Annotated in this window: 61 protein-coding genes (2 of these 61 only partly in view); 59 read left to right on the plus strand and 2 right to left on the minus strand. The window is 59.5% G+C overall.

All coding sequences use genetic code 11. The features are described 5' to 3' along the window. The 50 genes from pseB to ABVN21_RS03275 form a co-directional block, all read left to right on the plus strand. On the plus strand, nucleotides 1-481 hold the final stretch of the coding sequence (gene pseB / locus ABVN21_RS03030; protein ID WP_339553958.1) for a UDP-N-acetylglucosamine 4,6-dehydratase (inverting). It extends 521 nt beyond the left edge of the window; the window shows 481 of its 1002 coding nt (coding positions 522-1002); its start codon lies beyond the left edge, outside the window; it ends in the stop codon at nucleotides 479-481. Continuing rightward, a complete protein-coding gene (gene pseC, locus ABVN21_RS03035; RefSeq protein WP_339553957.1) occupies nucleotides 478-1635 on the plus strand; it encodes a UDP-4-amino-4,6-dideoxy-N-acetyl-beta-L-altrosamine transaminase in 1158 nt (385 codons plus the stop codon). The genes pseB and pseC overlap by 4 nt, the downstream gene beginning before the upstream one ends. A 32-nt stretch (nucleotides 1636-1667) precedes the next feature. Then, nucleotides 1668-2288 carry a pseudaminic acid biosynthesis-associated methylase gene (locus ABVN21_RS03040; RefSeq protein ID WP_339553956.1) on the plus strand — a complete coding sequence of 207 codons (621 nt, stop codon included), beginning with the start codon at nucleotides 1668-1670 and terminating at the stop codon, nucleotides 2286-2288. Continuing rightward, nucleotides 2285-2992: a pseudaminic acid cytidylyltransferase gene (gene pseF, locus ABVN21_RS03045; RefSeq protein WP_339553955.1), complete on the plus strand. Its 708-nt coding sequence runs from the start codon at nucleotides 2285-2287 to the stop codon at nucleotides 2990-2992. Before ABVN21_RS03040 ends, pseF begins: the two co-directional genes overlap by 4 nt. Then, nucleotides 2989-4491, plus strand: coding sequence for a UDP-2,4-diacetamido-2,4,6-trideoxy-beta-L-altropyranose hydrolase (gene pseG, locus ABVN21_RS03050; RefSeq protein ID WP_339553953.1), 1503 nt, complete (start codon nucleotides 2989-2991; stop codon nucleotides 4489-4491). The genes pseF and pseG overlap by 4 nt, the downstream gene beginning before the upstream one ends. Beyond that, nucleotides 4484-5536 carry a pseudaminic acid synthase gene (pseI, locus tag ABVN21_RS03055; RefSeq protein WP_339553952.1) on the plus strand — a complete coding sequence of 351 codons (1053 nt, stop codon included), beginning with the start codon at nucleotides 4484-4486 and terminating at the stop codon, nucleotides 5534-5536. The genes pseG and pseI overlap by 8 nt, the downstream gene beginning before the upstream one ends. A 227-nt stretch (nucleotides 5537-5763) precedes the next feature. Further along, nucleotides 5764-6690: a ketoacyl-ACP synthase III gene (locus ABVN21_RS03060; RefSeq protein WP_339553951.1), complete on the plus strand. Its 927-nt coding sequence runs from the start codon at nucleotides 5764-5766 to the stop codon at nucleotides 6688-6690. Nucleotides 6691-6780: 90 nt separating this feature from the next. Further along, the gene (locus tag ABVN21_RS03065; RefSeq protein WP_339553950.1) at nucleotides 6781-8070 is read left to right on the plus strand and encodes a 6-hydroxymethylpterin diphosphokinase MptE-like protein; all 1290 of its coding nucleotides are present in this window, start codon (nucleotides 6781-6783) and stop codon (nucleotides 8068-8070) included. Next, complete coding sequence (locus ABVN21_RS03070) at nucleotides 8067-8333, plus strand: hypothetical protein (RefSeq protein ID WP_339553948.1); 267 nt, start codon at nucleotides 8067-8069, stop codon at nucleotides 8331-8333. Before ABVN21_RS03065 ends, ABVN21_RS03070 begins: the two co-directional genes overlap by 4 nt. A gap of 243 nt (nucleotides 8334-8576) precedes the next feature. Beyond that, nucleotides 8577-9440, plus strand: a complete 864-nt coding sequence (locus ABVN21_RS03075; RefSeq protein ID WP_339553947.1) for a flagellin domain-containing protein — start codon at nucleotides 8577-8579, stop codon at nucleotides 9438-9440. 74 nt (nucleotides 9441-9514) lie between these two features. Continuing rightward, nucleotides 9515-9874, plus strand: a complete 360-nt coding sequence (locus ABVN21_RS03080) for a flagellar protein FlaG (protein WP_339553946.1) — start codon at nucleotides 9515-9517, stop codon at nucleotides 9872-9874. Between the two features lie 82 nt (nucleotides 9875-9956). Beyond that, complete coding sequence (fliD, locus tag ABVN21_RS03085; RefSeq protein WP_339553945.1) at nucleotides 9957-11366, plus strand: flagellar filament capping protein FliD; 1410 nt, start codon at nucleotides 9957-9959, stop codon at nucleotides 11364-11366. Nucleotides 11367-11497: 131 nt separating this feature from the next. Next, entirely contained in the window at nucleotides 11498-11893 is a 396-nt protein-coding gene (gene fliS / locus ABVN21_RS03090; protein WP_339553944.1) for a flagellar export chaperone FliS, read from the plus strand. A gap of 10 nt (nucleotides 11894-11903) precedes the next feature. Next, complete coding sequence (locus tag ABVN21_RS03095) at nucleotides 11904-12200, plus strand: flagellar protein FliT (protein ID WP_339553943.1); 297 nt, start codon at nucleotides 11904-11906, stop codon at nucleotides 12198-12200. 173 nt (nucleotides 12201-12373) lie between these two features. Next, nucleotides 12374-13849, plus strand: a complete 1476-nt coding sequence (locus ABVN21_RS03100; protein WP_034146271.1) for a sigma-54 dependent transcriptional regulator — start codon at nucleotides 12374-12376, stop codon at nucleotides 13847-13849. A gap of 128 nt (nucleotides 13850-13977) precedes the next feature. Next, nucleotides 13978-15171 (plus strand): ATP-binding protein, encoded by a 1194-nt coding sequence (locus ABVN21_RS03105; protein ID WP_339554057.1) that lies wholly within the window; start codon nucleotides 13978-13980, stop codon nucleotides 15169-15171. Nucleotides 15172-15176: 5 nt separating this feature from the next. Further along, entirely contained in the window at nucleotides 15177-16568 is a 1392-nt protein-coding gene (locus ABVN21_RS03110) for a sigma-54 dependent transcriptional regulator (RefSeq protein ID WP_339553942.1), read from the plus strand. 212 nt (nucleotides 16569-16780) lie between these two features. Continuing rightward, nucleotides 16781-17110: a flagellar hook-basal body complex protein FliE gene (gene fliE / locus ABVN21_RS03115; protein WP_034146274.1), complete on the plus strand. Its 330-nt coding sequence runs from the start codon at nucleotides 16781-16783 to the stop codon at nucleotides 17108-17110. A 15-nt stretch (nucleotides 17111-17125) separates the two neighbouring features. Beyond that, complete coding sequence (gene fliF / locus ABVN21_RS03120; protein WP_339553941.1) at nucleotides 17126-18913, plus strand: flagellar basal-body MS-ring/collar protein FliF; 1788 nt, start codon at nucleotides 17126-17128, stop codon at nucleotides 18911-18913. Then, a complete protein-coding gene (fliG, locus tag ABVN21_RS03125) occupies nucleotides 18906-19925 on the plus strand; it encodes a flagellar motor switch protein FliG (RefSeq protein WP_007983391.1) in 1020 nt (339 codons plus the stop codon). The genes fliF and fliG overlap by 8 nt, the downstream gene beginning before the upstream one ends. A 4-nt stretch (nucleotides 19926-19929) precedes the next feature. Then, entirely contained in the window at nucleotides 19930-20727 is a 798-nt protein-coding gene (gene fliH, locus ABVN21_RS03130) for a flagellar assembly protein FliH (protein WP_339553940.1), read from the plus strand. Continuing rightward, a complete protein-coding gene (gene fliI / locus ABVN21_RS03135) occupies nucleotides 20717-22075 on the plus strand; it encodes a flagellar protein export ATPase FliI (RefSeq protein ID WP_339553938.1) in 1359 nt (452 codons plus the stop codon). Before fliH ends, fliI begins: the two co-directional genes overlap by 11 nt. 6 nt (nucleotides 22076-22081) lie before the next feature. After that, the gene (gene fliJ / locus ABVN21_RS03140; protein WP_339553936.1) at nucleotides 22082-22531 is read left to right on the plus strand and encodes a flagellar export protein FliJ; all 450 of its coding nucleotides are present in this window, start codon (nucleotides 22082-22084) and stop codon (nucleotides 22529-22531) included. A 205-nt stretch (nucleotides 22532-22736) separates the two neighbouring features. After that, nucleotides 22737-23036 (plus strand): STAS domain-containing protein, encoded by a 300-nt coding sequence (locus ABVN21_RS03145; RefSeq protein WP_339553935.1) that lies wholly within the window; start codon nucleotides 22737-22739, stop codon nucleotides 23034-23036. A gap of 65 nt (nucleotides 23037-23101) precedes the next feature. Next, nucleotides 23102-24748: a fused response regulator/phosphatase gene (locus ABVN21_RS03150; RefSeq protein ID WP_353637243.1), complete on the plus strand. Its 1647-nt coding sequence runs from the start codon at nucleotides 23102-23104 to the stop codon at nucleotides 24746-24748. Nucleotides 24749-24778: 30 nt separating this feature from the next. Beyond that, a complete protein-coding gene (locus ABVN21_RS03155; protein ID WP_339553933.1) occupies nucleotides 24779-25138 on the plus strand; it encodes an Hpt domain-containing protein in 360 nt (119 codons plus the stop codon). 83 nt (nucleotides 25139-25221) lie between these two features. Beyond that, nucleotides 25222-26580, plus strand: coding sequence for a flagellar hook-length control protein FliK (locus ABVN21_RS03160; RefSeq protein WP_339553932.1), 1359 nt, complete (start codon nucleotides 25222-25224; stop codon nucleotides 26578-26580). Between the two features lie 203 nt (nucleotides 26581-26783). Beyond that, nucleotides 26784-27284: a flagellar basal body-associated protein FliL gene (gene fliL, locus ABVN21_RS03165; RefSeq protein ID WP_339553931.1), complete on the plus strand. Its 501-nt coding sequence runs from the start codon at nucleotides 26784-26786 to the stop codon at nucleotides 27282-27284. Between the two features lie 9 nt (nucleotides 27285-27293). Then, nucleotides 27294-28262, plus strand: coding sequence for a flagellar motor switch protein FliM (fliM, locus tag ABVN21_RS03170; protein WP_034146283.1), 969 nt, complete (start codon nucleotides 27294-27296; stop codon nucleotides 28260-28262). 66 nt (nucleotides 28263-28328) lie between these two features. After that, complete coding sequence (fliN, locus tag ABVN21_RS03175; RefSeq protein ID WP_339553930.1) at nucleotides 28329-28787, plus strand: flagellar motor switch protein FliN; 459 nt, start codon at nucleotides 28329-28331, stop codon at nucleotides 28785-28787. Continuing rightward, on the plus strand, nucleotides 28788-29240 hold the full coding sequence (gene fliO, locus ABVN21_RS03180) for a flagellar biosynthetic protein FliO (protein WP_339553929.1): 453 nt from the start codon (nucleotides 28788-28790) through the stop codon (nucleotides 29238-29240). Then, complete coding sequence (gene fliP, locus ABVN21_RS03185) at nucleotides 29240-29998, plus strand: flagellar type III secretion system pore protein FliP (protein WP_339553927.1); 759 nt, start codon at nucleotides 29240-29242, stop codon at nucleotides 29996-29998. Before fliO ends, fliP begins: the two co-directional genes overlap by 1 nt. After that, complete coding sequence (gene fliQ, locus ABVN21_RS03190; RefSeq protein ID WP_034146287.1) at nucleotides 29995-30264, plus strand: flagellar biosynthesis protein FliQ; 270 nt, start codon at nucleotides 29995-29997, stop codon at nucleotides 30262-30264. The genes fliP and fliQ overlap by 4 nt, the downstream gene beginning before the upstream one ends. A gap of 3 nt (nucleotides 30265-30267) precedes the next feature. Beyond that, nucleotides 30268-31053 (plus strand): flagellar biosynthetic protein FliR, encoded by a 786-nt coding sequence (gene fliR, locus ABVN21_RS03195; protein WP_339553925.1) that lies wholly within the window; start codon nucleotides 30268-30270, stop codon nucleotides 31051-31053. 3 nt (nucleotides 31054-31056) lie between these two features. Continuing rightward, entirely contained in the window at nucleotides 31057-32196 is a 1140-nt protein-coding gene (flhB, locus tag ABVN21_RS03200) for a flagellar biosynthesis protein FlhB (RefSeq protein WP_339553924.1), read from the plus strand. Nucleotides 32197-32366: 170 nt separating this feature from the next. After that, nucleotides 32367-34496, plus strand: a complete 2130-nt coding sequence (gene flhA, locus ABVN21_RS03205; protein WP_339553923.1) for a flagellar biosynthesis protein FlhA — start codon at nucleotides 32367-32369, stop codon at nucleotides 34494-34496. 12 nt (nucleotides 34497-34508) lie between these two features. Next, entirely contained in the window at nucleotides 34509-35837 is a 1329-nt protein-coding gene (gene flhF / locus ABVN21_RS03210) for a flagellar biosynthesis protein FlhF (protein ID WP_339553922.1), read from the plus strand. A gap of 116 nt (nucleotides 35838-35953) precedes the next feature. After that, nucleotides 35954-36784, plus strand: a complete 831-nt coding sequence (fleN, locus tag ABVN21_RS03215) for a flagellar synthesis regulator FleN (RefSeq protein WP_008001746.1) — start codon at nucleotides 35954-35956, stop codon at nucleotides 36782-36784. Next, complete coding sequence (gene fliA / locus ABVN21_RS03220) at nucleotides 36781-37521, plus strand: RNA polymerase sigma factor FliA (protein WP_007894214.1); 741 nt, start codon at nucleotides 36781-36783, stop codon at nucleotides 37519-37521. The genes fleN and fliA overlap by 4 nt, the downstream gene beginning before the upstream one ends. 166 nt (nucleotides 37522-37687) lie before the next feature. Then, nucleotides 37688-38059, plus strand: a complete 372-nt coding sequence (locus tag ABVN21_RS03225; RefSeq protein ID WP_003183998.1) for a chemotaxis response regulator CheY — start codon at nucleotides 37688-37690, stop codon at nucleotides 38057-38059. 19 nt (nucleotides 38060-38078) lie between these two features. Continuing rightward, on the plus strand, nucleotides 38079-38867 hold the full coding sequence (locus tag ABVN21_RS03230; protein WP_034146292.1) for a protein phosphatase CheZ: 789 nt from the start codon (nucleotides 38079-38081) through the stop codon (nucleotides 38865-38867). Nucleotides 38868-38914: 47 nt separating this feature from the next. After that, nucleotides 38915-41173 (plus strand): chemotaxis protein CheA, encoded by a 2259-nt coding sequence (locus ABVN21_RS03235; RefSeq protein WP_339553921.1) that lies wholly within the window; start codon nucleotides 38915-38917, stop codon nucleotides 41171-41173. Between the two features lie 49 nt (nucleotides 41174-41222). Further along, complete coding sequence (locus tag ABVN21_RS03240; RefSeq protein WP_339553920.1) at nucleotides 41223-42359, plus strand: chemotaxis response regulator protein-glutamate methylesterase; 1137 nt, start codon at nucleotides 41223-41225, stop codon at nucleotides 42357-42359. Continuing rightward, nucleotides 42359-43099, plus strand: coding sequence for a flagellar motor protein (locus ABVN21_RS03245; protein ID WP_339553919.1), 741 nt, complete (start codon nucleotides 42359-42361; stop codon nucleotides 43097-43099). Before ABVN21_RS03240 ends, ABVN21_RS03245 begins: the two co-directional genes overlap by 1 nt. Nucleotides 43100-43111: 12 nt before the next feature. Then, nucleotides 43112-44002 (plus strand): flagellar motor protein MotD, encoded by an 891-nt coding sequence (motD, locus tag ABVN21_RS03250; RefSeq protein ID WP_339553918.1) that lies wholly within the window; start codon nucleotides 43112-43114, stop codon nucleotides 44000-44002. Between the two features lie 43 nt (nucleotides 44003-44045). Then, entirely contained in the window at nucleotides 44046-44834 is a 789-nt protein-coding gene (locus ABVN21_RS03255; RefSeq protein WP_339553917.1) for a ParA family protein, read from the plus strand. A gap of 27 nt (nucleotides 44835-44861) precedes the next feature. Next, on the plus strand, nucleotides 44862-45734 hold the full coding sequence (locus ABVN21_RS03260) for a chemotaxis protein CheW (RefSeq protein WP_339553916.1): 873 nt from the start codon (nucleotides 44862-44864) through the stop codon (nucleotides 45732-45734). 41 nt (nucleotides 45735-45775) lie between these two features. Further along, a complete protein-coding gene (locus ABVN21_RS03265; RefSeq protein ID WP_007980742.1) occupies nucleotides 45776-46261 on the plus strand; it encodes a chemotaxis protein CheW in 486 nt (161 codons plus the stop codon). Then, the gene (locus tag ABVN21_RS03270; RefSeq protein ID WP_339553915.1) at nucleotides 46262-46654 is read left to right on the plus strand and encodes a DUF2802 domain-containing protein; all 393 of its coding nucleotides are present in this window, start codon (nucleotides 46262-46264) and stop codon (nucleotides 46652-46654) included. 217 nt (nucleotides 46655-46871) lie between these two features. Then, nucleotides 46872-47366: a hypothetical protein gene (locus ABVN21_RS03275; protein ID WP_339553914.1), complete on the plus strand. Its 495-nt coding sequence runs from the start codon at nucleotides 46872-46874 to the stop codon at nucleotides 47364-47366. A 107-nt stretch (nucleotides 47367-47473) separates the two neighbouring features. Here ABVN21_RS03275 and ABVN21_RS03280 read toward each other — a convergent pair whose 3' ends face one another. Both ABVN21_RS03280 and ABVN21_RS03285 read right to left on the minus strand, forming a co-directional pair. After that, complete coding sequence (locus tag ABVN21_RS03280) at nucleotides 47474-47803, minus strand: EscU/YscU/HrcU family type III secretion system export apparatus switch protein (RefSeq protein ID WP_339553913.1); 330 nt, start codon at nucleotides 47801-47803, stop codon at nucleotides 47474-47476. After that, nucleotides 47800-49374: a flagellar hook-length control protein FliK gene (locus ABVN21_RS03285; protein ID WP_339553912.1), complete on the minus strand. Its 1575-nt coding sequence runs from the start codon at nucleotides 49372-49374 to the stop codon at nucleotides 47800-47802. The genes ABVN21_RS03280 and ABVN21_RS03285 overlap by 4 nt, the downstream gene beginning before the upstream one ends. A gap of 198 nt (nucleotides 49375-49572) precedes the next feature. Here ABVN21_RS03285 and ccmA point away from each other — a divergent pair, with 198 nt between their 5' ends. From ccmA to ccmI, 9 genes are all read left to right on the plus strand, one after another. Next, entirely contained in the window at nucleotides 49573-50208 is a 636-nt protein-coding gene (ccmA, locus tag ABVN21_RS03290; protein WP_339553911.1) for a cytochrome c biogenesis heme-transporting ATPase CcmA, read from the plus strand. After that, nucleotides 50205-50873 (plus strand): heme exporter protein CcmB, encoded by a 669-nt coding sequence (gene ccmB / locus ABVN21_RS03295; protein WP_007980754.1) that lies wholly within the window; start codon nucleotides 50205-50207, stop codon nucleotides 50871-50873. Before ccmA ends, ccmB begins: the two co-directional genes overlap by 4 nt. An 80-nt stretch (nucleotides 50874-50953) precedes the next feature. Further along, a complete protein-coding gene (locus ABVN21_RS03300) occupies nucleotides 50954-51709 on the plus strand; it encodes a heme ABC transporter permease (RefSeq protein ID WP_339553910.1) in 756 nt (251 codons plus the stop codon). Next, nucleotides 51706-51882: a heme exporter protein CcmD gene (ccmD, locus tag ABVN21_RS03305; protein ID WP_007980758.1), complete on the plus strand. Its 177-nt coding sequence runs from the start codon at nucleotides 51706-51708 to the stop codon at nucleotides 51880-51882. The genes ABVN21_RS03300 and ccmD overlap by 4 nt, the downstream gene beginning before the upstream one ends. After that, nucleotides 51879-52334: a cytochrome c maturation protein CcmE gene (ccmE, locus tag ABVN21_RS03310; protein ID WP_339553909.1), complete on the plus strand. Its 456-nt coding sequence runs from the start codon at nucleotides 51879-51881 to the stop codon at nucleotides 52332-52334. Before ccmD ends, ccmE begins: the two co-directional genes overlap by 4 nt. Nucleotides 52335-52337: 3 nt before the next feature. Further along, a complete protein-coding gene (locus tag ABVN21_RS03315) occupies nucleotides 52338-54326 on the plus strand; it encodes a heme lyase CcmF/NrfE family subunit (RefSeq protein WP_339553908.1) in 1989 nt (662 codons plus the stop codon). Further along, complete coding sequence (locus ABVN21_RS03320) at nucleotides 54323-54859, plus strand: DsbE family thiol:disulfide interchange protein (protein ID WP_034146308.1); 537 nt, start codon at nucleotides 54323-54325, stop codon at nucleotides 54857-54859. Before ABVN21_RS03315 ends, ABVN21_RS03320 begins: the two co-directional genes overlap by 4 nt. Beyond that, the gene (locus tag ABVN21_RS03325; RefSeq protein ID WP_339553907.1) at nucleotides 54856-55326 is read left to right on the plus strand and encodes a cytochrome c-type biogenesis protein; all 471 of its coding nucleotides are present in this window, start codon (nucleotides 54856-54858) and stop codon (nucleotides 55324-55326) included. Before ABVN21_RS03320 ends, ABVN21_RS03325 begins: the two co-directional genes overlap by 4 nt. Continuing rightward, nucleotides 55323-56076: the 5' portion of a c-type cytochrome biogenesis protein CcmI gene (ccmI, locus tag ABVN21_RS03330; protein ID WP_339553906.1), read on the plus strand. Its footprint extends 449 nt past the window's final position; the window shows 754 of its 1203 coding nt (coding positions 1-754); it begins with the start codon at nucleotides 55323-55325; its stop codon lies beyond the right edge, outside the window. The genes ABVN21_RS03325 and ccmI overlap by 4 nt, the downstream gene beginning before the upstream one ends.

Raw genomic sequence — 56076 nt, forward strand, 5'->3', positions numbered from 1 at the left:
GGTGGTGCCGTTCTTCAGCAAGCTGATCCGTGAAGGGGCGACCGAACTGCCGATCACTGACGAACGCATGACGCGCTTCTGGATCACCCTCGATCACGGTGTGCAATTCGTGCTCGACAGTTTTGCGCGCATGCACGGCGGTGAAGTGTTCGTGCCGAAGATTCCGTCGATTCGCATTGTCGATCTGGCATTGGGCATGGCCGAGCACCTGCCGCACAAGCAGGTGGGCATTCGTCCGGGCGAAAAGCTTCACGAGCTGATGGTGCCGCTGGACGACGCGCGCATGACCCTGGAGTTTGCCGATCACTACACGATCCAGCCGTCGATCCGCTTCACCAGCGTCGACGTGGATTTCGCCGTGGACAAGTTGGGCGAGCGCGGGCATCCGGTCGGGGAAGACTTCGAGTATCGCTCCGACACCAACCCGCACTTCCTGTCGGTGGGCCAGATCGCCGACCTGCACGCGCGGTTGTCGGCATGATTCCCTACGGTCGGCAAAGCCTCGATCAGGCGGACATCGACGCGGTGGTCGCCGTGTTGCAGTCCGACTGGCTGACCCAGGGGCCGACCATCGAGCGTTTTGAACGGGCGATGGCCGAACGCTGCGAGGCTGATTTTGCCGTCGCGGTGTGCAACGCCACGGCGGCGTTGCACATTGCTTGCCTGGCGGCCGGGCTCGGGCCGGGTGATCGTCTGTGGACCACGCCAAACACCTTTTTGGCCTCAGCCAATTGCGGCCGTTATTGCGGGGCCGAGGTGGACTTTGTCGACATCGACCCGCTGACCTGGAACCTCGACGCCGACGCGTTGGCCGCCAGACTGGCGCAAGCCGAGCTCGACGGCACGCTGCCAAAAGTGCTGGTGGCGGTGGCCTTTTCCGGGCAGAGCTGCGACATGCGCCGGATTGCCGGACTGGCCGAACGTTATGGTTTCACGGTGATCGAGGATGCGTCCCACGCGATCGGCGCGCGCTACGCCGGACGCCCGGTGGGGTGTGGTGAATTTGCGGCGATGACGGTGTTCAGCTTTCATCCGGTGAAGATCATCACCAGTGCCGAAGGCGGCATGGTCCTGACCAATTGTCCTGAACTCGCCGAACGCCTGCAGCGCCTGCGCAGCCACGGCATGACGCGCGACCCGCAACAGATGACCGAGCCCAGCCACGGCCCCTGGTACCACCAGCAAGTGGAGCTGGGCTTCAATTACCGCATCACCGACTTGCAGGCGGCCCTCGGTTTGTCGCAGTTGAGCAAGCTTGATGAATTCGTTGGACGTCGGCGTGAGCTGGCGGCACGTTATGAGCGTTTGTTGGCGGACTTGCCGTTGACCCTGCCCAGTGCTCAGCCCGAGGCGGAGTCGGCGTGGCATCTGTACGTGGTGCGCCTGCAACTTGACCGTATCAAGCTCAGTCATCGGCAAGTGTTCGAAGGGTTGCGCGCTGCAGGCGTCGGGGTGAACCTGCACTACATTCCCGTGCATTTGCAGCCGTACTATCGCGAACTGGGATTTGCCGAGGGTGACTTCCCGCAAGCCGAACGCTACTACGCCGAAGCTATCAGTCTGCCGTTGTTTCCATTGCTCAGTGATGAGCAACAGGACTATGTGGTGGAGCAACTGCGACGGTTGACCGAATAATTGCCGCCCTGCGGCGGGATGGAAGTTGGGTAATGCGTGAACTGACCGAGCAGGAAAAATTCTGGCGGGGTGACTTCGGCAACCAATACGTCGAGCGTAACGTCGGACAACCGCTGGTGGCGGCCAATCTGGCGTTGTTTGCCAAGGCGCTGGCGCGAGCTGGACGGATAGAAAGCGTAGTGGAGCTGGGCACCAATGCCGGGAACAATTTGCAGGCATTGCATCAACTGCTGCCCCGGTGCGAATTGTTCGGCGTCGAGATCAACGCCAATGCCTGTGCCCAGGCCCAGGCGTTGGATATAGCGCAGATCTGGCACGGTTCACTCTTTGATTTTCCCCGAGAACGCACCTTCGATCTGACTCTGAGCAAAGGTGTGCTGATCCACCTGGCGCCGGAATTGCTGCCGGCTGCTTATGCGCAACTGTATGCGTTGAGCGGGCGTTACATATTAATCGCCGAGTACTACAACCCGTCGCCAGTCGAAGTCTCCTATCGCGGAAACAGCGGCAAGCTGTTCAAGCGTGATTTTGCCGGTGAAATGCTCGATCGTCATGACGACCTGCAACTGGTCGATTATGGTTTTGGCTACCATCGCGATCCGCAATTTCCGGTGGACGATATCACTTGGTTTCTTCTGGAAAAACGCCCTTGAACAGCGTCGCAATCATCCCCGCTCGCGGTGGCAGCAAGCGCATACCACGCAAGAACCTCAAGCCGTTCGACGGCGTGCCGATGATTGCCCGCTCGATTCAAACGGCCGTCGACTCAGGACTGTTCTCTCAGGTTGTGGTCAGTACCGACGACGAAGAAATCGCCGAACTGGCGCGCGCGCACGGCGCGCGGGTGCCGTTCATGCGCCCGGCGGTACTGGCCGACGATTTCACCGGAACTGCCGCAGTGATTGTCCATGCACTGCAAGCCCTGCGCGAGCAAGGCAACCTGTTTGATTACGCCTGCTGCATTTATGCCACTGCGCCGCTGTTGCAAGCGCGCTTTCTCCGGCAGGGGCTGCAACTGCTGGAACAACATCCGGACAAGTCCTATGCGTTCTCGGTGTGTGACTTTGGTTTTCCCGTACAGCGAGCCCTGACCGTTGACGAACAGGGCGCCCTGACCGCGCTTTACCCGGAGTTTCGCGACACCCGCTCGCAGGATTTACCGTCGGCGTTTCAGGACGCGGGGCAGTTTTACTGGGGACGCAGCGGTGCCTGGTCGAGCGGTGAGGTGCTGTATTCACCAATAAGCCTGCCGGTGGTTCTCCCGCGTTTCCTGGTGCAGGACATCGACACGCCTGAAGACTGGAAACGTGCCGAATACCTCTACGCCGCCCTGAAGGCGGGTGGTGAACTGCAATGAGGGTGCTGATCCGTGCCGACGCGTCGCCCACCATTGGCAGCGGCCACATTGCCCGCTGCCTGACCCTGGCTCGAGTGTTGCGCGAGCAGGGCAGTCACGTCGCCTTCGCCTGTCGTCTGTTGCCGGGGCATCGCCTGGAGGCGTTGCAGGCCGAAGGCTTCGAAACCTTCGCGCTCGCCGGCTGCTATGACGGTGAAGACCCCCGGCAAGCGATCGAATCCCTGCTGCCGTGGCAGGCGGACATTGTGGCTATGGGGCAGGCGCTGGAAAGTCATGCGGCGTTCGACTGGATCATCGTCGACCACTACGGCCTCGATCATCACTGGCAGACCGCAGCCCGCCGTTGGGCATCACGAATCGCGGCGGTGGACGATCTCGCCACCCGCACCTACAGCGTCGATCTGCTGCTTAACCAGAACCTTTCAGGTACAGCAGAGGCTTACGTGTCGCTGGCGCCCGGTTGCCGGATGTTGCTCGGCCCACGGTTCGCTCTGCTGCGCGAGGAGTTCAGTGGTCCGGCTATAGAGATCAAGCCTCAGGCCAAGCGGGTGCTGGTGAATTTCGGTGGTTTTGATGCGGCCATGCAGACTTACCACGCGATGCTGGCGCTGGCGGATTTTCATGAGCTGGAAGTTGATTTTGTCGCCGGTGCGGATAACCCCGCCTGGACGCAGATGCAGGTCCTGGCGGCGAGTCGTCCGAATTGGCGGTTGCACAGTTTTGTCAGCGACTTTTACCGATTGATTAAAGAAGCGGACCTGTTTATCGGTGCTGGTGGCGGTACCAGTTGGGAGCGCGCGGCCCTGGGCCTGCCAACGATTTGTATTGCCGTGTCGAATAACCAGCAGGCCAACGCAGACGTGATGGCCGCGATGGGCGCGCATGTTTTCATGGGCGCCCGCGAGCAGGTCAGCATCGAGCAACTGCGTCTGGCTATCGGCTTTGTCGCCGCCAATCAAGGCCTGCGTCAGAGCCTGGCGGCACGTTCCCGAGAGTTGGTCGATGGCCGTGGTGCAAGGCGAGTCGCGGCGGCGCTGTCCGGCGCAGTACTGAACTTGCGTGCGGCGACCCTGGCCGATGCCCAATTGCTGTTTGACGGACGCAATGCTGAGTCGGTACGACGCTGGTCGCTGGAGAGCGGCGTGATCGATTGGCCTGCGCATCTGAACTGGCTGACCGCAAGCCTGAGTAACGCCAGGCGACTGTTGCTGATCGCTGAGGCCGATGATGGTCCGGTCGGCGTGTTGCGGTATGACGTGCGCGGCTTTGCCGCCGAAGTATCGATTTATCTGTTCGAAGATCGACTCGGCCTGGGATGGGGCAGGGCGCTGCTGGAGCGGGGCGAAGCCCTGGTAATGGCTCATTGGCCGCAACTGCAATTGCTCAACGCGACGATAATGCCCGGCAACCAGCCATCGCTGAAGGTTTTTCGCGAAGCCGGTTTCACCCAGAGTGCTTGCGCGTTCACGCGCGTATTGAAGGATCACAGAAATGACTAGCTTCAAGATTGGCGAGCGCCTGATCGGTAACGAAGCGCCGCCGTTCATCATTGCCGAGATGAGTGGCAACCATAACCAGTCCCTCGACGTGGCGCTGCAGATTGTCGAAGCGGCGGCCAGGGCCGGTGCCCATGCCTTGAAGCTGCAAACCTACACCGCCGAAACCATGACCCTGGACATGTGCGACGGAGCGTTTTTCATCAAGGACCCCAATAGCCTCTGGAGGGGCTCCTCGTTGTACGCGCTGTACGAAAAGGCCCATACGCCATGGGAATGGCACGCACCGATTTTTGCCCGGGCCAAAGCGCTGGGCATGCTGGCGTTTTCGACTCCCTTCGATGACACCTCCGTGGACTTCCTTGAAAGCCTCGACGTGCCTGCCTACAAAATTGCCAGTTTCGAAAATACCGACTTGCCGCTGATTCGGCGGGTCGCCGCCACGGGCAAGCCGCTGATTATCTCCACCGGCATGGCCAGCATCGCCGAACTCGACGAAACCGTACGCGCCGCCCGAGAGGCCGGCTGCAAGGAACTGGTGTTGCTCAAATGCACCAGCACTTACCCGGCGACGCCAGCCAACAGTAACGTGCGAACCATTCCCCATTTGCGCGAAATGTTTGGCTGTGAAGTGGGCTTGTCTGACCACTCCATGGGCGTCGGGGTTTCCGTTGCAGCGGTGGCGTTGGGCGCCACGGTGGTAGAAAAGCATTTCACCCTCGATCGAGCCGCTGGCGGGGTAGATGCCAGTTTCTCTCTGGAACCAGCGGAAATGGCCAGCCTGGTTATCGAAACCGAGCGGGCCTGGCAAGCGATGGGGCAGGTGCATTACGGCGTCACCGAGGCCGAGCGTAAATCTCTGGTGTACCGCCGTTCGCTCTATGTGACTCAGGACATGGTAGCCGGCGAGCCCTTCACAACCGCCAATCTGCGGGCCATTCGTCCAGGCCTGGGGCTTGCCCCCAAACACGCTGAAACCGTTCTGGGGCAGCGCGCCCGTCAGGCCATCAAGCGCGGAACACCGCTGGATTGGTCGTTGGTCGAATAACCTGTCGCAGGGCTGATTCAGCAAAATAGCGTGACCTGCGAGTCATAACGCGCATCTTCACTGTATTGTATTAATCGGGAAGTTGGCGCCTGAGGCCTGTCTGGCTCAGTGATGGCCTTTTATTCTTCCCGTTGTCGCCGCCTCGGGGTGACGTTTTCTCTGTTTGTCGGCGCCCCTCGATTCCTTGCGAGCGGTGGTATTGGGCTGTTTATTATTGGGAAGCCGTAATGATTGGCATAAAAAGCATTGCGAGCTACGTTCCTGTAGCCGGCGTGGACAATTACGCACAAGGTGCAAAATTCGAAAAGGATGAAGAGTTCATCCTGGGCAAGATCGGTTCGGCCTTCCTGCCGCGCAAAGGCGCCGATCAGGAAACTTCCGATCTGTGCGTTGAAGCGGCCAATGCGCTGTTTGCCAGCAACCCTGATCTTAAACGCGAATCCATTGATGCGCTGATCGTGGTCACCCAGAACGGTGACGAAGAAGGTCTGCCGCACACGGCCGCCATCGTTCAGGACAAACTGGGCTTGCCGACTACCGTGGCGGCGTTCGATATTTCCCTGGGCTGCTCCGGCTACGTCTATGGCATTTATGCGATCAAGGGCTTCATGGAAGCGGCTGGCCTGAAAAACGGTCTGTTGATCACCGCCGACCCGTATTCGAAGATTGTCGACCCGGAAGACCGTAACACCACCATGCTGTTCGGTGACGCGGCTACCGCTACCTGGATGGGCGAAGACGCCGCGTGGCAATTGGGCAAGGCGAAGTTCGGCACAGACGGTTCTGGCGCGCCCCATCTGAAAGTGACGGATGGCGTATTCTTCATGAACGGTCGTCAGGTGTTCAATTTTGCCTTGATCAAGGTACCTGCGCATCTGCACGAACTGCTGGACGAGTCGGGACTGAAATCCGACGACATCGATGCGTTCTGCATTCACCAGGGCAGTGCGGCGATTGTCGACGCGGTGGCGCGGCGCTTCGAAGGTGAACCGGAAAAGTTCGTCAAGGACATGGTCGAGACCGGCAATACGGTGTCGTCGAGTATTCCGTTGCTGCTGGAAAAACGTATTCTCGATTCCTCCTGGAAGCGAGTCGCGCTCAGCGGTTTCGGCGTGGGGCTCTCCTGGGGGTCGGCGATCATTTATCGTCCCTGAGTGAAAGTCTTTTCATAAACGGCCGATACAAAAAAAGCGTTCAAGGGTTAACCTTGAGCGCTTTTTTGCTTGAAAGGAATGCGAGGCTGCATGAGCGAATGGTTTGAAGACAATGCGCAGGTAATACAGCGGCGCTGGCCGGTGTTGTATTCGCGATTGTTGATGCAGGATGGTGAGATCCAGGTCGAGCTGCTGGAAGGTAGAGACTCGACGTTAAGTGTGGACGGCATTCAGCTCACCAGCCGACATGATCGTCTTCGTGAAGCCCGTGTTCAGGCAGCCAGCCTGCCGCTCGAAAAAACGCAGCTGCACGTCTACGGCACTGGCCTCGGGGATTTGCCCCGGGTGTTGCTGGAACGCCCCGGACTTGAGCGGTTGTATGTACACATCCTCAATGGCGCGCTGTTCAAACTGGTGCTGCAACTCCTTGATCATCGGCAATGGCTTGATCATCCGCGCGTGGAGCTGTTGTTCGCTGGTGATCTGGCCGACATTTACACGCCATTTTTCGCACTGCCCGCCGAAATGCTGCTGGCGGATGACTTCAACGCGAAGACTCGTGATCGACTGGTCAGCGAAGTGCATTTGAGTTTCAACAACCTTGAGTTCGATCCACAGTCACCCTTCATTCAGCAACGCTTGCAGGATTGTCTTGAAGTGTTGCTCGCCGACGACGATGTGGCGCAGTTATTTGGCACTTGTGCAGGTCGGGAAATCTATGTGATCGGTACCGGGCCGACACTCGAGGGGCATTTCCAGCGGTTGGCGGCGGTGCGACGTCAAGCCGAGCGCCCCCTGTTCATTTGTGTTGATACGGCATATCGACCCTTGCGTGAGAACGGGATTGCACCGGACCTGGTGGTGAGTATCGACCAGCGCATTAGTTTTCGGCATTTACCCTTCGAGGCATCCGACGACATCCCACTGGTATATATGCCCATGAGCGATCCGCAAGTGTTGAGGGCCTGGAAGGGCAAGCGCTATGGCGGTTATTCCGCCAGTCCGATTTACGCGCAGTTGCGTCAGCAGCACCCAAGGGCACACTTGCATGTGGGAGGCAGCGTGATCCATCCGGCGGTAGACCTGGCGGTGAAAATGGGCGCTGAGCGCATTACGCTGTTCGGCGCCGACTTTGCCTTTCCGATGAGCAAAACCCACGCCGGCTGGAATGACGGCGACCTTGGGCCGGCGGTCAGTCAGGCTCGGCACTGGGTACTGGATGGGCAGGGGGAGCGCGTCAGGACGCAGCTAAATTTCCGCAGCTACCTGTGTGTGCTTGAGCGTTACATCGCTGGACATCCGCAGGTGAGTTTCTTCAACAGCAGCCGCGCGGGAGCGATGATTGCCGGGACGCAGTTCAATCCGGAGTTCGTGCAATGAGTGCCGGATTGAAATGTGTCAGTGGATGCCGTCAGTGTGCCGGATTGTTCCGATTGGGGCGTGATGTCGAGGCTGCACTGAGCATGGTCGATGTGTTCGAGGAAGCGTACACATTAGTGTTGTCCGCGCCGCAGGATGTTCAACAGTCGTGGACCGGTGTCTTGACTCAAATGTTGGCATGCCAGGAACGCCAGGACTGGTTGGGGCTTGCCGACTTCCTGGAATACGAGTTGGTCGAGCTGCTGGAAAATGTTCCAGCCTGAGGCTGACCGACCGCGCTGGCGCGCGGGTTTGCGTCATGGATGATTTTATGACGTCATTTTTTCGCGGTTGAGGGGGCGCTAAGCCCTTGTTTTCTCGGGGATGGCAGGGTGATGGCAATTTTTTTCAAAAAAGCCCTCAAGCAACCTGCAAACCCGACGATAACTATTACGAAGGTTCTCTAGGCCATACCCGGCGGTTGCCAGGGCCGGAAGCCGCAGTACCCAACCAACGAGGATTTCGTCATGGCTTTAACTGTAAACACCAATACCACATCGTTGAACGTTCAGAAAAACCTGAACCGCGCTTCCGACGCCCTGTCGACTTCGATGTCTCGCCTGTCTTCCGGCCTGAAAATCAACAGCGCTAAAGACGATGCTGCCGGCCTGCAGATCTCCAACCGCATGAGCAGCCAGATCCGCGGCCAGAACGTTGCGATCAAAAACGCCAACGACGGTATCTCGATGGCTCAGACCGCTGAAGGCGCTCTGCAAGAATCCACCAACATCCTGCAGCGCATGCGTGAACTGGCTGTTCAGGCACGTAACGGCACCAACGGTACTGCTGACCAGAAGGCAACCAACGCCGAATTCGCTCAGATGTCTGACGAACTGACTCGTATCGCCGCTTCGACCAACCTGAACGGCAAAAACCTGCTGGACGGTTCGGCTGGCACCATGACCCTGCAAGTGGGTTCCAACACTGGTACTGCCAACCAGATCGACCTGGTACTGAGCTCGAAGTTCGACGCCGTCAACCTGTCCGTAGGTAGCGGTACTGTTGTTCTGACCGGTACTACTGGAGTGTCCGGTGCTGGTACCGCGAACACCAACATCGACAATGCGATCACCGCGATCGACGCTGCCATCGCTGCCATCGGTTCGACCCGTGCAAGCCTGGGTGCTTCGCAAAACCGTCTGACCAGCACCATCTCCAACCTGCAAAACATCACTGAAAACGTTACTGCTGCACAAGGTCGCGTACAAGACACCGACTTCGCCGCAGAAACCGCCAACCTGACCAAGCAGCAAACTCTGCAACAGGCTTCCACCTCTGTTCTGGCCCAGGCTAACCAGCTGCCATCCGCTGTACTGAAGCTGCTTCAGTAATATCGGATTGAGTTTTGGCGGGGGAGTGCGCTTGGCGTGCTCTCTCGCTTTTTACTTTCCAAGAGGTGATGGTCATGGACATGAGCGTAAAGCTGAGTTTGTCTTACCCGGCCCCGAAACCGGCGCTCAGTATTGCTGACAAGCCGGCAGAAAAGCCTCGCACCGAGAGCGCCCATGCGAGTGCCGCCAACAGCGACTCGGATTCGGATAACTCGGAAAAATTGAAGATGGCGGTACAGGAAATCGAAAAGTTCGTTCAGTCGATCAAGCGAAACCTGGAATTCTCCATCGATGAAAAGTCCGGCAAGGTCGTGGTCAAAGTGATCGCTAGCGAGACCGGCGAAGTGGTGCGACAGATTCCGTCGGCAGAAGCGCTAAAGCTGGCTGAAAGCCTGCATAACGCCAGTGCCCTGTTGTTCGATGGAAAAGCCTGACACTGGCATGAAACGTGTTTGTTCGATCCTTGATCACCGATAGTGGTCAAAAGACCGGCGACACACAGATAGGGAGATGCACATGGCAAGTCCAATTTTACCGGGTTCGGGTCTAGGCTCCGGTCTCGACATCGGTGCGATCGTGACCGCGCTGGTCGGTGCCGACAAGTCCGCGAAGCAAACGCTGATCACCAAGCAGACGTCGATCAACACGGCGAAGATCTCTGCTACCGGTTCGTTGAAATCGGCCCTGGCGACGTTCCAGGCTGCCATGGACAAGCTAAACAAGCGCGATGCACCTGCGTTCTCCGGTTTTTCGGCGACTTCGGGTACGCCAACAGCACTGACCGCGACTTCCGACAATACGGCGGTCAACGGCAGCTACAAAATCGAAGTGGTCAAGCTGGCTACCGGTTCCAAAGTTGCGACTGCCTCGTTCGCCGGCGGCGCGACCAGTGCCATTCCGACTGGTACGTTGAAAATCAGTCAAAATGGTATTGATTATCCGGTCACCATCGGGGCGAATGCGACACTGCAGTCGACCCGTGACGCGATCAACAGCACCCTGCAAGACAAGGGTATCACCGCCAACATCATCACCGACGCCAACGGCTCGCGGCTGGTTGTCGGCTCGACCACCACTGGTGCCGGCTCCGATATTTCCATGAGCGGAATCACCGGACTGGTCGTCAATGGCACCACCAAGATGGACGGTACATCGGGTAGTGCCGGTTACATTGACAAGGTGGCCGGTGATGCGCAGATCAAGGTCGACGGCCTGGCAGTTTCCAGCAAGAGCAACACGGTCAGTGGGGCGGTGGGCGGTATCAGCCTGACGCTGCTGGCGGAAAACCAGACGTCGGTCGTGACGGTAGCCACCAATACCGACGGCCTTAAGACTTCGCTGCAGTCGTTTATCGATGCCTACAACGGCGTGATCAATACCTTGACCTCGCTGACCAAGCCGGGCGTGGACGCCGATGGTAATCCGACTTCAGCCGCGATGACCGGGGACTCGTTGCCGCGTAATCTGATTTCGGCCATACGTAATGAGTTGGTGTCTCCCGGTGCGGGCGGTCAACTGGCGGTACTGTCCCAGCTGGGGATTCAGACCGATCAGAAAACCGGTACCCTGACCCTGGATAGCGCCAAGTTCACCAAGGCCATGACGACCCAGGGTTTGAGCAATCAGGTGCAGACGCTGTTCAGCGGAACCGATAGCACCAACGGTCTGTTGTCGCGCATGGGTGAAGCGATCAAGCCTTACTCTCAGACTGGCGGGATCCTCGATCAGCGCAACACTAGTCTGAACAAGGTCAAGAGCGAACTGAGCGCCCAGCAGGTGGCGCTGGATTTGCGCGTGACCAACCTGACCGCCTCTCTGACCGCCAAGTACAACGCGATGGATCTCTTGGTCGGACAGATGAAGGCGACGGCCAGCAACATCACCGGCTTCTTCGCCACGCTGAACGCTCAGAAATCCGCTGACTGATAATGGGCAGATGACAAAAACCCGGCTGCGCTTTTAGCGTGTGCCGGGTTTTTGTCTTCCGAATCTAAAGTTTTTTGGTTCGCGGACGATACACTGGTCATACGAGTCATCAAGTGGCAATGAGGTAGAACATGAATCCGATGTTAGCCCTTCGGCAATATCAGAAAGTTGGGGCGCAAGCCCAGACGTCCGAAGCCAGTCCGCATCGCCTGGTGCAAATGCTCATGGAAGGTGGTCTGGATCGTATCGCCCAGGCCAAAGGCGCGATGGAGCGAAAGGACGTTCCAGGCAAAGGCGTATCGATCAGCAAGGCCATCGGGATCATTGGTGGTTTGCGCGAAGGTCTTGACCTTGAAAAAGCCGCCGACACGGTGGGCGAACTCGACAAGCTTTACGCTTACATGATGAAGCGTCTTGCCGAGGCGAACATCAAGAGCGACCCGCGTATTCTCGATGAAGTCGCCGGTTTGCTGCGCACGGTGAAGGAAGGCTGGGACGCCATTGCCGAGCCGGGTCCGCAGTTTTAAGGAGAGCGCCATGAGTCTTGTATTGCAGCGAATCGAACAAACCCGTGAAGCGTTGGTTGGTGCTTTGGCCGAGCGTAACTGGGAAGCTATCGGTCAATTGGACCTTGATTGCCGTTGCTGCATGGAAGACGTCTTGAGTGAGGCTTCTCTGGATGAAGTGGCGTTGCGCGACAATCTTGAAGAGTTGCTGATGGTCTACAAGCAGTTGCTTGAAGTGGCCATGGGGGAGAGGCAAGCGATAGTCGACGAGATGTCGCAGATCCACCAAGCACAAAACGCGGCAAAGGTTTACCATCTGTTTGGTTAATTAATCCCCGGTTAATCCAAACATAGTGCGCCATAAATTTGACTGTGCACGGTTTTTTGACTTAACTAGTGGCTGGTTCCAGATTTCAGTCGTCTTCAGGCATATCAGGCCTGCAAGCGTTTAGCTTGCCCCAGCATTTTGGGCATTGAGTTGACTAGGGAAGTTGCTATTGCATGTGGCGTGAAACCAAAATTCTGCTGATTGATGACGATAGCGTCCGCCGCCGCGACCTGGCGGTGATTTTAAATTTTCTCGGTGAAGAAAATTTGCCTTGCGGTAGCCATGACTGGCAGCAGGCTGTCGGCTCTTTGTCATCTAGTCGTGAAGTAATCTGTGTCCTCATCGGGACGGTCAACGCTCCTGGCGTGCTGACGGGCTTGTTAAAGACACTCGCTACCTGGGATGAGTTCCTTCCGGTTTTATTGATGGGTGATAATTCTTCCATTGACTTGCCTGAAGACCAGCGTCGCCGTGTGCTTTCGACTCTCGAAATGCCGCCCAGCTACAGCAAATTGCTCGACTCGTTGCACCGTGCCCAGGTCTATCGCGAGATGTATGACCAGGCCCGCGAGCGCGGCCGTCATCGCGAACCCAATCTTTTCCGCAGTCTCGTCGGTACCAGCCGGGCGATTCAGCACGTGCGTCAGATGATGCAGCAAGTTGCCGACACCGATGCCAGCGTCTTGATCCTCGGTGAGTCCGGGACCGGCAAGGAAGTGGTCGCACGTAACCTGCATTACCATTCCAAGCGCCGTGAAGCGCCATTCGTGCCAGTCAACTGCGGTGCGATTCCGGCAGAGCTGCTGGAAAGCGAATTGTTCGGCCATGAGAAGGGCGCCTTCACGGGAGCGATTACCAGTCGTGCCGGGCGTTTTGAATTGGCCAATGGCGGTACGCTGTTCCTCGACGAAATCGGTGATATGCCGCTGCCGATGCAGGTCAAGCTGCTGCGCGTATTGCAGGAGCGTACCTTCGAGCGCGTGGGCAGCAACAAGACGCAAAGCGTCGATGTGCGCATCATCGCCGCGACCCACAAGAATCTCGAAAGCATGATCGAGGTCGGCACTTTCCGCGAAGATTTGTACTACCGTCTGAACGTATTCCCGATCGAGATGGCGCCACTGCGTGAACGTGTCGAAGATATTCCACTGCTGATGAACGAGCTGATCTCGCGCATGGAACACGAGAAGCGTGGTTCGATCCGTTTCAACTCCGCGGCAATCATGTCGCTGTGCCGTCACGGCTGGCCGGGCAACGTCCGCGAACTCGCCAACCTGGTGGAGCGCATGGCGATCATGCATCCGTACGGTGTGATCGGTGTGGTGGAGTTGCCGAAGAAATTCCGCTACGTTGACGACGAAGACGAGCAACTGGTCGACAGCCTGCGCAATGATCTCGAAGAGCGCGTGGCTATCAACGGGCATACACCGGACTTCACTGCCAATGCCTTGCTGCCGCCGGAAGGCCTGGATCTCAAGGACTACCTCGGTGGTCTGGAGCAGGGGTTGATTCAGCAGGCGCTGGATGATGCCAATGGCATCGTGGCGCGCGCTGCCGAGCGGCTGCGCATCCGTCGCACCACGCTAGTGGAAAAGATGCGCAAATACGGCATGAGTCGTCGTGATGGTGATGAACAGGCGGATGATTGACGCCTGTTTTTCAAGTTCTTCATTTATAGGCGGTTTTTTTTAGGCACGGGTATTGCTAAGTCCCTCGCAACGTTCCGTTTCAATGACGGTCAGCCAAGCGAGAGAGCACGATGCCCCAAGCCGCCCAGATGTCTCCTGTCCCTGACTCCCTGGGGCAATCGTCGTCCGTAGAGCAGGCAAGCCGGCTTGGCCTTGAGCAGGCGTTTGCGCTGTTCAACCAGATGTCGAGCCAACTGACCGATTCCTACAGCATGCTCGAAGCACGGGTAACGGAGCTCAAGGGCGAGTTGGCGGTAGTCAGCGCCCAGCGTATGCAAGAGTTGGCGGAAAAAGAACGCCTGGCCAATCGACTGCAAAACCTCCTCGATCTATTGCCTGGTGGCGTAATCGTCATCGACGCCCAAGGCATCGTGCGTGAAGCCAACCCTGCCGCATGTGAACTGCTTGGTTTGCCTCTGGAAGGCGAGTTGTGGCGCCATGTCATTGCCCGTTGTTTTGCGCCCCGTGAAGATGACGGTCACGAAGTCTCCCTCAAGGATGGTCGGCGTCTGTCGATTGCCACGCGTTCACTGGATGCCGAGCCCGGTCAGTTGGTGCTGCTCAATGACCTGACTGAAACCCGTCATCTCCAGGATCAACTGGCCCGCCATGAACGCCTGTCGTCCCTTGGTCGCATGGTCGCTTCTCTGGCTCACCAGATTCGCACGCCGTTGTCCGCCGCCTTGCTCTACGCCAGTCATTTGACTGAGCAGGCGTTGCCGGTCGAGACCCAGCAACGTTTTGCCGGTCGCCTTAAAGAGCGACTGCATGAGCTGGAGCATCAAGTGCGCGACATGTTGGTGTTCGCCCGTGGCGAGCTGCCTTTGACGGATCGGGTAACCCCCAAACAATTGATGCAATCGTTGCAGGCGGCGGCGCTGACCCATGTGCAAGATCTGCCGATCCGTTGGCAGTGCGACAGTCATCACGGCGAGTTGCTGTGCAGTCGCGATACCTTGGTCGGCGCGATCCTCAACCTCATCGAAAACGCCATTCACGCCAGTGCCGGTGATGTGCGCTTGAAGGTCCATCTATATACCCGGGAAAACACTCTGCGACTGTGCGTCAGTGATAGCGGCAGCGGCATCGCTGACGCCGTGCTGGCGCGTCTGGGTGAGCCGTTTTTCACCACCAAATCCACCGGAACCGGCCTCGGGCTGACGGTGGTCAAAGCGGTTGCGCGTGCCCATCAGGGAGAATTGCAATTGCGCTCGCGGCTCGGTCGCGGCACCTGCGCGCAGGTGATCCTGCCGTTGTTCAGCAACGCTCAGGGAGCGGAGTGAAGGTCATGGGTATCAAGGTTTTACTGGTCGAGGATGACCGCGCTTTACGCGAAGCGCTGGCGGATACGCTGTTGCTCGCCGAGCACGATTACAAGGCCGTCGGTTCCGCGGAAGAGGCCCTCGCCGCTGTCGGGGCCGAAGCGTTCAATCTGGTGCTCAGTGACGTCAACATGCCAGGTATGGATGGTCATCAGTTGCTCGGTTTGTTGCGAGCGCGTCAGCCGCAATTGCCTGTGTTGCTGATGACCGCACACGGCGCTGTGGAGCGGGCGGTTGATGCGATGCGTCAGGGTGCGGCGGATTATCTGGTCAAGCCGTTCGAGCCGAAGGCATTGCTCGACCTGGTTGCGCGCCATGCCTTGGGTAGTCTGGGTGCAGGCGAAAGTGAAGGGCCGGTGGCGGTCGAACCGGCCAGTGCGCAATTGCTCGAATTGGCGGCGCGGGTTGCACGCAGTGATTCGACGGTGTTGATCTCCGGCGAATCCGGGACCGGCAAGGAAGTGTTGGCGCGTTACATTCACCATCACTCCCACCGTGCCAGTCAGCCATTCATTGCGATCAACTGCGCCGCGATCCCGGACAACATGTTGGAAGCCACGTTGTTCGGTCACGAAAAAGGCTCGTTCACCGGCGCCATTGCGGCGCAGGCTGGCAAGTTCGAACAGGCCGATGGCGGGACAATCCTGCTCGACGAAATTTCCGAAATGCCCTTGGGGCTGCAGGCCAAACTGCTGCGTGTGCTGCAGGAACGCGAGGTCGAGCGGGTGGGGGCGCGCAAGCCGATCACGCTGGATATTCGTGTGGTCGCGACCACCAACCGGGATCTGGCCGGGGAAGTGGCGGCGGGGCGTTTCCGTGAAGATCTTTACTATCGCCTTTCGGTTTTTCCGCTGGCCTGGCGTCCGTTGCGCGAGCGCACCGCCGACATTCTGCCATTAGCCGAGCGACTGCTGGCCAAGCACGTCAATAAAATGAAGCATGCCGCGGCGCGACTGTCGCCCGAGGCGCAGGCGTGTCTGATCGGCTATCCGTGGCCGGGTAACGTGCGTGAGCTGGACAATGCGATTCAGCGCGCGTTGATCTTGCAACAGGGCGGCTTGATCCAGCCTGAGGATTTTTGCCTGGCCGGTCCGGTTGCCTGCGCGCCATTGCCGATGTTATCGACTGCGCCAACGCCGCTGCGGGCCGTGGAAGTTGAAGCCGAGTCTGCCGGGGCGTTGGGCGATGACCTGCGCCGCCGTGAATTCCAGATGATTATCGACACCTTGCGCACTGAGCGTGGCCGCCGCAAAGAGGCAGCAGAGCGCCTGGGAATCAGCCCGCGCACCCTGCGCTACAAGCTGGCGCAGATGCGCGATGCCGGAATGGATGTGGAAGCTTATCTGTTCGCCACCTGATTCAGGAGCTTCCCTGTAGGAGCTGGCTTGCCAGCGATAGCGGTGTCGCAGCCGCCATCGAATCGCTGGCAAGCCAGCTCCTACAGAGCGTTGAGATGAGAGGTTGGTAGAGCTTTTGTATAGCGTAGCCACGGAGCTGGCACCCTTGTTGCTACACCTGACTATCCGCCGAGTGAGTGTCAAAAAATTGCGGGTCGCCAAAGAGAGAAATCATGAGCCAAGGTATTGAATTCAATCGGTTGATGCTGGACATGCGCGCCATGCAAATGGACGCCATGTCTGCGCCGAAATCGACTGCCGCCGTCCCTGAACTGAATGGCAGCAGCTTTTCCGACATGCTCGGTCAGGCCGTCAATAAAGTGAACGACACCCAGCAGGCTTCCACTCAGTTGGCCAGTGCCTTCGAGATCGGCAAGAGCGGCGTCGACCTGACCGACGTGATGATTTCCTCGCAAAAGGCCAGCGTGTCGTTCCAGGCATTGACCCAGGTGCGTAACAAGTTGGTTCAGGCTTACCAAGACATCATGCAGATGCCGGTTTAAGGACGAGATTGAGTCATGGCAGAAGCAGTCGCCGATAATGTTCCGGCCAAGGCCACTCCGATAGACGGCAAGCCGCCGCTGTTCGGTTTGTCCTTCCTGGAGAATCTTTCAGAGATGACCATGTTGCGTCAGGTAGGCCTGTTGGTCGGTCTGGCGGCGAGTGTGGCGATTGGTTTTGCCGTGGTGTTGTGGTCCCAGCAACCGGACTACCGGCCTCTTTACGGCAGCCTTGCCGGCATGGACGCCAAGCAGGTCATGGATACCCTGGCCTCTGCCGATATTCCCTACACCGTTGAGCCCAACTCAGGTGCCTTGCTGGTCAAGGCCGATGACCTGTCCCGTGCACGCCTGAAACTGGCGGCGGCTGGTGTCACTCCCAGCGACGGCAACATCGGTTTTGAAATCCTCGACAAGGAGCAAGGCCTGGGCACCAGCCAGTTCATGGAGGCGACCCGCTACCGTCGTGGTCTCGAAGGCGAACTGGCGCGGACCATCTCCAGTCTGAACAACGTCAAGGGCGCCCGCGTGCACCTGGCGATTCCGAAGAGTTCGGTGTTTGTGCGCGACGAGCGCAAGCCAAGTGCTTCGGTTCTGGTTGAACTCTATTCCGGCCGCTCGCTGGAGCCTGGACAGGTCGTCGCCATCATCAATCTGGTAGCGACCAGCGTTCCTGAGCTCAGCAAGTCGCAGATCACCGTTGTCGACCAAAAGGGCAATCTGCTCTCCGATCAGGCGGAAAACTCCGAACTGACCATGGCCGGCAAGCAATTCGATTACAGCCGTCGCATGGAAAGCATGCTCACCCAGCGCGTGCACAACATCCTGCAACCGGTACTGGGCAACGATCGCTACAAGGCGGAAGTCTCGGCCGATGTGGATTTCAGTGCCGTCGAATCGACGTCCGAACAGTTCAACCCGGACCAGCCAGCGCTGCGCAGCGAGCAGTCGGTCAACGAACAACGTACCGCCAGCAATGGCCCGCAAGGCGTGCCGGGTGCCCTGAGCAACCAACCGCCCGCGCCGGCCTCCGCGCCGCAAACCACCGGAGGCGCCACGGCGTCGGCCGGCATGGTGCAGCCAGGCCAGCCACTGCTGGACGCCAATGGTCAGCAGATCATGGACCCGGCCACCGGCCAGCCGATGCTCGCACCGTATCCGGCGGACAAGCGTCAACAATCCACCAAGAACTTCGAGCTCGACCGTTCCATCAGCCACACCAAACAGCAGCAAGGCCGTTTGAATCGCCTGTCGGTGTCGGTGGTAGTGGATGATCAGGTCAAGATCAATCCGGCCAATGGCGAAACTACCCGTGCGCCGTGGAGCGCCGATGAGCTCGCGCGCTTCACCCGTCTGGTGCAAGACGCCGTCGGCTTCGATGCCAGCCGTGGCGACAGCGTCAGCGTGATCAACATGCCGTTCTCCTCTGAGCGCGGTGAAGTGATAGCCGATATTCCGTTCTACTCGCAGCCGTGGTTCTGGGACATCGTCAAGCAAGTGCTGGGCGTGTTGTTCATCCTGGTGCTGGTGTTCGGTGTGCTGCGTCCGGTGCTCAACAACATCACCGGTGGCGGCAAAGGCAAGCAGTTGGCCGGTATTGGCAGCGATGTCGAGTTGGGTGGCATGGGGGGGCTGGATGGCGAACTGGCCAACGACCGCGTCAGCCTCGGCGGCCCGCAAAGCATCTTGCTGCCGAGCCCGAGCGAAGGCTATGACGCACAGTTGAACGCAATCAAGAGTCTGGTGGCAGAAGATCCGGGTCGCGTGGCCCAGGTCGTGAAAGAGTGGATTAACGCAGATGAGTGATAACCGAGCCGTTGCCGCCAAACTGTCCAAGGTCGACAAAGCCGCAATCCTGCTGCTGTCCCTCGGTTCTACCGACGCTGCCCAGGTGCTGCGCCACATGGGGCCCAAAGAGGTCCAGCGTGTGGGTGTGGCCATGGCGCAGATGGGTAACGTGCACCGCGAGCAAGTCGAACAGGTGATGAGCGAGTTCGTCGACATCGTCGGCGACCAGACCAGCCTCGGCGTCGGCTCCGACGACTACGTACGCAAAATGCTCACCCAGGCGCTGGGCGAAGACAAGGCCAACGGCCTGATTGATCGCATCCTGTTGGGCGGCAACACCAGTGGCCTCGACAGCCTGAAGTGGATGGAACCGCGCGCCGTCGCCGACGTGATTCGTTACGAGCACCCGCAGATCCAGGCGATCGTCGTGGCGTATCTCGATCCGGATCAGGCCGGCGAAGTGCTGGGCAACTTCGACCACAAAGTACGGCTGGACATCATTCTGCGCGTTTCGTCGTTGAACACTGTGCAGCCCGCCGCGCTGAAAGAACTCAACCAGATTCTCGAGAAGCAGTTCTCCGGTAATTCGAATGCATCGCGTACCACCCTGGGTGGTATCAAGCGTGCTGCCGACATCATGAACTTCCTCGACAGCTCGATCGAAGGTCAACTGATGGACTCGATCCGCGAAGTCGACGAAGACCTGTCCGGTCAGATCGAAGACCTCATGTTCGTGTTCAACAACCTGGCCGATGTCGACGACCGCGGTATCCAGGCCTTGCTGCGCGAAGTGTCCTCCGACGTGCTGGTCCTGGCCCTCAAGGGTTCGGACGAAGGCGTCAAGGAAAAGATCTTCAAGAACATGTCCAAACGTGCGGCCGAACTGTTGCGCGACGACCTCGAGGCCAAAGGCCCAGTGCGCGTCAGCGACGTGGAAACCGCGCAGAAGGAAATCCTCACCATCGCTCGCCGTATGGCCGAGGCCGGAGAAATCGTTCTCGGCGGCAAGGGCGGCGAGGAAATGATCTAACGCCATGGCCAAGCATGATGATTCACCCACTGACCTGATCCGGGCCAGGGATGTCAGTGGTTTTGATACCTGGGCGCTGCCCAGCTTCGACCCGCCCGCACCCGAGCCTGAACCGGAGCCGGAACCCGAGCCGCCGGAAATGGAAGAAGTGCCGCTGGAAGAAGTCCAGCCACTGACTCTCGAAGAGCTCGAAAGCATTCGCCAGGAAGCCTACAACGAAGGCTTCGCCACGGGTGAGCGGGAAGGATTCCATAGCACCACGCTCAAGGTTCGCCAGGAAGCCGAAGTGGCGCTGGCGGCCAAGATTGCCGGTCTTGAGCAATTGATGAAGCATCTGTTCGAGCCCATTGCCGAGCAGGACACCCAAATCGAAAAATCCCTGGTCGATCTCGTGCAGCACATCACCAAACAGGTGATTCAGCGCGAACTGGCCATTGATTCGACCCAAATCGAACACGTCATGCGCGAGGCCCTCAAGCTCTTGCCGCTGGGCGTTGGCAATGTGCGGCTGTACATCAATCCACAGGATTTCGAACAGGTCAAAGCCCTGCGCGAGCGTCATGAAGAAACCTGGCGCATCGTCGAAGACGAGGCCATGTTGCCCGGCGGTTGCCGGGTCGAAACCGAACACAGCCGGATCGATGCCACGGTCGAAACCCGCGTCAAGCAAGTCATGGACAAACTGTTCGATCAGCTTCATGACCAAGCGTTGCACCCGGCAGCGCCGGATCTGAGCCTAGAGTTGCCGGTCGAAGCGAAACCCGTGAACCCGCCACAACCGGACGCGCCTGATGCGCCTTGATCGCACCAGTTTCGCCAAGCGCCTGGGCAGTTACGCCGAGGCCGCGACACTGGCCGGCGCACCGATCCTCGAAGGCCGCCTGTTGCGCATGGTCGGCCTGACCCTCGAAGCCGAAGGCCTGCGCGCCGCCATGGGCAGCCGCTGCATGGTCATCAACGACGACAGCTACCACCCGGTGCAGGTTGAAGCCGAAGTCATGGGTTTTTCCGGCAGCAAAGTGTTCCTGATGCCGGTTGGCAGTGTCGCTGGTATTGCTCCCGGTGCTCGTGTCGTTCCCCTGTCTGACAGCGGTCGCTTGCCGATGGGCATGAGCATGCTTGGCCGCGTGCTCGATGGCGCAGGCCGTGCGCTGGACGGCAAGGGCGGGATGAAGGCCGAAGACTGGGTTCCGATGGACGGCCCGACCATCAACCCGCTCAAGCGTGAACCGATCAGCGAGCCGCTGGACGTGGGCATTCGCTGCATCAATGGCATGTTGACGGTTGGGCGCGGTCAGCGACTCGGTCTGTTCGCCGGTACCGGCGTGGGTAAATCCGTGTTGTTGGGCATGATGACTCGTTTCACCGAGGCCGACATTATCGTCGTCGGGCTGATCGGCGAGCGGGGTCGTGAAGTTAAAGAGTTCATCGAGCACATCCTTGGTGAAGAAGGCCTCAAGCGTTCGGTGGTGGTGGCGTCCCCGGCGGACGATGCTCCGCTGATGCGGTTGCGCGCCGCCATGTACTGCACGCGTATCGCCGAATATTTCCGCGACAAGGGCAAGAACGTCCTGTTGCTGATGGACTCACTGACCCGTTTCGCCCAGGCTCAGCGGGAAATCGCTCTGGCCATCGGCGAACCGCCGGCGACCAAAGGTTATCCGCCGTCAGTGTTCGCCAAATTGCCGAAACTGGTGGAGCGGGCCGGTAATGCCGAGAAGGGCGGCGGTTCGATCACTGCCTTCTACACCGTGCTATCCGAAGGCGATGACCAGCAAGACCCGATTGCCGACTCGGCGCGGGGCGTGCTCGACGGACACATCGTGCTGTCGCGACGACTGGCCGAGGAAGGTCATTACCCGGCTATCGATATCGAGGCGTCTATCAGCCGGGTCATGCCGGCGGTGGTGTCGCCGGAGCATATGACCCGTGCGCAGTATTTCAAGCAGTTGTGGTCGCGTTATCAGCAGAGCCGCGATTTGATCAGCGTCGGCGCCTACGTCGCCGGCGGCGATCGCGAGACTGACCTGGCGATTTCGCTGCAACCGCAGTTGGTCAAATACCTGCGTCAGGGCCTCAACGACAGCATCAGCCTGGGCGAAAGCGAAGCGTACCTCGCGTCGATCTTCGCGCCCGCGGCGGGCGGTTAACCGCTCATGGCCCAGACTCGGGCAGGGCGTCTGGCGCCCGTGGTGGAAATGGCCGAGAAGGCCGAGAAAACCGCGGTGCAGCGTCTCGGGCATTTCCAGGGCCAGGTGCGGTTGGCGGAAAGCAAGCTCGCCGACCTCGAAGCGTTTCGTCTCGACTATCAGGAACAGTGGATCGTGCGCGGCAGCAGCGGCGTTTCCGGCCAGTGGCTGTTGGGTTATCAAGGGTTCTTGGCGCAATTGGGCACGGCCATCGACCAGCAACGGCAAAGCCTGGCCTGGCATCAGAACAATCTGAACAAGGCGCGGGAAACCTGGCAGCAGGCATTTGCTCGTGTCGAAGGTTTGCGCAAACTGGTGCAGCGATACATGGATGAAGCGCGGGCGCTTGAAGATAAGCGCGAACAGAAGTTGCTGGATGAATTGTCCCAGCGGTTGCCGCGTCAGGATGCGTATTGAATCAGGTTAACCGCGTTATCGTTCATCGCGGGCAAGCCACGCTCCCACAGGATTAGTCGTTCTTGAAATGTAGCCAATCCTGCAGGGGCGTGGCTTGCCCACGAAGGCGGTGTGAAGGACGCCACGATGTCCAAGCCTTGCCCCAACCTCTACCAAATGCTAAACCTTGTACGAGAAGGTTCCCCAATGACAAGGAAGCCATGACATGTCAGTTGTTGCAGAAATCTCTCCTGATGGACAAACGCTGACGATATCGGTCAAGGGACGATTCGATTTCGCCAAGCATCAGGAATTTCGCGAATCCTACGAGAACAAAGAGTTGGCAGAAGTGGTGGTTGACTTGAAGGATGCGACCTACCTCGATAGCTCGGCACTGGGCATGCTGCTCCTGCTGCGTGACCACGCCGGTGGCGAGAACTCCGACATTCGCGTCGTCAACAGCAGTTCTGATGTGCGGAAAATCCTCGCGATTTCCAACTTCGACAAACTGTTCGACATCAGTTGATTACCGTGCAATCTGCACCCGAATCGTTGACGATTCTCATCGCTGAAGACAGTGCGGCCGATCGCATGCTGCTGTCGAGTATCGTCCGCCGTCAGGGCCACGAGGTGTTGACCGCGGCCAACGGTGCCGAGGCTGTCGAAGCGTTTCGCCAGCAGCGACCGCAACTGGTGTTGATGGACGCGATGATGCCAGTGATGGACGGCTTCGAAGCCGCCCGGCAGATCAAGGAACTGGCCGGCGAAACACTGGTGCCGATCATCTTTCTCACCTCGCTGTCCGAAAACGAAGCGCTGGCCCGGTGTTTGGAGGCTGGTGGTGACGACTTTTTGGCGAAACCCTATAACCAGGTGATCCTCGCCGCCAAGATCAAGGCAATGGACCGCTTGCGGCGGTTGCAGGCGACGGTGTTGAAACAGCGCGACCAGATCGCCCGACACCACGACTATTTGCTCAACGAGCAGCGGGTGGCTAAGGCTGTGTTCGACAAAGTGGCCCACTCGGGTTGCCTGAGTGCCCCCAACATCCGCTACCTGCAATCACCCTATGCGTTGTTCAACGGCGATCTGCTACTGGCGGCGTTCACCCCGGCCGGCGACATGCACGTGCTGCTCGGCGATTTCACTGGCCATGGCCTGCCGGCCGCGGTCGGTGCGATGCCCTTGGCCGAGGTTTTCTACGGCATGACCGCCAAGGGCTACGGCTTGCCGGAAACCCTGCGCGAGATGAATGCCAAGCTCAAGCGCATCCTGCCGGTGGACATGTTCTGCTGCGCAACGCTGTTGTGCCTGAGTTTTCAGCGTCGCTCGGTAGAGGTCTGGAATGGCGGCATGCCCGACGGTTATCTGCACAGCGTCGCCAGCGGTGAGCGTACACCGCTGACCGCCCGACATTTGCCGCTCGGGGTGCTGAGCCCGCAGACATTCGATGACCGCACGGAAGTGTTTCCGATGGCGCTCGGCGATCGCGTGTTCCTGTTGTCCGACGGGGTGGTCGATACCTGCGATGCCAACGAACAGTCGTTCGGCGTGGAACGGTTGCAGCAGGTGTTCGCGGCCAATCGTCAGCCTGATTCGCTGTTCGAAGATATCGAGCAGGCGCTGCGCGATTTTCGCGGCGAAGCGCGTGACGATGTCAGCATGGTCGAGATCAGCTTGCTGGAGCCGGCGCTGCTGACTCCGCCGGCGCTGGTCTATTCCGACAGCGGCCAGTCCTGCCCGCTGGACTGGTCGGTGAGCTTCGAGTATCGCGCGGCCACGCTCAAACGCTTCAATCCGCTGCCTTATCTGTTGCAACTGCTGCTCGAAGTCCATGGTCTGCGAGCGCAAAGCGGGGCGCTCTACAGCGTGCTGGCCGAGTTGTACTCGAATGCCCTGGAACACGGTGTACTTGGCCTCGACTCAAGCCTCAAGCGCGATGCCTCGGGTTTTGCCCGTTACTATCAACAACGCAATGCGCGCCTGGACGATCTGCAGGATGGGTTCGTGCGGGTGCATTTGCAGGTGACGCCTGAAGGCGAGGGCGGTTGCCTGGTGATTCGCGTTGAGGACAGTGGCAATGGATTTGATGTCGAGCGTGTGATGGAAAGACCCGTCGACCCTATCCGTTTGTCGGGGCGTGGGGTCAGTCTGATCCGCCAATTGGGGCGCAACGCCAGTTGGTCCGACGATGGTCGTAGTGCTCGCGTGGAGTTTTACTGGGAGGCTCTGGCATAATCCGCGCATTCTTGATCAAGGAGTGAGCAAGTGGCTGACACACATCTGGATCCCGACGTGCTGAGCGCGTTGCGGGAAGTCATGGAGGATGAGTTTTCGACGTTGATCGATACTTTCCTCGCTGATTCTGAAGTGCGGTTGCAGCGGCTGGCGAAGGCTGGCGATGCTGCGCATATCCTTGAAGCCGCTCATAGCTTCAAAGGCAGCAGCAGCAACATGGGCGCCACTGTTCTTGCCTCGCTGTGTCATGAACTGGAACAGTTGGCCAAGGACAACGATCTTCAGGGAGCTGAGGTACTGGTCGATAAAATCGAACAGGAGTTCGCCTTGGTTCGGCCGCTCTATGAGGCCGAGCGCCAGCGTTCTCTTGCGACCATTCGGCGTTTTTGAACGCTGCTCGAAAGAACTGGCTCGACCCTTGCAGTAATCTCCCCAACTGTACCTACGATCCCAGTGCAGCGGAGACCGTTTAAATGCCCGTTACCCCCAATTTGCTTCTTCAGGCCAGCGCGCAGGCCAAGACTCAAGCCGCCTCCGCCAATTCCACGGCGTTGAGCGCTGAGCCCGGGGACAAGGCTTCCAGCTTCGCTCAGGTCTACGCCAAGCAGTCGCAGAACAAGCCTGCGACGGCTGATGACGCACCGACCAAGTCAGTGCGTGATAAAGCCTCGGATAACACTGGTAAAAAAGATCTTGCCGACGACAAGGCTGCCGCCACCGAACCGGCAATTGCCGATAGCGGCAAAACCTTGCCCGCCGAAAAACCGGCAGCATCCGGTGATCAGGCCGCCAGCGATGATGACGCGCAGTCCACACAAGCGCCGGTTGTCGATACCGCGCCGGTTGACCCGGCTCTCGATCCAGCCTTGGTGCAGCCAGTGGTCGCTGCGCCCGTGCCGGTCACGCCACCGGTGGTTGAGACTGTGCAGCCAGTGGTCGAAGGACCAGTGCAGGCGGCCGCGACGACAGCCTCGACGATTGCCGTCACCACCACAGACACCGATTTCGATCCCGAAGCCGATCCCCTCGACGCGTTGCCCGCCCTTCGCATGGCCATGGAGCAGAGCGGGCATGTGTCCGCCTCCAGTCAGGCGCAGCCCAAGGCGGAGCCGACTTCCGCCCAGGCTCAGGCCGATGGCGAACAGACTTCGGCGCAGAACTTCGCTGCCGGCATGGCCGGCATGCTTGATGTGCAGGCCGACAAGGACAGCACCAGCCAGGGCGGCGACAAGGCGTTCAGTGGCCTGATCGATGACGGCCTGAAGGACCTCAAGTCAGCCACCAGCGACACTCGTGTCGACGATTTCGCGAATCGCCTGGCGGCGCTGACACAAGCCGCAACGCCGAAAACCGCCAACGCATTGCCGGTGAATCAGCCGATCGCCATGCATCAGAGTGGTTGGACCGAGGAGGTGGTGAATCGGGTCATGTACTTGTCCAGCGCCAATCTGAAGGCCGCTGACATTCAGTTGCAGCCGGCTGAGCTGGGGCGTCTGGATATTCGCGTGAACATGGTTCCGGACCAGCAGACTCAGGTGACGTTCATGAGCGCTCACCCGGGCGTTCGCGAAGCGCTGGACGGTCAGATGCATCGTCTGCGAGACATGTTTGCGCAGCAGGGCATGGGCCAGGTGGATGTCAACGTGTCGGACCAGTCCCGTGGCTCGCAACAAGGGCAGGAACAGGCGCAACAGCAGGGGCAGAGCGCACGTACCTCGGCCAGTGGCGGTCGCCTCGATGCCATGGATGACGAAATCACCGCGAGCGTGGCAGAAGTGGCGCCGGCGGTCACCAGCGTGATTGGCTCCAGCGCGGTCGATTACTACGCCTGATCAAACACCAAGCCCTGTGGGAGCTGGCTTGCCAGCGATAGCGGTTTATCAGCCGATGAAGATGTCGACTGTCAGATCCAATCGCGGGCAAGCCCGCTCCCACTGGGAACTGCCACCGATCTCCCTCCCGACACTTCTGGCATAACACTTGCTCTTGCCTTGCCGTGCGACTGTGAAAACCCGATTAGTGACGGATTATTGGCATGGCGAAGAGCGACGCAGCAGTAAAAGACCCCGCAACCAAAGGCAAAATAAAGCTGATTGTATTGATCGTAGTGGCCCTGCTGCTGGCGATCGGCTTATCCGTGGGGGCGACCTGGTACTTCATGCACAGCGCTCAGAGCAAGCCCGCTGCGGTGGTTGAGACCGCGCAGCAAGGCAAGCAACCGGCGGTTTTCGAGTCGATGGCTCCGGCGTTCGTGGCCAACTACAACCAGAACGGCCGTCAGCGCTACATGCAGGTGAGCATCACCATGCTTGGCCGCAACCAGGCCGATCTGGACGCGCTGAAAGTCCACATGCCAGTGATCCGCAATAACCTGGTGATGCTGTTCTCCGGGCAAGACTTTGCCACGCTCGCGTCGCCGGTTGGCCAGGAAATGTTGCGTCAAAAGGCCACGGCCAGCGTCCAGGAAGTGGCGCAGAAAGAACTCGGCAAAGTGGTTGTCGAGCAGTTGCTTTTCACTAATTTCGTACTGCAGTAGGAACACGACATGGCCGTGCAGGACCTGCTGTCCCAGGATGAGATCGACGCGCTGTTGCATGGCGTCGACGATGGTCTGGTACAGACCGATATCGCTGCCGAACCCGGCACCGTCAAAAGCTACGACCTGACCAGCCAGGATCGCATCGTCCGTGGACGCATGCCGACCCTGGAAATGATCAACGAACGTTTTGCCCGCTACACGCGCATCAGCATGTTCAACATGCTGCGCCGCTCGGCAGACGTGGCGGTCGGTGGCGTGCAGGTGATGAAGTTCGGCGAATACGTGCACTCGCTGTACGTGCCGACCAGTCTCAACCTGGTCAAGATCAAACCGCTGCGCGGCACTGCGTTGTTCATCCTTGACGCCAAACTGGTGTTCAAGCTGGTGGACAACTTCTTTGGTGGCGACGGCCGTCACGCCAAGATCGAAGGGCGTGAATTCACCCCGACTGAACTGCGTGTGGTGCGCATGGTGCTGGAGCAGGCCTTCGTCGACTTGAAGGAAGCCTGGCAGGCGATCATGGAAGTGAATTTCGAGTACATCAACTCGGAAGTGAACCCGGCCATGGCCAACATCGTCGGCCCGAGTGAAGCCATTGTGGTGTCGACCTTCCACATCGAACTCGATGGCGGTGGCGGCGACCTGCACGTGACCATGCCGTACTCGATGATCGAGCCGGTGCGCGAAATGCTTGACGCCGGCTTCCAGTCGGACCTCGACGATCAGGACGAGCGCTGGGTCAACGCCTTGCGTCAGGACGTGCTGGATGTCGACGTGCCGATCGGCGCCACGGTTGCTCGCCGCCAGTTGAAGTTGCGCGACATCCTGCACATGCAGCCGGGCGACATTATTCCGGTGGAAATGCCCGAGGACATGATCATGCGCGCCAACGGCGTGCCGGCCTTCAAGGTCAAGATGGGCTCGCACAAAGGCAACCTTGCGTTGCAGGTGATCGAGCCGATCGAGCGCCGCTGACCGGCGCTCCAATCCCTATTTGAAATGACCGCTTCTGATTGAAGCGTCGCTCGCCGAGGACAAATGATGGCTGATGATATGAACACCCAGGACGACCAGGCGCTGGCCGATGAATGGGCTGCCGCCCTGGAAGAAACCGGTGACGCCGGGCAGGCCGACATCGATGCACTGCTGGCTGCCGATTCAGGCGTTTCCAGTTCCAACCGCTTGCCAATGGAAGAGTTCGGCAGTGTGCCGCGCAACAACGATCCGGTCAGTCTCGAAGGCCCGAACCTGGACGTGATCCTCGATATCCCGGTATCGATTTCCATGGAAGTGGGCAGTACGGACATCAACATTCGCAACCTGCTGCAACTCAACCAGGGTTCGGTGATCGAACTCGACCGCCTGGCCGGTGAACCGCTGGACGTGCTGGTCAACGGCACGCTGATCGCTCACGGTGAAGTGGTAGTGGTCAACGAGAAGTTCGGCATCCGTCTGACCGACGTGATCAGCCCAAGTGAACGCATCAAGAAGCTGCGCTGAGTGAAAAAGCTTTTCGGTTTTGTGCTGGGGTTGGCGTTGCCGTTGAGCGTGCTGGCGGCCGAGCCGGTTGCGACCGCCGCCGCGGCCGCTGCTCCCATTGCCAGTGGCGGAGTGGCCGGGCAATTGACGCAACTGGTGTTCGGTTTGCTGCTGGTGATCGGGCTGATCTTCTTCCTCGCCTGGTTGCTGCGCCGGGTCCAGCAGGCCGGGCCAGCGGGTAAAGGGCAGGTGATCGAGCTGATCGGTTCCCGTGCCTTGGGGCCGCGTGACCGCCTGATGCTTGTGCAGGTCGGCAATGAACAGATTCTGCTCGGTCTGAGCCCTGGCACCATCACCGCACTGCACGTGCTTAAAGAACCGATCGAAGTGCCGACCACTGCCGATAAAGCGACTCCGGAGTTTGCCCAGCATCTGTTGAAGATACTCGGCAAGGATCAGAAGGATAAGAAGTAATGGTTGCGTTACGCATCGTCTTGACGCTGGCACTGATGCTGGCCGCGCCGCTGGCGTTCGCCGCCGATCCGTTGTCGATCCCGGCCATCACTTTGGGCACCAATGCCCAAGGTGCCCAGGAATACTCGGTCAGCCTGCAAATCCTGCTGATCATGACGGCGCTGAGTTTCATCCCGGCGTTCGTCATGCTGATGACCAGTTTCACCCGGATCATCATCGTCTTCTCGATCCTGCGTCAGGCCCTGGGCCTGCAGCAGACGCCGTCGAACCAGATCCTTACCGGCATGGCGCTGTTCCTGACCCTGTTCATCATGGCGCCAGTCTTCGATCGGGTTAACCAGGATGCCTTGCAGCCGTACCTGGCGGAAAAAATGACCGCCCAGGATGCCGTGGCCAAGGCTCAGGTGCCGATCAAGGACTTCATGCTCGCCCAGACGCGCACTAGTGATCTGGAGTTGTTCATGCGCCTGTCCAAGCGTACCGACATCGCCACGCCGGATCAGGCGCCACTGACCATTCTGGTTCCGGCGTTCGTGACATCCGAGCTGAAGACCGCGTTCCAGATCGGCTTCATGATCTTCATTCCGTTCCTGATCATCGACCTGGTCGTGGCCAGTGTGCTGATGGCCATGGGGATGATGATGCTGTCGCCGCTGATCATTTCCCTGCCGTTCAAAATCATGTTGTTCGTGCTGGTGGATGGCTGGGCGTTGATCATCGGCACGTTGGCCAGCAGCTTCGGTGGTGTTTCGCCATGACGCCAGAAGTTGCCGTCGACATCTTCCGCGAAGCGCTGTGGCTGACCACCATGATGGTGGCGATACTGGTCATTCCGAGTCTGCTGGTAGGCCTGTTGGTGGCGATGTTTCAGGCTGCCACTCAGATCAACGAACAGACCCTGAGCTTTTTGCCGCGCCTGTTGGTGATGCTGGTGACGCTGATCGTTGGCGGCCCGTGGCTGGTGCAGACCTTCATGGAATACATCCTGCAGTTGTACGGCAGTATTCCGCAGGTCATCGGCTAAGCCATGTCCTCGCTGCTGCAATTGACGGATACCCAGATCAGCACTTGGGTGGCGACCTTCATGCTGCCGCTGTTTCGCGTGGCTTCAATACTGATGGTCATGCCTGTGTTCGGCACGACCCTGGTGCCGCGTCGGGTACGCCTGTATTTCGCCGTGGCGATTACCGTGGTCATCGCCCCGGGCCTGCCGCCCATGCCGCCGGTGAGTGCGCTGGACTTGAGCGGGTTGTTGCTGATTGCCGAGCAAATCCTCGTCGGTGCGGTGCTGGGTTTTTCGTTGCAACTGTTCTTCCAGGCCTTCGTCATCGCCGGGCAAATCGTCGCCATTCAGATGGGCATGGGCTTCGCTTCCATGGTCGACCCGGTCAACGGCGTGTCGACAGCGGTCATCGGGCAGTTTTTCACCATGCTGGTGACGCTGATGTTCCTCTCGATGAACGGCCACCTGGTGGTGTTCGAGGTCCTCACGGAAAGCTTCACCACGCTGCCAGTCGGTAGCGGGCTGATGGTCAATCATTTCTGGGAGCTGGCCGGCAAGCTGGGTTGGGTGCTTGGCGCGGCGCTTGTGCTGGTGCTGCCGGCGATTACCGCGTTGCTGGTGGTCAACATTGCATTCGGCGTAATGACCCGGGCGGCGCCGCAGCTCAATATCTTTTCCATCGGTTTCCCGCTGATCCTGGTGCTCGGGCTGTTTATCGTCTGGGTTGGGCTGGCGGACATTCTCAATCAGTATCAACCGCTGGCTTCCGAGGCCTTGCAGTTTTTACGCGAACTGGCACGGGCGCGCTGAGTCATGGCTGAGAGCGAAAGCGGTCAGGACAAAACAGAAGACCCCTCCGAGAAAAAGAAAAAGGACGCTCGGGAGAAGGGTGAGGTTGCGCGCTCCAAGGAGCTCAACACCCTGGCCATCATGCTGGTTGGTGCCAGTGCGCTGCTGATTTTCGGCGGGGCCATGGCGCAAGACATGATGGAGCTGATGCGCCTGAACTTCTCGATACCGCGGGAAGTGATCATGGATCAACGCTCCATGGCCAGTTATCTGCTGCACTCGGGACTGATTGCCCTGTGGTCGATTCAGCCGGTGATGCTTACATTGGTGCTGGCTGCCATCATTGGCCCGATTTCCCTGGGCGGATGGCTGTTCGCGGCGGGCTCTCTGGCACCCAAGTTCAGTCGGCTCAACCCCGCACCCGGCCTCAAACGCATGTTCTCCACCAAGGCGCTGGTAGAGCTGCTCAAGGCATTGGCCAAGTTCATCATCATTCTGTTCGTGGCCTTGGCGGTGCTGTCGGCGGACATCGACGACTTGCTACGCATCGCCCATGAACCGCTGGACCGGGCGATTATTCACAGTCTGCAAGTGGTCGGCTGGAGCACGCTGTGGATGGCTTGCGGGTTGATCCTCATCGCCGCCGTAGACGTCCCGGTGCAGCTCTGGGAAAGCCACAAGAAACTGCTGATGACCAAGCAGGAAGTTCGCGACGAGCATAAGGATGCGGAGGGCCGGCCGGAGGTCAAGCAGCGTATTCGACAGCTGCAACGAGAGATGTCCCAGCGGCGGATGATGGCCGCCATTCCCGAGGCGGACGTGATCATCACCAACCCGACTCACTACGCGGTGGCGCTCAAGTACGACCCGGACAAGAGCGGCGCGCCAATGCTGATCGCCAAGGGCACTGATTTCCTGGCCCTGAAAATTCGTGAAATCGCGGTCGCCAACGAGATTCTGTTGCTGGAGTCACCGGGGTTGGCGCGATCGATTTACTACTCCACGGAGCTGGAGCAGGAGATTCCCGGTGGGTTGTACCTGGCCGTTGCGCAGGTGCTGGCATACGTCTATCAGATTCGCCAATACCGTGCGGGCAAGGGCAAACGTCCTGATCCACTCAAGGATGACTTGCCGATTCCGCCGGATTTGAGGCGGGATTCTTGATCCGCTGAAAATCAAAAGATCGTCCGACGCGGCCCGAGCCTGTTAGGCAGGCGCAATCTCACAAAGCCCTCTGTTTCAACTCTTTGCAAAAGTTGGAAGACTTCTTGCAGTAGCGGCTCTGCGCCTGCAATTGGCGTCAAAAGTTTGCTTTAAAGAAACGGGGAAAACCGGTGGATCGCTCTCAGTTATTCAACACAGCTCGCACAAACGTTGCCGATTTGAGTCGGGGCAATCTGGGCGTGCCGTTGTTGCTGCTGGTCATGCTGGCGATGATGATGTTGCCGGTGCCGCCGTTCCTGTTGGACGTGTTTTTCACCTTCAATATTGCCCTGTCGATTGTTGTGCTGCTGGTCTGCGTGTACGCCTTGCGGCCGCTGGATTTCGCGGTGTTTCCGACCATTCTGCTGGTGGCGACATTGCTGCGGCTGGCGTTGAACGTGGCGTCCACGCGGGTGGTGATGCTCCACGGTCAGGATGGTCATGCCGCTGCCGGTAAGGTGATTCAGGCCTTCGGTGAGGTGGTGATCGGCGGTAACTACGTGGTTGGTATCGTGGTTTTCGCGATTTTGATGATCATCAACTTCGTCGTGGTGACCAAGGGTGCCGGACGGATTTCCGAGGTGAGCGCGCGATTCACCCTCGATGCGATGCCCGGCAAACAAATGGCCATCGACGCCGACTTGAACGCCGGCCTGATCGACCAGAACCAGGCCAAGTTGCGCCGGATGGAAGTGGCACAGGAAGCTGAGTTCTACGGCTCCATGGACGGTGCCAGCAAATTCGTTCGTGGTGACGCCATCGCCGGCCTGTTGATTCTGTTCATCAACCTGATCGGCGGTATGGCGGTGGGTATCTTCCAGCACGGCATGACCTTCGGTGATGCCGGCAAGGTTTACGCGCTGTTGACCATTGGTGACGGTTTGGTGGCGCAATTGCCATCACTGTTGTTGTCCACGGCAGCGGCGATCATGGTGACCCGTGCTTCCGGCTCGGAAGACATGGGCAAGCAAATCAATCGCCAGATGTTCGCCTCGCCAAAAGCGCTGGCAGTGGCGGCGGGACTGATGGCAGTCATGGGCCTGGTGCCCGGCATGCCGCATTTCTCTTTTCTGACCATGGCGGCTCTGGCCGCTGGTGGAGCCTACCTGTTCTGGAAAAAGCAGAATGTGGCCAAGGTTCAAGCGCTGCAAGAGGTCAAGCGTCAGCAGGAACTGTTGCCTTCGCCGGCTCGCGCCCAGGAAACCAAGGAGCTGGGCTGGGATGACGTGACGCCAATCGACATGATTGGCCTGGAAGTGGGTTATCGCCTGATTCCGCTGGTGGACCGTAACCAGGGCGGTCAGTTGCTCGCGCGGATCAAGGGCGTGCGCAAGAAGCTGTCCCAGGACCTCGGCTTCCTGATGCCGACCGTGCACATTCGTGACAACCTCGACCTGGCGCCGAGCGCCTATCGTCTGACCCTGATGGGTGTGATCCTGGCCGAGGCCGAGATTTACCCGGAGCGCGAGCTGGCGATTAACCCGGGGCAGGTCTACGGCACGCTTAACGGCATAACCGCCAAAGATCCGGCTTTCGGCCTGGAGGCGGTCTGGATCGAAATCAGCCAGCGTTCGCAGGCGCAATCCCTTGGCTATACAGTGGTCGATGCCAGTACAGTAGTGGCAACCCACTTGAACCAGATTTTGTACAAGCACTCCAGCGAGCTGATCGGCCACGAAGAAGTGCAGCAACTCATGCAATTGCTGGCCAAAAGCTCGCCAAAACTGGCGGAAGAGCTGGTGCCGGGCGTGGTATCGCTGTCGCAGTTGCTCAAGGTGCTGCAAGCGTTGTTGGCCGAGCAAGTGCCGGTGCGCGACATCCGCAGCATCGCCGAAGCCATCGCGAACAACGCTGCCAAGAGTCAAGATACTGCCGCATTGGTGGCCGCGGTGCGCGTCGGCGTATCCCGCGCAATCGTCCAAAGCATTGTAGGCACTGAGTCGGAGCTGCCAGTTATCACGCTGGAGCCAAGGTTGGAACAAATATTGCTCAATAGTCTGCAGAAGGCAGGACAAGGCTCGGAAGAGGGCGTTCTGCTGGAGCCAAGCATGGCTGAAAAGCTGCAGCGTTCGTTGATCGACGCCGCGCAGCGTCAAGAGATGCAAGGTCAACCGGTGATTCTGCTGGTGGCCGGTCCGGTTCGCGCGATGCTCTCGCGATTTGGCCGACTGGCAGTCCCGGGTTTGCACGTGTTGGCGTACCAGGAAATTCCTGACAACAAGCAAGTGACCATCGTTGCGACAGTAGGGCCCAACGGCTGAGGGTAGTGGTTTATGCAAGTTAAGCGTTTTTTCGCCGCCGATATGCGTCAGGCCATGAAGCTGGTTCGTGATGAGCTGGGCGCCGATGCCGCCATCATTGGCAACCGCCGCATCGCCGGTGGTGTCGAGCTGACGGCTGCCCTGGATTACAAGCTGTCGGCGTTGGCCCCGCGCGTGCCGAACATGGAGCTCGAAGACGAGTTGCGCAAGACTCAGTCGCGGATCGTCACCGCCCAGGCCGAATTGAGCCTGCGAAGTGATGGCGAGAGCGACAATGCGACCAATCGCCAGTTGTTCGCCGGCCTGCCGCTGACCGCCGCCGAACCACTGATCGAACCGACCTACAGCGAGCCTCGTCGTCCTGCGCCAGCCCCGGCGCCTGCCTCCAGCGGTGTTGATCCACGGGCGTTCGACTCCATGCGTTCCGAACTCAACAGCCTGCGCGAGCTGATGGAAGTACAGCTTGGCTCCCTGGCCTGGAATCAACTGCAGGGCAGCCGCCCGGCTCAGGCCAACCTCTGGCGCCGTTTGCAACGCATCGGGCTGTCCGGCCCGTTGTCGCGGGATTTGCTCGCGCTGATTACCGATATTGAAGAACCTCGTCAGGCCTGGCGCATGTTGCTGGCGCATCTGGCGCGAATGATTGCCACGCCGGAAATTGAACCGCTGGAAGAGGGCGGCGTGATTGCCATGGTCGGCCCTGCCGGCATGGGCAAGACCACCACCCTGGCCAAGCTGGCTGCTCGTTACGTGCTCAAATACGGCGCGCAGAACATCGCGCTGGTGAGCATGGACAGCTTCCGCATCGGCGCCCAGGAACAACTCAAGACCCTCGGTCGGATTCTCAACGTATCGGTGACGCACGTCGATCCGGGGCAATCGCTGGTGCAGGCGCTGGATCCACTGCTGCGCAAGCGCGTGGTGCTGATCGACACCGCCGGCCTGCAGGCCAGCGATCCGGCGCTGCGCATGCAGCTCGAAAGCCTGGCCGGTCGTGGCATCAAATCAAAAAATTATCTGGTCCTGGCAACCACCAGCCAGAAACAGGTTCTAACCGCCGCTTATCACAGTTACAAGCGTTGCGGGCTTGCCGGCTGCATTCTGACTAAACTGGATGAAACGGCCAGTCTGGGCGAGGTGTTGAGCCTGGCCATCAGTCATGAATTGCCAGTGGCCTACCTGACCGATGGCCCGCGGATTCCGGATGATTTGCATCTGCCGCGTCGTCATCAGTTGGTTAGCCGCGCCGTCAGCGTGCAAATGCAGGAAGAACCCAGCGAAGAAGCCATGGCTGACATGTTCGCTGACATCTACCACAGTCCGACCAAGCAGGTTGGCTGAGGTAAAAATGAATAGTTTTTGTACCTACATCGATGGTCTGCCATGCATTGTTCCGGTTGAGAACGCGCAGCCAGTAATGTGGCCTCCGTCTATGCAAGACAAGGTAAAGAAATAACATGGGCAGCATGCATCCCGTACAGGTGATCGCGGTGACCGGCGGCAAAGGTGGCGTCGGGAAAACTAACGTGTCAGTGAACTTGTCCCTGGCTTTGGCTGAGCTTGGCCGGCGCGTCATGTTGCTGGACGCCGACCTGGGCCTGGCGAACGTCGACGTTCTGCTGGGACTGACACCCAAACGTACTCTGGCCGACGTGATCGAAGGCCGCTGCGAACTGCGCGACGTGCTGTTGCAAGGACCGGGCGGTATCCGCATCGTTCCGGCGGCTTCCGGCACCCAGAGCATGGTTCACTTGAGCCCGGCGCAACACGCCGGTCTGATCCAGGCTTTCAGCGATATTGGCGACAACCTCGACGTGCTGGTGATCGACACCGCTGCAGGTATTGGTGACTCGGTAGTCAGTTTCGTACGCGCTGCGCAAGAAGTGTTGCTGGTGGTCTGCGACGAGCCGACTTCGATCACTGACGCCTACGCATTGATCAAATTGCTCAACCGCGATTACGGCATGAATCGTTTCCGCGTCCTGGCCAATATGGCCCAGAGCCCGCAGGAAGGCCGTAACCTGTTCGCCAAACTGACCAAGGTCACTGACCGCTTCCTGGACGTCGCCCTGCAATACGTCGGCGCTGTGCCGTACGACGAAAGCGTGCGCAAGGCCGTGCAGAAGCAGCGCGCGGTCTACGAAGCGTTCCCGCGTTCCAAGTGCTCGCTGGCGTTCAAGGCCATCGCCCAAAAGGTCGATACCTGGCCGCTGCCAGCCAACCCGCGCGGGCACCTGGAGTTTTTCGTCGAGCGCCTCGTGCAACAAACGGCAGGACCCGTGCTATGACGGCCAGCGGTTACAACCTCTACAAGAAGTCGGCGCGTGACGCGCAGTACGAGCTGATCGAGCGTTACGCGCCACTGGTCAAACGCATTGCCTACCACTTGCTGGCGCGCCTGCCGGCCAGTGTCCAGGTCGAAGACCTGATTCAGGCCGGGATGATCGGCCTGCTTGAAGTATCAACAAAATACGACGCCAGCAAAGGCGCGAGTTTCGAAACGTACGCGGGCATTCGAATCCGCGGCGCCATGCTCGATGAAGTGCGCAAAGGGGACTGGGCGCCACGTTCGGTCCACCGCAATACCCGGATGGTCAGCGATGCTATTCGCTCGATTGAAGCTAAAACCGGCCGTGACGCTAAAGATCACGAAGTTGCGGCCGAACTCCAATTGAGTCTCGACGATTATTACGGGATTTTGAACGACACCCTCGGCAGCCGATTATTCAGTTTCGACGATCTGTTGCAGGACGGCGAACACGAAGGGCTGCACGAGGATGGCGCGAGTGCTCATCTCGAGCCGTCACGCGACCTGGAAGATGAACGCTTCCAGGCGGCGCTGGCGGACGCGATTGCCAATTTGCCGGAGCGTGAGCGACTGGTGTTGGCGCTGTACTACGACGAAGAGTTGAATCTCAAGGAAATCGGTGAAGTCCTGGGGGTTAGCGAATCTCGGGTCAGCCAGTTACACAGCCAGTGCGCGGCCCGTTTGCGGGGGCGTTTGGGAGAGTGGCGAGCGCGCTGAAGGCAGTGTGGGGGCACTGCGACGTGGCTGGTGGGGTGTTGAACCGCGCCGGTCTCGATCCGTTGTACTCCAGACAGTCATCGAGTGCTTTGCCAGATTGATTGAAATGGCGCGTCCAGGTGCTGGGCGCGTTTTAGTCTGCTTGGAGGTCGAATTGGACAAGAACATGAAAATCCTCATCGTTGATGACTTCTCAACGATGCGGCGGATCATAAAAAACCTGTTGCGTGACCTTGGGTTCACCAACACGGTCGAGGCCGACGATGGCACCACGGCCATTCCGGTGCTCAACAGCGGGAGCATCGACTTTCTGGTGACGGACTGGAACATGCCTGGCATGACCGGTATCGATCTGCTGCGCCACGTGCGTGCCGATGAAAAACTCAAGCACTTGCCAGTGCTGATGGTGACCGCTGAAGCCAAGCGCGAACAGATCATCGAAGCAGCCCAGGCCGGTGTAAACGGCTATGTAGTCAAGCCCTTCACGGCCCAGGCGTTGAAAGAAAAAATCGAGAAGATTTTCGAACGCATCGGTTGAACTGCGCCACGGGGGAGCTATGGGGCATAACGAATCTTCGCAGGGCGATTTTGAATCGACCCTGAAAAAACACGCCGTCGAACTGGTCGCGAGCCTTGAAAAAGGCAGGTTTGGCGATGCTGTGCAATTGATCCATGAGCTCAACCAGACCCGTGACCGCGGCCTGTATCAGGAAGTGGGCAAGCTCACCCGCGAGCTACATAGCGCGATCGTCAATTTCCAGATTGACCCGAACATGCCGCAAGCCGAGGAAGTGTCGCAAATCACCGACGCCACCGAGCGTCTGGGGTATGTGGTCAAGCTGACCGAGGCTGCTGCCAACCGCACCATGGACCTGGTGGAAAACGCCACGCCACTGGTCAACAGCCTGGCTGACGAAGCCCAGGCGTTGAGCACGGATTGGGGACGGTTCATGCGCCGCGAAGTCGGCGCCGAAGAGTTCCGCGAACTGGCTCGGCGAGTCGATGGATTCCTGGCACGCAGCAGCGCAGACAATCGCGCTGTGTCGAGCAACCTCAACGACATTCTGCTCGCCCAGGATTATCAGGACCTCACCGGTCAGGTGATCAAGCGTGTGACCCAACTGGTCACCGAAGTTGAAAGCAACCTGCTCAAGCTCGTGCTCATGGCCAGCCAGGTAGACCGCTTCGCGGGCATCGAACATGACCGTGAAGCGATGCTTGCAGAAAAAGATCCACAAAAACATCTCTCTCAGGGTGAAGGTCCGCAGATTCATGCCGATAAAAGAGAAGACGTTGTGTCCGGTCAGGACGATGTGGACGATTTGCTATCCAGCCTGGGATTTTAGATTTTCAGGTTTTTTAGGTTTTTAGACCTGTTAGGAGCACACCATTAATGAGCTTCGGCGCCGATGAAGAGATCCTTCAGGATTTCCTGGTTGAGGCCGGCGAGATTCTAGAGCAACTGTCCGAGCAACTGGTCGAGCTGGAAAGCCGACCGGATGATGCGGACTTGCTCAATGCAATTTTTCGCGGTTTTCACACTGTAAAAGGGGGCGCCGGCTTCCTCCAGCTCAACGAGCTGGTGGAGTGCTGTCACATCGCCGAGAACGTGTTCGACATCCTGCGCAAGGGTGAGCGTCGCGTCGACTCGGAATTGATGGACGTTGTTCTCGAAGCGCTGGACGCGGTGAACAGCATGTTCAGCGAAGTCCGCGAGCGCAGCCCGATCACGGCTGCCACACCTGAATTGCTTGCTGCCCTGGCACGTCTGGCCGAGCCGCAATCGGCTGACGAGGCCGCTCCTGCGCCTGTCGCTGAAGTGGTTGAAGCAGCCATTACCGAAAGCGAATCGGGTGACATCACCGACAATGAATTCGAACAGCTGCTGGACTCGCTGAACGCCGTCAAGGCCCAGGCCGAGGCGCCGGCGGATGCTCCTGCGCCAGCCAGCGATGCGGCGGCCAGCGACGAAATCACCGATGCCGAGTTCGAGTCGTTGCTCGACCAGTTGCACGGTAAAGGCCAGTTCGCCGTCGACGCGGTGGCCCCGTCGGCTGCACCAGCGGCGCCGCAAGCCCCGAAAGCGGCAGGCGACAGCTCCGACATTACCGACGACGAATTCGAATCTCTGCTCGACCAGCTTCATGGCAAAGGCAACTTTGCTGTCGATGCGCTGGAGTCGGCCATCGCGTCGGTGCCGACGCCAGCGGCGCCTACCGCCGCCGCGGCCGGCAGCGATCTGATCACCGATCACGAATTCGAAGCGCTGCTCGACGAGTTGCACGGCAAAGGCAAGTTTGAAGTCGGCAGCGCCAGCGGTGCCAATGCTGCCGTTGCCGCGCCAGTGGCCAAGGCTGCTGCACCGAAACCCGTGGCCAAGGCGCCTGAGCCCAAAGCTGAAGCACCGACACCCGCACCCGCTGCGGCGCCGGCGCCAGCTCGCGCACCCGCTTCGGCGCCGGCGGAAAAACCGGCCAGTGAAGCCGAGACCACTGTGCGGGTTGATACCGCGCGTCTCGACGAAATCATGAACATGGTCGGCGAGTTGGTTCTGGTGCGTAACCGCCTGGTTCGCCTGGGTGCCAACAGCGCCGATGAGGCCATGTCCAAGGCAGTGTCGAACCTTGATGTGGTCACGGCCGACCTGCAAACCGCGGTCATGAAGACCCGGATGCAACCGATCAAGAAAGTTTTCGGGCGCTTCCCGCGCCTGGTTCGTGACCTGGCTCGCCAGCTCAAGAAAGAGATCAACCTGGAACTGGTCGGCGAAGAAACCGACCTCGACAAGAACCTCGTCGAGGCCTTGGCCGATCCGCTGGTCCACTTGGTGCGCAACGCGGTCGACCACGGCATCGAGTCGCCGGAAGAACGCGAAGCCTCGGGCAAGTCCCGCGGTGGCAAGGTGATCCTCGCAGCCGAGCAGGAAGGCGATCACATCCTGTTGTCGATCTCCGATGACGGCAAAGGCATGGACCCGAACGTCCTGCGTTCCATTGCGGTAAAACGCGGTGTGATGGACAAGGATGCGGCCGATCGCTTGAGCGATACCGAATGCTACAACCTGATTTTCGCTCCGGGCTTCTCGACCAAGACCGAGATCTCCGACGTATCGGGTCGTGGTGTGGGCATGGACGTGGTGAAAACCAAGATTTCCCAGCTCAACGGTTCGATCAACATCTACTCGGCCAAGGGCCAGGGGTCGAAGATCGTCATCAAGGTGCCGTTGACCCTGGCGATCATGCCGACGCTGATGGTGATGCTCGGCAACCAGGCGTTCGCATTCCCGTTGGTGAACGTCAACGAGATCTTCCACCTCGACTTGTCGCGCACCAACGTGGTGGACGGCCAGGAAGTGGTGATCGTGCGGGACAAGGCACTGCCATTGTTCTACCTCAAGCGCTGGCTGGTCAGCTCCGCCGCTCATGAAGAGCAGCGCGAAGGCCATGTGGTGATCCTTTCGGTGGGCACTCAGCGAATCGGCTTTGTCGTCGATCAACTGGTGGGCCAGGAAGAAGTGGTCATCAAGCCACTGGGCAAAATGCTCCAGGGAACCCCGGGCATGTCGGGCGCCACCATCACCGGTGACGGTCGCATCGCGCTGATTCTCGATGTTCCGAGCATGCTCAAGCGTTACGCCGCACGGCGTATTTGATTCTGGTGGAGCGGGGCGACTGAGCCTCGCTCCGTCTAACGGAGTGTTTATGGCAGTCAAGGTCCTGGTGGTGGATGATTCGGGGTTTTTCCGCCGCCGCGTCTCGGAAATTCTTTCGGCGGATTCGAATATCCAGGTCGTTGGTACGGCAACCAACGGCAAAGAGGCGATCGATCAGGCGCTGGCTCTCAAGCCCGACGTGATCACCATGGACTACGAGATGCCAATGATGGACGGCATCACCGCAGTGCGGCACATCATGCAGCGCTGCCCGACTCCGGTCCTGATGTTTTCTTCGCTGACCCATGAAGGCGCCCGGGTAACCCTGGATGCGCTGGACGCCGGCGCGGTGGACTTCCTGCCGAAGAATTTCGAAGACATCTCGCGCAATCCCGAGAAGGTCAAGCAACTGCTGTGCGAGAAGATTCTCAGCATCTCGCGCAGCAATCGTCGTGTCAGTGCCTACGCTGCCCCGGCTCCTGTCGCTGCCCAGGCCCCGGCCCCGACTCCAGCGCCTTCGAGCGTCAGCAGTTACAGCAACAGTGCGCCCGTACGTCCGGCTCCGACTCCAGTCCCGAGTCGTGCACCTGCGCACGCACCGTCGTCGCCAGCACCGAAACGCAAGGCTTACAAACTGGTCGCTATCGGCACGTCCACGGGCGGTCCGGTTGCCCTGCAACGGGTGTTGACCCAGTTGCCGGCGAACTTCCCGACGCCGATCGTGCTGGTCCAGCACATGCCGGCAGCCTTTACCAAGGCCTTCGCCGAACGCCTGGACAAGCTTTGCCGCATCAGCGTCAAGGAAGCCGAGGATGGCGACATCCTGCGTCCGGGCCTCGCGTTGCTGGCACCGGGTGGCAAGCAAATGATGATCGATGGCCGTGGCGCGGTGAAAATCCTGCCGGGCGACGAGCGTCTGAACTACAAGCCATGCGTAGACATCACCTTCGGTTCGGCGGCCAAGACCTTTGGAGACAAAGTTCTGGCGGTGGTGCTGACCGGCATGGGCGCCGACGGTCGTGAAGGCGCGCGTCTGCTCAAGCAGGGCGGCAGCTCGATCTGGGCGCAGGATGAAGCCAGCTGCGTGATCTACGGCATGCCGATGGCCATCGTCAAAGCTGAACTCGCCGATGCGATCTACGGCCTCGACGATATCGGTCGGCATCTGGTCGAGGCGTGCATCTGATGGACGTTCTAAGCCTTATCGGAATCATCCTGGCGTTCGTCGCCATCATTGGCGGCAACTTCCTTGAAGGCGGTCACCTCGGCGCACTGGCCAACGGCCCGGCGGCGTTGATCGTGCTCGGCGGGACCATTGGCGCGGCATTGCTGCAATCGCCCATGAGTGCCTTCAAGCGCGCCATGCAAATTCTCGCGTGGATCCTGTTTCCCCCACGCATCGACCTGGCCGGTGGCGTCGATCGTGTCGTCAACTGGAGCCTGACCGCTCGCAAGGAAGGCTTGCTCGGTCTGGAAGGCGTGGCCGATACCGAGCCTGACAGTTACTCGCGCAAAGGCCTGCAACTGCTGGTTGATGGCGCCGAGCCGGAAGCGATCCGCAGTATTCTGGAAGTGGATTTCTACACCCAGGAAAGCCGTGACATCGAAGCCGCCAAGGTCTTCGAAAGCATGGGCGGTTATGCACCGACCATTGGCATCATCGGTGCGGTGATGGGCCTGATTCACGTCATGGGCAACCTCGGTGATCCGTCGCAACTGGGTAACGGCATCGCCGTGGCCTTCGTCGCCACCATCTACGGCGTGGCCAGTGCCAACCTGGTGCTGTTGCCGATTGCCGCCAAACTCAAGTCGATTGCATTGCGCCAATCGCGTTATCGCGAAATGTTGCTGGAAGGGATCCTGTCGATCGCCGAAGGTGAAAACCCTCGCTCCATTGAGTTGAAGCTTCAGGGCTTCATGGATTAAGGGAATAACCTCATGGCTCGTCGTCGCCAGCATGAAGAACACGTCAATCACGAGCGCTGGCTGGTGTCCTACGCGGACTTCATCACCTTGCTCTTCGCGTTTTTTGTGGTGATGTACTCGATTTCTTCGATCAACGAAGGCAAGTACAAGGTCATTTCCCAGGCGCTGATCGGCGTCTTCACCGACGCCGATCGCTCCTTGCAACCGATTCCGATCGGTGAGGAGCGACCGAAGACCGTGACCCCGGCCAAGCCGCTGGTCAAGGACAGTGACCAGGTTGACGCCGGCGTCGCTGGCGCCAGTGACCCGCTGAAAAGCATCGCCAATGACATCAGCGCGGCGTTCGGCGACCTGATCAAATCCAACCAGATGACCGTGCGCGGGAACGAGTTGTGGGTCGAGATCGAGCTCAATTCGAGTCTGTTGTTCGGCAGTGGCGATGCCATGCCCAGCGACATTGCGTTCAATATCATCGATAAGGTGGCGGCAATTCTGAAGCCGTTCGACAACCCGATCCACGTCGAAGGCTTCACCGACGATCAACCGATCCGCACCGCTCAGTACCCGACCAACTGGGAACTGTCATCGGCGCGCTCCGCCAGCATCGTACGCATGCTCGCGATGCAAGGGGTGAACCCCGGGCGTCTGGCATCGGTGGGGTATGGCGAATTCCAACCAGTGGCCAACAACGCCACCGCCGAGGGCCGAGCGCGCAATCGTCGCGTGGTGCTGGTGGTATCACGCAATCTCGATGTGCGCCGCAGCCTCACCGGCACTGGAACGGCCAATGCGCAACCGGATGCCGCCTTGAAGCGTGCTGGCACACAAACTGCACCGACCCCGGTCAAGTCGCCGGTACGAGAGAGCGCCGTCAATTCTCCGTCGCCCGCATTAACACGTTGAGCTATTTCTCGGTCGATCCATTGGGCCGGGTGGAACTAACCGAATGAGAGTCTGGGCAGTCGCCAATCAAAAGGGTGGTGTCGGTAAAACCACTTCCTCCATCGCTTTAGCCGGGTTACTGGCCGAGGCGGGCAAGCGCGTGGTCGTGGTCGACCTCGACCCTCACGGCTCCATGACCAGCTATTTCGGTTACGACCCGGACACCCTGGAACACAGCAACTACGACCTGTTCCTGCACAAGGGCAGCGTGCCCCAGGGCTTGCCCGGCCAGTTGCTGCTTTCCACCAGTGATGAACGTATTTCTCTGCTGCCGTCAAGCACCGCCCTGGCGACTCTTGAGCGCCAGTCGCCGGGCCAGAGTGGCCTGGGCCTGGTGATCGCCAAGAGCCTCGCGCAGTTGTGGCAGGACTTCGATTACGCGGTGATCGACAGCCCGCCGTTGCTTGGCGTGTTGATGGTCAACGCGTTGGCGGCAAGCCAGCAACTGGTGATCCCGGTGCAGACCGAACACCTGGCGGTCAAAGGCCTGGAACGCATGGTCAACACCCTGGTGATGATCAACCGCTCACGCAAACAGGCGCTGCCGTTCACCATCGTGCCGACGCTGTTCGACCGTCGCACGCAAGCGTCCCTTGGCACGCTGCGGGTATTGCGCGACAAGTTTCCGGAAGAAATCTGGCAAGGCTACATCCCCGTGGACACGCGTTTACGCGACGCCAGTCGGGCCGGGCTGACGCCTTCGCAATTCGATGGCAAGAGCCGTGGCGTACTCGCTTACCGCGCACTGCTCAAGCATCTGCTCGCGGCGCAACTTGTGGCGCAGGTGGCGTGAGATGAGCCTAAACAATGGGGTGCGCCCATGAACCGGCCGATCAAGATCTCGTCTCGCCCGCAACTGGCGCTCCAGTCCTATCTGGACAGCTTGCTGCAGGATGCGACCGAAGACTTGCCAGTCGAAGAAACGTTACCGGAACTGATCGAGTTCGGCGCCGTACTGGATGAATTCCATGCCGCCGTGCTCGAAGAACAGGCCCGCGATGCTGAACAGGCCAAAGTCGATGCCGAGCCAAGGGCCGCCGTGGTCGAACCTGAGGCTCCAATTGCTCTGGCCGTGATTGAAGCGCCAGCTCCGATTCTGGCGACGGTTTCAACCATCGCGCCGATGCTGCAAACCTTGGTGCCGCCGGTCGTCGAAGTTCATCTGCCACCTTCCAGCACGCCACCGCCGGTGCAAACCGACGGACGTCCGGCATGGGCTGCCGAGCCCTTCGAATGCCTGTTGTTCGATGTTGCCGGGTTGACCCTGGCGGTGCCGCTGGTGTGCCTGGGCTCGATTTATCCATTGGCCGGGCATGAGTTGACGCCGTTGTTCGGTCAACCGGAATGGTTCCTCGGCATCCTGCCGAGCCAGGCGGGCAACCTCAAGGTGCTCGACACTGCGCGGTGGGTCATGCCCGACCGTTATCGCGATGACTTCCGCCAGGGCCTGCAATACGTTATTTCCGTTCAGGGCTACGAGTGGGGGCTGGCGGTGCATCAGGTCAGTCGTTCGTTGCGCCTGGACCCGAACGAAATCAAATGGCGCAGCCACCGTGGTCAACGGCCATGGTTGGCGGGCACAGTGATTGAACACATGTGTGCGTTGCTCGACGTCTCCGAACTGGCCGAACTGATCGCCAGCGGTGGGGCAAAGCACATGGGCGGCAGCAAGCCGGCTCACAAACCTACATAACAGAACAACACCGCCAGGGCGGTTTCTTGAGGGGTCAGGGTATGAATGACAAGGCAACGGCGGCAAAGGGTTCCGAAGATCCGATCCTGCAATGGGTAACCTTCAAACTGGACAACGAAACCTACGGCATCAACGTGATGCGCGTTCAGGAAGTCCTGCGCTACACCGAAATCGCCCCGGTGCCGGGTGCCCCGAGCTACGTGCTGGGCATCATCAACCTGCGCGGTAACGTGGTCACCGTGATCGACACCCGTCAGCGCTTTGGCCTGATGAACGCAGAAATCAGCGACAACACCCGTATCGTCATCATCGAAGCCGACAAGCAAGTGGTCGGGATCATGGTCGACAGTGTGGCCGAAGTGGTTTACCTGCGTCAGTCGGAAATCGAAACCGCGCCGAACGTCGGTAACGAAGAATCCGCCAAATTCATTCAAGGCGTGTGCAACAAGAACAACGAACTGCTGATCCTTGTCGAGTTGGACAAGATGATGAGCGAAGAAGAATGGTCGGAACTGGAGAGTATCTGATTGATTCTTGAGGTTGCGGTCATTGTCCTGTTCCTGTTTTGGGCAGGCACGCTGGCAATGTTTCTGGCGTACATTCGCGCTCAAAAGCAGATCGCCGCGCAACAGGCCCAGGGTGAAGCGCTGCGTGATCAGCGCATCAAGGACCTGGCCAAGCGTGTTGACGACTATCAGAACGGCAACGTGCGCATGGGTGAAGACCTGCACGAACTGCGTTCGATCGTCGGGCCCTTGCCGGACAAACTGGCTCAGCTCGAACAGCGCGACCCTTCCAGCCTGTCATTCGCCCAAGCAGCGCGACTGGTCGGGATGGGCGCGAGCGTCGACGAACTGACCCAGTCCTGCGGCTTGACCCAGGCTGAGGCGGAGTTGATGAGCAAGCTTCACAAGAACTGAGTTTTGCGCTCAAGCTGAAATCGCCATCGCGAGCAAGCTCGCTCCCACAGGGTCCAGTGCTCAACACATACTGTGTGAGCGCCACAAATCACGGTGAGAGCGAGCTTGCTCGCGATGGCGTCCCCGAAACCTCAGTAATCATCCGCGCGTGCGGTGACTCTTTCTCCGCAAAATGCCTTCTCCGGATACTCACACCTGTGCAGCGACAAGGAAGCCTATGCTCGACATTTTTCGTAGCACACCGCTGTGGGTTTATGCAGTCTTTTTGATCTTGACTTATTACGGTGTCAGCGCTTGCTTCAAGAGCCATGAATCGAAGCGTTCGTTGCAAATCACGCCAGCGATATTCATCGCCATTTCTCTAGTCTCGCTGAAACTCTCCCAAGGCATTGCGATCCCGCTCTCAGTCTATGCGCTGGGATTGCTCGCGGGTTGGATGTTGGCATTGCGCTTTTATTCATACCAAGGCGCAGAGCGCGTCGGTGAATGTCTGGTACTGAATGGCACCGTCAAGGTGCTGGCTGTGTATTGGGGATTCTTTGCTTTGCGTTACTACAGTGGATATCAAGAGGCCATGCACCCGGAGCTCGCCGAAGAAGTACCGGCGATAGCCACGTCAGAACTGACGTCAGGCATCATCAATGGTTTGATCCTGGGCCGCAGCCTCAAGCTTTTGCGGTTTTTCAAGGCAGATACCGTGGCGCAGTTGTAGGCGCGAGCAGGCTCGCTGCGACAGTGGTTTTATAACGGACACAAAATATGTGTTCGCTGAAGATCAATTGTGGGAGCGAGCTTGCTCGCGATGGCGTTTTCGAAACCTCAATAATCATCCCCGCGTGAGGTCACATCCTTCTCGACCCTCGGCGCATTCGGATCATGCCCCACGGGAAACTTGCCTTTCAGATTCCACGCAAACGCAATGATCTCGGCAATCGTGCGGTACAACTCCTCCGGAATACTGTCCCCCAACTCCATCCGCGCCAACAGTTTCACCAGCTCGGCGTTTTCGTAGATTGGCACTTCGTAATCACGGGCGATCCGCAGAATTTCTTCCGCCAGTTCTTCGTCACCCTTGGCCGTGAGGGTAGGTGCATGGTTGCCGTCGTATTTAAGGGCGATGGCTTGGCGTGGGGCGTTGGGGTTGCTCATGCGTTTTCGTCGACCCAGCGTTGTTCGAGGCGGTTTTGCGGACCTGCGGGCGGTTTGCCGTGATGGCAATCGAGATCGCCGACGTTCAGGCCCGAGGCGAGCAGGCGTTCGCGCAACCCCGCTAGATTGTTTTCGATCAGGCTGGCGGTGTAAGGCCGTTCCGCCCAGAGCTGGCTGGACAGGCTGCCCTTGATCAACTGCGCCTGGACCTGAAGCGGCCCAAGCGGCTCCATGTCGAACGCCAGGTCGACGCGCCACAGTTGCTGTTTGGGTTCGCGCTCATCGCGGCGGTCGTGTTGCGCTTCTTTCTCCGGTGCTTCTTCGCGCTGAAACTTGACCTGCAACGGTACGATGTCCTGCATGTTGCGCATCGGGATTTCCAGTTGCCAGGTGCTCATCAAGCGGCCATCGCTGGTGACGCCGGTCTGTTCCAGACTCGATAGCTGATGGCTTTGCAGGCGCGAAACCGCCGCAGCGGCCAGGCGCAACAGGTGTTCTAGATCATCTTCGCCTTCCGCGCCCTGCAACAGGCGCTCGGGCAACGGGAAACCGGTCGGGGATGGTTTGGCACTGACTTGCCCCAACATGCCGAGTGCATTGCGTACAAAATTCGGCATGGCCTGGGCCAGGGTGTTGGCGGCGATGATCGCGTTGAGGTTGCTGTTGGCCGGCAGCCCGGGTGTCAGTTGGGCAATCAACTTGAGCAGGTCGGCTTTCATGTCCGGCGCGAGCGTTGGGTTCTGCCCGGTCAGCAGTTTTGATTCGAGGAATGCGCCGCTGCCGGCGAGCGCCAACGCCAGGCCTTTCGGCGTGCTCAGTTGCTGAACATCAGGCAAACCGGCGAGCAACTTGTCGGCGACGGCCCGCAGGTCCAGGGAGGTCTGATCCGAGGCCGGCAGGTTTTGCAGGAGTTTGAGCAATCCGTCCAGCGAGCCTTGGCGACTTAGTTGGCTGACCAATTGTTGAGTCACCGCCAATTGTTCCTGGCGGTTACTCAGCGGTACGAATTTCAACGTTTGGCTGTCTTGCACCTGCGCACTCAATAAAGTGCCGATGCGCAACGGCTGCGGGCTGTCGATGCTCAAGGTGCTGCCGCTCAGGGCGGTATTTAGCAGACTCACCATCGAGCGAAACACCGCTGGCTGCCCCGGCACTTGCGGCAACACCTGAGATGTCAGCACTTTGCCTTGCAGCAGCGTGCCAACCGGCAATTGTGCGGTGTCGATGCGGGTGAGGGTGGCGACGCTGGAGGCGATGGCCTGTTGCACGGTGACCGCCAGATTACCCGCCGAGGGCTGGGTGACCGCCATATTGGTGCCTTGGGCCAATGGCTGGTTGCTGCTGGCCTGGACTGTAGTTTGACGGCCGTTTTCGAGGGTGACCTTGAGCAACAACTGAAAGGTCTGATCCGTCTGCTTGAGTGACAGCACTTCGGCATTGGCGGTCTGACCGGCGGTGATCAGGCCCTCCATCGGCGTCAGCAGCTTGATCAGCTCGCCACTCAGTACCAGCGGACGCGTGGTCGCCGGGGTGGTCTGCGGTAGCGGAAGGATGTTCATTTCGCCTGTCATACGCGGTCACAACCTTGGGAAAATGCGCTCTTTAGAGTAGGAGATGGCATGTATAATGCCGCCGCGTTGTATACAGAGTGGCGCAAACGTTGCAATTATTTGACCCAGCTCTCTAGTTCGGGCTGCCAATACATTTATTCTGCATCACTTTAACGGCCGCGCCAGAGCCGACTTGAACCGTATAAGGCCCGTGAACCCTTGACCAGTCCAGTCCTGCAAACCGTTGCCCTTGCCTGTGAGCGAGATCTTCGGCTGCTTTTCGAAAATCTCGATTTGAGACTGGCCAGTGGCGAAATGGTACAGATCAGCGGCCCCAACGGCAGTGGAAAGACCAGTCTGTTGCGCCTGTTGTCGGGGCTCATGCAACCGACCGCTGGTCAAGTGTTGCTCAACGGCCAGTCGCTGCACGAGCAGCGTACCGAGTTGGCGCGCAATCTGTTGTGGATCGGCCATGCTGCCGGGATCAAGGATTTGCTGACGCCGGAAGAGAACTTGAGCTGGCTTTGCGCCCTGCATCAACCGGCCTCTCACGAGGCGATCTGGCAAGCTCTGGCGGCGGTGGGTTTACGCGGTTTCGAAGATGTTCCCTGTCACACACTGTCCGCCGGTCAGCAACGCCGCGTGGCGCTGGCGCGGTTGTATCTGGACAGTCCGCCGCTATGGATTCTCGACGAGCCGTTCACCGCCCTCGACAAGCAAGGCGTTGCGCAGCTTGAGGAACACCTGGCCACTCATTGCGAACGCGGCGGCATGGTGGTTTTGACTACGCACCATACACTGAGCCGGATGCCGGCCAGCTATCGCGACATCGACTTGGGGAAATGGGCCGTATGAGTGTTTTCGGCCTGTTGGTCGCCCGCGAGGCTCGTCTATTGTTCCGCCGTCCTGCGGAATTGGCCAATCCGCTGGTTTTCTTTGCCATCGTGGTTTCGCTGTTCCCGTTGGCGGTCGGTCCCGAGTCTCAATTGTTGCAAACCTTGTCTCCGGGACTGGTCTGGGTGGCGGCCCTTTTATCGGTTTTGCTCTCGCTGGACGGGCTTTTCCGCAGTGATTTCGAAGACGGATCGCTGGAACAGTGGGTCCTTTCGCCGCACCCCCTGGCGCTTCTGGTTTTAGCCAAGGTGCTGGCACACTGGGCTTTCTCCGGCCTGGCACTGGTTTTACTCGCACCTTTGCTGGCGTTGATGCTCGGTTTGCCTGCCGCTTGTCTGCCGGTGTTGCTGCTTTCTTTATTGCTGGGTACACCGGTGCTGAGCCTGCTCGGTGCGGTGGGCGCGGCCCTGACGGTCGGTTTGAAGCGCGGTGGCCTGTTGCTGGCGTTGCTGATTTTGCCGTTGTACATCCCGGTGTTGATCCTTGGCAGTGGCGCCTTGCAGGCCGCCTTGCAAGGCATGCCGGCGACCGGTTATCTGCTATGGCTTGGTAGCCTGACCGCCCTGGCGATAACCCTGACACCCTTTGCAATAGCTGCTGGCCTGAAGATCAGCGTCGGCGAATAATGAGGTCTGGTTAATTATTAACCAGCAAAGACCCTTTGGCTGCTTCGTGATAGCGAACAGCAACCGTGATGGAAACAGTAATGAACTGGACCTGGTTTCATAAGCTCGGCTCACCCAAATGGTTTTACGGCATCAGCGGCAAAATGCTGCCGTGGCTAAGCATCGCTGCGTTGTTGCTGATCACCGTTGGCGTGGTCTGGGGCCTGGCCTTCGCGCCGCCGGACTATCAGCAGGGCAACAGCTTTCGCATCATTTATATCCACGTTCCGGCCGCCATGCTGGCGCAGTCCATCTACGTGATGCTGGCCGTCTGCGGCGTCGTCGGGCTGGTGTGGAAAATGAAACTGGCCGATGTGGCGCTGCAATGCGCGGCGCCCATCGGGGCCTGGATGACCGCTGTGGCGCTGGTGACTGGCGCGATCTGGGGCAAACCGACCTGGGGCTCGTGGTGGGTCTGGGATGCCCGACTGACGTCGATGCTGATTCTGCTGTTCCTGTACTTCGGTCTCATTGCATTGGGCAATGCCATCAGCAATCGTGACAGCGCGGCCAAGGCCTGCGCGGTGCTGGCGATTGTCGGCGTGATCAACATCCCGATCATCAAGTACTCGGTGGAGTGGTGGAACACCCTGCACCAGGGCGCGACTTTTACCCTCACCGAAAAACCGGCGATGCCTGCCGAAATGTGGCTGCCATTGCTGCTGACGGCGCTGGGTTTCTACTGTTTCTTCGGCGCGGTGTTGCTGCTGCGCATGCGCCTTGAAGTGCTCAAGCGTGAAGCGCGGGCAAGCTGGGTGAAAGCGGAAGTGGAAAACAGCCTGGAGGTCGCTCGATGAGTTTTGCTTCATTCGGCGACTTCATCGCCATGGGCCATCACGGCCTGTATGTCTGGTCGGCCTACGGCATCTGCCTGGCGGTGCTGGCCCTCAACGTGGCGGCGCCGATCCTGGCCCGCAAGCGGTATCTGCAACAAGAGGCGCGTCGTCTGCGCCGGGAGAACGGCAAGTGAATCCCCTGCGTAAAAAGCGTCTTATCATCATTCTGGCGATTCTGGTCGGGGTCGGCGCTGCCGTCGGCCTGGCCCTGAGCGCCCTGCAGCAAAATATCAATCTGTTTTACACCCCGACCCAGATCGCCAACGGTGACGCGCCGCAAGACACACGCATCCGCGCCGGTGGCATGGTCGAGAAGGGTTCGCTGCAGCGTTCCAGCGATTCCCTGGACGTGAAGTTCGTCGTTACCGACTTCAACAAATCCGTGACCATCACCTATCGCGGCATCCTCCCGGACCTGTTCCGCGAAGGGCAGGGCATCGTCGCCCTGGGCAAGCTCAACGCCGACGGCGTGGTGGTGGCGGACGAGGTGCTAGCCAAGCACGATGAAAAGTACATGCCACCGGAAGTGACCAAAGCGTTGAAAGACAGTGGTCAATCCGCACCAACACCCGCGAAGGAGGGTTGATCCATGACTTCCGGCATCTTTATTCCTGAGTTGGGCCATTTGGCGATGATCCTGGCGCTGTGTTTTGCGCTGGTACAAGCCGTGGTGCCGTTGCTCGGTGCCTGGCGCGGCGACCGCTTGTGGATGAGCCTGGCGCAACCGGCCGCGTGGGGCCAGTTCACCTTCCTGCTGTTCGCCTTCGGCTGCCTGACCTACGCCTTCATGGCCGACGATTTCTCTGTCGCTTATGTGGCCAACAACTCCAACAGCGCCTTGCCGTGGTACTACAAGTTCAGCGCCGTGTGGGGCGCGCACGAAGGTTCGTTGCTGCTGTGGGCCTTGATCCTCGGCGGCTGGACCTTTGCGGTGTCGGTGTTCTCCCGACAATTGCCGCAAGTGATGCTGGCGCGGGTGCTGGCGGTGATGGGCATGATCAGCACCGGTTTCCTGCTGTTCCTGATCCTCACGTCGAACCCGTTCAAACGCATCCTGCCGCAAGTGCCCAGTGATGGCGCCGACCTCAATCCGCTGCTGCAAGACATCGGCCTGATCGTGCATCCGCCGATGCTGTACATGGGCTACGTCGGTTTCTCGGTGGCGTTCGCGTTTGCCATCGCCGCGTTGATGGGCGGTCGCCTTGATGCGGCTTGGGCACGTTGGTCGCGTCCGTGGACCATCGTCGCCTGGGCGTTCCTCGGTATCGGCATCACCCTCGGTTCTTGGTGGGCCTACTACGAACTCGGCTGGGGCGGCTGGTGGTTCTGGGACCCGGTGGAAAACGCCTCGTTCATGCCGTGGCTGGTGGGCACCGCGTTGATTCACTCGTTGGCGGTCACGGAAAAACGTGGCGTGTTCAAGAGCTGGACCGTGTTGCTGGCCATCGCCGCGTTTTCGTTGAGTTTGCTGGGGACCTTCCTCGTACGTTCCGGCGTGCTGACCTCGGTGCATGCCTTTGCGTCCGACCCCGAGCGCGGTGTGTTCATCCTGATTTTCCTGCTGTTTGTGGTCGGCGGTTCGCTGACGCTGTTCGCGCTGCGCGCACCGGTGGTCAAGAGCCAGGTCGGCTTTAACCTCTGGTCCCGGGAAACCCTGCTGCTGGGCAACAACCTAGTGCTTGTGGTGGCGGCTTCGATGATCTTGCTCGGCACTTTGTACCCGTTGATTCTCGATGCAATGACCGGCGCAAAGCTGTCGGTCGGCCCGCCGTACTTCAACGCGCTGTTCATTCCGTTGATGGCATTGCTGATGATGGTGATGGCAGTCGGCGTCATCGTGCGCTGGAAAGACACGCCGGTGAAATGGCTGCTGAGCATGCTGACCCCGGTGCTGCTCGGCAGCGCCGCGCTGGCGGTGGTGGCCGGTGTCGCGTACGGCGATTTCAACTGGGCGGTGCTGGCGACTTTCATGCTGGCGGCCTGGGTGTTGCTGGCCGGTGTGCGTGACATTTTCGACAAGACTCGCCACAAAGGCCTGATCAAAGGTTTGCCGACCCTGACCCGCAGCTATTGGGGCATGCAGGTGGCGCACCTGGGCATCGCGGTTTGCGCACTCGGCGTGGTGCTGTCGAGCCAGAACAGCGCCGAGCGCGACTTGCGCCTGTCGCCGGGCGAATCCATGGCCCTGGGCGGTTATCAGTTCATCTTCGAAGGCGCCAAGCACTTCGAAGGCCCGAACTTCACCTCCGACAAGGGCACCGTGCGAGTGATCCGCGACGGCAAGGAAGTCAGCGTGCTGCACCCTGAAAAACGTCTGTACACCGTGCAGAACTCGGTGATGACCGAAGCCGGGATCGACGCCGGTTTCACCCGTGATCTCTATGTCGCCCTCGGCGAGCCGTTGGGCGATGGCGCCTGGGCTGTGCGCGTTCATGTGAAGCCGTTCGTGCGCTGGATCTGGTTCGGCGGGTTGCTCACCGGTCTGGGCGGGTTGCTGGCGGCATTGGATGGCCGTTATCGGGTCAAGGTGAAAAGCCGCGTGCGTGAGGCACTGGGCATGTCTGGAGCGACTGCATGAGACGTTGGTTGATGCTGCTGCCACTGGCGATTTTTCTGGTGGTCGCTGTTTTCCTTTACCGGGGCCTGTACCTGGACCCGGCCGAGTTGCCCTCGGCAATGATCGGCAAACCGTTCCCGGAATTTTCCCTGCCGGCAGTGCAGGGCGACAAGACCCTGACCCGCGCTGATATCGTCGGCAAACCGGCGCTGGTTAACGTCTGGGGTACGTGGTGCATTTCCTGCCGGGTCGAGCACCCGGTGTTGAACAAACTGGCCGAGAAGGGCGTGGTGATTTACGGCATCAACTACAAGGACATCAACGCCGATGCCTTGAAGTGGCTGGCGGAATTCCACAACCCGTATCAACTGGACATCCGTGACGATGCCGGCACCCTGGGCCTGAACCTCGGTGTGTACGGTGCGCCGGAAACCTTCTTCATCGACGCCAAGGGCATCATCCGCGACAAGTTCGTTGGTGTAATCGACGAGCAAGTCTGGCGTGAAAAACTGGCGGCCAAGTATCAGGCGCTGGTCGACGAGGCCAAGCCATGAAGCGCTGGATCGCCGCTGTTGTCCTGGGACTGAGCATGGCTGGCGTGGCTCACGCGGCCATCGACACCTACGAGTTCGCCAAGGAGGGCGATCGCGAGCGTTTTCGCGAGCTGACCAAAGAACTGCGTTGCCCCAAGTGCCAGAACCAGGACATCGCCGATTCCAACGCACCGATTGCTGCCGACCTGCGTAAGGAGATTTTCCGCATGTTGGGCGAGGGCAAGGACAACCAGCAGATCATCGACTTCATGGTGGATCGCTACGGTGATTTCGTCCGCTACAAACCCGCTCTGAACGCCAAAACCGCGTTGCTCTGGTTCGGTCCTGCCGGGCTGCTGTTAGGCGGTGTTGTGGTCATCGCGGTGATCGTCCGCCGTCGACGCGCGCAACGCACCGACACCCCGGGCTCGCTTTCTGCCGAGGAGCGCGAGCGCCTCGACCAACTGTTGGATAAAAACCAAGAATGATTGATTTCTGGCTCGCTGCAGGTCTGCTGCTACTGGTTGCCCTGAGTTTTCTGTTGATCCCCATTCTGCGTAGCCGTTGCGCCCAGCTCGAAGAGGATCGTACTGCCCTGAACGTGGCTCTGTATCAGGAGCGCGTGGCCGAGTTGCAGGTTCAGCGCGAAGAAGGCGTTCTCGATGCCGCGCAGATGGATGCCGGTCGGGCCGAAGCCGCCCGCGAATTGCTCGCCGACACCGAAGGCGTTGCCGCGCCACGGGTGTCGCGCCTGGGCAAACCGGCACCGTTGCTGGCCGCAGTTCTGGTGCCGGTGCTGGGTTTGGCGTTGTACCTGCATTTCGGGGCCAGCGACAAAGTCGAACTGACCCGGGAATTCTCCCAGGCGCCGCAGTCGATGGAAGAAATGACCCGGCGTCTGGAGCGCGCGGTCGCGGCGCAGCCGGACTCCGCTGAGGCGCTGTACTTCCTCGGTCGCACCTACATGACCCAGGATCGTCCTGCCGATGCGGCGAAGATCTTCGAGCGCACCGTGAATCTGGCCGGTCGTCAGCCGGAACTGCTCGGCCAATGGGCACAGGCCCAGTATTTCGCCGATGGCAAGAAGTGGTCGGACAAGGTTCAGGCCCTGACTGACGAAGCGCTGAAAGCCGATCCTAAAGAAGTCACCAGCCTTGGCCTGCTGGGTATTGCTGCCTTCGAAGCTCAGCGTTATCAGCAAGCGATCGACTACTGGAATCGCCTGCTGGAGCAACTGC

It is taken from the genome of Pseudomonas sp. MYb327 (assembly GCF_040438925.1).
Lineage (GTDB): Bacteria > Pseudomonadota > Gammaproteobacteria > Pseudomonadales > Pseudomonadaceae > Aquipseudomonas.

Bases quoted from the DNA above. Each gene is read 5' to 3' on its own strand.
- fliQ (WP_034146287.1), top strand. From the start codon at position 29,995: ATGACGCCAGAAGTTGCCGTCGACATCTTCCGCGAAGCGCTGTGGCTG.
- pseI (WP_339553952.1), top strand. From the start codon at position 4,484: ATGACTAGCTTCAAGATTGGCGAGCGCCTGATCGGTAACGAAGCGCCG.
- ABVN21_RS03080 (WP_339553946.1), top strand. From the start codon at position 9,515: ATGGACATGAGCGTAAAGCTGAGTTTGTCTTACCCGGCCCCGAAACCG.
- ABVN21_RS03325 (WP_339553907.1), top strand. From the start codon at position 54,856: ATGAAGCGCTGGATCGCCGCTGTTGTCCTGGGACTGAGCATGGCTGGC.
- ABVN21_RS03145 (WP_339553935.1), top strand. From the start codon at position 22,737: ATGTCAGTTGTTGCAGAAATCTCTCCTGATGGACAAACGCTGACGATA.
- ABVN21_RS03235 (WP_339553921.1), top strand. From the start codon at position 38,915: ATGAGCTTCGGCGCCGATGAAGAGATCCTTCAGGATTTCCTGGTTGAG.
- fliH (WP_339553940.1), top strand. From the start codon at position 19,930: ATGGCCAAGCATGATGATTCACCCACTGACCTGATCCGGGCCAGGGAT.
- fliI (WP_339553938.1), top strand. From the start codon at position 20,717: ATGCGCCTTGATCGCACCAGTTTCGCCAAGCGCCTGGGCAGTTACGCC.
- ABVN21_RS03160 (WP_339553932.1), top strand. From the start codon at position 25,222: ATGCCCGTTACCCCCAATTTGCTTCTTCAGGCCAGCGCGCAGGCCAAG.
- ABVN21_RS03300 (WP_339553910.1), top strand. From the start codon at position 50,954: ATGAACTGGACCTGGTTTCATAAGCTCGGCTCACCCAAATGGTTTTAC.
- flhF (WP_339553922.1), top strand. From the start codon at position 34,509: ATGCAAGTTAAGCGTTTTTTCGCCGCCGATATGCGTCAGGCCATGAAG.
- ABVN21_RS03275 (WP_339553914.1), top strand. From the start codon at position 46,872: ATGCTCGACATTTTTCGTAGCACACCGCTGTGGGTTTATGCAGTCTTT.
- fliS (WP_339553944.1), top strand. From the start codon at position 11,498: ATGAATCCGATGTTAGCCCTTCGGCAATATCAGAAAGTTGGGGCGCAA.
- ABVN21_RS03260 (WP_339553916.1), top strand. From the start codon at position 44,862: ATGAACCGGCCGATCAAGATCTCGTCTCGCCCGCAACTGGCGCTCCAG.
- ABVN21_RS03060 (WP_339553951.1), top strand. From the start codon at position 5,764: ATGATTGGCATAAAAAGCATTGCGAGCTACGTTCCTGTAGCCGGCGTG.
- ABVN21_RS03280 (WP_339553913.1), bottom strand. From the start codon at position 47,803: ATGAGCAACCCCAACGCCCCACGCCAAGCCATCGCCCTTAAATACGAC.
- ABVN21_RS03245 (WP_339553919.1), top strand. From the start codon at position 42,359: ATGGACGTTCTAAGCCTTATCGGAATCATCCTGGCGTTCGTCGCCATC.
- fliN (WP_339553930.1), top strand. From the start codon at position 28,329: ATGGCTGATGATATGAACACCCAGGACGACCAGGCGCTGGCCGATGAA.
- fliG (WP_007983391.1), top strand. From the start codon at position 18,906: ATGAGTGATAACCGAGCCGTTGCCGCCAAACTGTCCAAGGTCGACAAA.
- ABVN21_RS03105 (WP_339554057.1), top strand. From the start codon at position 13,978: ATGTCTCCTGTCCCTGACTCCCTGGGGCAATCGTCGTCCGTAGAGCAG.
- ABVN21_RS03230 (WP_034146292.1), top strand. From the start codon at position 38,079: ATGGGGCATAACGAATCTTCGCAGGGCGATTTTGAATCGACCCTGAAA.
- ABVN21_RS03240 (WP_339553920.1), top strand. From the start codon at position 41,223: ATGGCAGTCAAGGTCCTGGTGGTGGATGATTCGGGGTTTTTCCGCCGC.
- fliJ (WP_339553936.1), top strand. From the start codon at position 22,082: ATGGCCCAGACTCGGGCAGGGCGTCTGGCGCCCGTGGTGGAAATGGCC.
- ABVN21_RS03070 (WP_339553948.1), top strand. From the start codon at position 8,067: ATGAGTGCCGGATTGAAATGTGTCAGTGGATGCCGTCAGTGTGCCGGA.
- fleN (WP_008001746.1), top strand. From the start codon at position 35,954: ATGGGCAGCATGCATCCCGTACAGGTGATCGCGGTGACCGGCGGCAAA.
- pseC (WP_339553957.1), top strand. From the start codon at position 478: ATGATTCCCTACGGTCGGCAAAGCCTCGATCAGGCGGACATCGACGCG.
- fliL (WP_339553931.1), top strand. From the start codon at position 26,784: ATGGCGAAGAGCGACGCAGCAGTAAAAGACCCCGCAACCAAAGGCAAA.
- fliA (WP_007894214.1), top strand. From the start codon at position 36,781: ATGACGGCCAGCGGTTACAACCTCTACAAGAAGTCGGCGCGTGACGCG.
- ABVN21_RS03255 (WP_339553917.1), top strand. From the start codon at position 44,046: ATGAGAGTCTGGGCAGTCGCCAATCAAAAGGGTGGTGTCGGTAAAACC.
- ABVN21_RS03095 (WP_339553943.1), top strand. From the start codon at position 11,904: ATGAGTCTTGTATTGCAGCGAATCGAACAAACCCGTGAAGCGTTGGTT.
- ABVN21_RS03065 (WP_339553950.1), top strand. From the start codon at position 6,781: ATGAGCGAATGGTTTGAAGACAATGCGCAGGTAATACAGCGGCGCTGG.
- fliD (WP_339553945.1), top strand. From the start codon at position 9,957: ATGGCAAGTCCAATTTTACCGGGTTCGGGTCTAGGCTCCGGTCTCGAC.
- fliM (WP_034146283.1), top strand. From the start codon at position 27,294: ATGGCCGTGCAGGACCTGCTGTCCCAGGATGAGATCGACGCGCTGTTG.
- ABVN21_RS03075 (WP_339553947.1), top strand. From the start codon at position 8,577: ATGGCTTTAACTGTAAACACCAATACCACATCGTTGAACGTTCAGAAA.
- ABVN21_RS03150 (WP_353637243.1), top strand. From the start codon at position 23,102: ATGCTGCTGTCGAGTATCGTCCGCCGTCAGGGCCACGAGGTGTTGACC.
- ccmD (WP_007980758.1), top strand. From the start codon at position 51,706: ATGAGTTTTGCTTCATTCGGCGACTTCATCGCCATGGGCCATCACGGC.
- flhB (WP_339553924.1), top strand. From the start codon at position 31,057: ATGGCTGAGAGCGAAAGCGGTCAGGACAAAACAGAAGACCCCTCCGAG.
- pseG (WP_339553953.1), top strand. From the start codon at position 2,989: ATGAGGGTGCTGATCCGTGCCGACGCGTCGCCCACCATTGGCAGCGGC.
- ABVN21_RS03225 (WP_003183998.1), top strand. From the start codon at position 37,688: ATGAAAATCCTCATCGTTGATGACTTCTCAACGATGCGGCGGATCATA.
- fliF (WP_339553941.1), top strand. From the start codon at position 17,126: ATGGCAGAAGCAGTCGCCGATAATGTTCCGGCCAAGGCCACTCCGATA.
- ABVN21_RS03320 (WP_034146308.1), top strand. From the start codon at position 54,323: ATGAGACGTTGGTTGATGCTGCTGCCACTGGCGATTTTTCTGGTGGTC.
- motD (WP_339553918.1), top strand. From the start codon at position 43,112: ATGGCTCGTCGTCGCCAGCATGAAGAACACGTCAATCACGAGCGCTGG.
- ABVN21_RS03265 (WP_007980742.1), top strand. From the start codon at position 45,776: ATGAATGACAAGGCAACGGCGGCAAAGGGTTCCGAAGATCCGATCCTG.
- fliP (WP_339553927.1), top strand. From the start codon at position 29,240: ATGGTTGCGTTACGCATCGTCTTGACGCTGGCACTGATGCTGGCCGCG.
- ABVN21_RS03040 (WP_339553956.1), top strand. From the start codon at position 1,668: ATGCGTGAACTGACCGAGCAGGAAAAATTCTGGCGGGGTGACTTCGGC.
- ABVN21_RS03315 (WP_339553908.1), top strand. From the start codon at position 52,338: ATGACTTCCGGCATCTTTATTCCTGAGTTGGGCCATTTGGCGATGATC.
- ABVN21_RS03100 (WP_034146271.1), top strand. From the start codon at position 12,374: ATGTGGCGTGAAACCAAAATTCTGCTGATTGATGACGATAGCGTCCGC.
- ABVN21_RS03110 (WP_339553942.1), top strand. From the start codon at position 15,177: ATGGGTATCAAGGTTTTACTGGTCGAGGATGACCGCGCTTTACGCGAA.
- ABVN21_RS03285 (WP_339553912.1), bottom strand. From the start codon at position 49,374: ATGACAGGCGAAATGAACATCCTTCCGCTACCGCAGACCACCCCGGCG.
- fliE (WP_034146274.1), top strand. From the start codon at position 16,781: ATGAGCCAAGGTATTGAATTCAATCGGTTGATGCTGGACATGCGCGCC.
- ccmB (WP_007980754.1), top strand. From the start codon at position 50,205: ATGAGTGTTTTCGGCCTGTTGGTCGCCCGCGAGGCTCGTCTATTGTTC.
- fliR (WP_339553925.1), top strand. From the start codon at position 30,268: ATGTCCTCGCTGCTGCAATTGACGGATACCCAGATCAGCACTTGGGTG.